Origin of the sequence: Microbacterium sp. MYb66 (genome assembly GCF_002979435.1) — a bacterium.
Taxonomy (GTDB): Bacteria; Actinomycetota; Actinomycetes; order Actinomycetales; family Microbacteriaceae; genus Microbacterium.
Genome location: NZ_PCOV01000003.1, coordinates 55,736 through 113,406, shown reverse-complemented (window position 1 = coordinate 113,406; position 57,671 = coordinate 55,736). Strand labels below are relative to the sequence as shown.

Below are 57,671 nucleotides of genomic sequence, written 5' to 3'. Positions count from 1 at the left end.
CACCGCCGCGTTCACCGAGTTCGCCGAGGCGATGCAGGCCGAGGGTCCGTTCGTCCCGCTGATCGTCCCCGGACGCAACATCTCGTCGGCCGACAGCGTGAGCGGTGCGGTGTACAACTCCGTCTGGGAGATGGACATCGCCGAGATCACTCCCGCCGGCTGAACGGAGATCCCATGACGACAGTGGCGGTGCAGAGGCAGGCGCAGCGGCGCCGATCGCCTCTGGTCGGATACCTGCTGCGGCGGGCGGGCACCTCCCTGCTCCTGTTGGTGGGCGTGACGATCGTGACGTTCGCGCTCACCAACCTGGTGCCGGGAGACCCGGTCTCGGCCGCCCTCGGTGAGGGCGCCTCGCAGAACCCGGCGACCCGTGAGGCCTTCATCAAGGCGAACGGACTCGACCAGCCACTGTTCGTGCAGTACTTCATCTATATGGGGAACCTGCTCCGCGGGGACCTCGGCACGTCGCTGGTGACCGGACGCCCGGTCACCAGCGACCTCGCCACCGCGGTTCCCGCGACCATCGAGATCGCCATCGGCGCGATCATCGTCAGCCTCGCGGTCAGCATCGTGCTCGGCACCCTCGCCGCGTACCGTCGCGGTCTCGTCACCGACCAGGTGATCCGCGTGGTCACCCTGGTGGGTCTCAGCGTGCCGACCTTCTGGCTCGCTCTGGTCAGCTTCTACGTCTTCTTCCTCGAGCTGCGCATCGCGCCGGGCTCCGGCCGCATCTCGCCGTCGATCACCCCGCCGCCGCGCGTGACCGGGCTCTACACGGTCGACTACCTCCTGAACGGCGACGGGGTCGGCTTCCTCGATGCCCTCGCCCACCTCGCCCTGCCCGTCATGGTGCTCTCGCTCGTGACGATCGGGCTGCTCACCCGCTTCATCCGCACCTCGGTGCTCGAGGTCCTCGGCAGCGACTACGTGCGCGCCGCCAGGGCCAAGGGACTTCCGGCCCTGCGCGTGATCCTCGATTACGTGCTCCGCGGCGCCTCGCTGCCGATCCTCACCGTGGTGGGGGTCGCGTTCGGGGCACTGCTCTCGGGCACCGTGCTCGTCGAGTCGGTGTTCGCCTGGCCGGGACTCGGCACGTACGCCTACAACTCCGCCGCGAACCTCGACCTGCCCGGCATCATGGGCGTCGGTCTCGTCGTCGGAATCATCTATCTCCTCATCAACTTCATCGTCGACCTGCTCTACGGCGTGCTCGACCCGAGAGTGAGGATCGCATGAGCCGCATCGCCGCCGCCTCCCCGGCCGGGCGCTTCCGCTTCCGCTGGCCCCGTGCCTGGCGCACACCGCTCGGCATCATCGGCACCGTCATCGCGGGCGCCTGGGTCATCGTGGCCTTCACCGCGCAGTGGTGGGTGCCGTACCCGCCCAACGCGCAGGTGCTTCCGCGCCTGCAGCCGCCGGGAGTCGACACCCTGCTGGGCACCGACGGCAACGGTCGCGACATCTTCTCCCGTCTGATGACCGGGGCGACCGTGAGCCTCCCTCTCGCGCTCATGCTCGTGATCGCCGCGATGATCATCGGCACGCTGATCGGCGCGCTCGCCGGATACTTCGGTGGCTGGGTCGACGAGACGCTGATGCGCATCACCGACCTGTTCATGGCGTTCCCGACCGTGATCCTCGCGATGGTGGTCGCCGCCTCGCTCGGCCCGTCGCTGTTCAACGCGGTGATCGCCGCGATCGTGGTGTCGTGGCCGCAGTACTCCCGTGTCACACGCAGCATCGTGCTGGGCCTCCGCGGTCAGAACTACGTGATCGCCGGACGGCTGCTCGGCCACTCGCCGGCGCGGACGCTGTTCGTCGACATCCTCCCGAACATCGCCGGCCCGGTCCTGGTGCTCGCCACGCTCGACATCGGTGCGGCGATCCTGCTCCTCTCCGGACTGTCCTTCCTCGGTCTCGGCGCACAGCCGCCGACCGCCGAGTGGGGCTCGATGATCTCCGGCGCGATGCAGAACTTCGACGCCTGGTGGCTCGGGGTCTTCCCGGGTCTGGCGATCCTCACGGTGGTGCTGGCGTTCAACTTCCTCGGCGACGCGATGCGCGACGTGCTCGATCCGACGGCCGAGATCACGCACGAGAAGGCCGCCGAGCACAAGGCGTCGGCGACGGGGGTGGCCGCATGAGTGTTCAGAGCGCTGTCGCGCCGCAGGCCGCCGCGCTGAGCATCCGCGACCTGACCATCGACATCGGGCGTCCGCTCGTGAAGGGCGTCTCGCTCGAGCTCGAGGCCGGTCGCATCCACGGCCTCGCCGGGGAATCCGGATCGGGCAAGACGCTCACCTCGCTCGCCGTGCTGGGGCTGCTGCCCCGCCAGGCGAAGACCGGCGGATCGATCCTGCTCGGCGGCGAGGAGCTCGTGGGCCTCAAGCGACGCTCCCTCAACCGGGTGCGCGGCAAGCGCATCGCCATGGTGTTCCAGGATCCCTCGGCGTCCCTGCATCCGCAGCTGCCCGTCGGCCGCCAGCTCACCGATCACATGCGCGTGCACCTCGGGCTCAAGGGCGCGGCTGCCCGCGAACGTGCCGTCGAACTGCTCGAGACCGTGCAGGTGCCGAACCCCGCCGAGGCGCTGAAGCGCTACCCGCACCAGTTCTCCGGCGGACAGCGGCAGCGCATCGCGATCGCGTGCGCCCTCGCGTGCGACCCCGAGGTGCTGCTGGCCGATGAGCCCACCACGGCCCTCGACGTCACCGTGCAGGCCGGCATCCTGAAGCTGCTGCGCGACCTGGCGACCGAACGGAACCTCGCCGTGCTCCTCGTCACGCACGATCTGGGCGTGATGAGCGCGATCGCCGACACGGTCGCGGTCATGAAGGACGGCCGGATCGTGGAGCTCGCCGACCGCGAGACGCTGTTCCTGAATCCGCAGCACGAGTACACGCGCATGCTCCTCGCGGCCCTCCCGGGTTCGCGGATCGAAGAGGCGCCGGAAGGGCAGGCCGCAGATGAGTGAGGTCGCCGTCCTCGACGCGCAGGACGTGGTCGTGCGCTACCCCGGCAACCCGCCGGTCATCGCCGTGAACGGTGTGTCGATCAGCGTCGCCGCGGGGGAGACCGTCGCCCTGGTCGGCGAATCGGGCAGCGGCAAATCCAGCCTCGCCCGCGCCGTCGTGGGCATCGAGAAGACCGTCGGCGGGACAGTGCGCTTCCGCGATGCGCCCGTGGCTCCGCTCGGCATCCGTCGTCGGCCGACCGCGATGACCGGCATCCAGATGGTGTTCCAGGATCCGTCGACGTCGCTGAACCCGCGTCGCCGGGTCGGCGACCAGATCGCGGACGGCATCGCGACCGCGCGGGCCCGTGGCGCCGCCGGCTCGACCGTCGACGAGTGGCTGGAGCGCGTCGGTCTGCCGACGACCGTGAGCACCCGCTTCCCGCACCAGTTCTCCGGTGGACAGAAGCAGCGCATCGCGATCGCCAGGGCACTGGCCGCACGGCCCTCGCTCCTCGTCGCCGATGAGCCGATCTCCGCACTCGACGCCTCGACCCAGACGAGTGTCGCCGGCCTCATGCGCGACCTCGTGGCGGAATCGGGCGCGGGGATGCTGTTCATCTCCCACGACCTCGCCGTGGTGCGCCGCATCGCCGACCGCACGTTCGTGATGTTCGGCGGACGCGTGCTCGAGTCGGGTCCGACGGATCAGCTCTGGGCGGCGCCCCGGCATCCGTACACGCAGGCTCTGCTGGCGGCGATCCCGGAGCCCGACGGCGCCGGCCGCATCCCCGCCGCTCCGTCGGTCGATGACCGCACGGTCTGGGCGGAGATCCCGCCGGTCATGTACTGAGGTCTCGGCCCGGTTCCGACTCCGAGACGGAGACGATCCGCTCGCTCGACGGCGTGTCTCAGATCGACGTGCCGCACCGTGATCGGATCGTCTCCGTTTTCGCTTGCGGTGCGCCCGTTCCGGCTGGGTAAGCTTAGGCAACCCTTAGCCCACGGAACGGTTCCCCATGCCTCTCACCCGCTCGAAGGCGCTCACCGCGCTCCTCGCCGTCGTCGTCTCCGCGGCCGCGCTCACGTCCTGCGCTCCCGCGGCCGAAGACTCCGGCCCCGCCGTCGACTCCGACGCGTTCCCCGTCACGGTCGAGCATGCCTACGGCGGCACCACCATCACCGAACAGCCCACCCGCATCGTCTCGGTCGGCTACACGGAGCAGGACACGCTCTGGGCTCTCGGACTCGAGCCGGTCGGCGTGACCGACTGGTACGGCGACCACGAGTTCGCGTCCTGGCCCTGGGCCGACGAGGCGCGCGGCGGCTCCGAGCCCGAGGTGCTCACCACGAGCGACGGGCTCGACTTCGAGGCCATCGCCCTGCTCGACCCCGACCTGATCATCGGCACGAACGCCGGGATGACGGAGGAGGACTACGACCGCCTCTCCGACATCGCGCCGACGGTCGCGCACTCGGGCGACTACTCGATGTACTTCGAGCCGTGGGACGTGCAGACCCTGCAGATCGGCGAAGCCGTCGGGCTGCCCGACGAGGCGCAGAAGCTCGTCGACGACGTCGACGCCCAGTTCGCCGACGCCGCCGCCGCGCACCCGGAGTTCGCCGGGAAGTCCATCGTCTTCCTGCAGAACGCGATCTACGACGGCGCGGCGATCGCGTACCAGGACGGTCTGAGCACCGATTTCCTCACCGACCTCGGGTTCACGATCCCCTCCGAGATCGATGCCTACGCCCCGGAGGACGAGTCCGGCGGACAGGCCTACATCCCGGTCGAGAATCTCGATGTGCTGAACGCCGCCGATGTGCTGATCTGGGGCACCGAGTCGGACGACGACATCACCGCGCTCGAGGCCGAGCCGTTCGTGACCGCGATCAGCGCCATGAAGAACGAGTCGGTCGTCTACACCGACGGCATCACGGCCGGGGCCATCTACTTCACCTCTCCGCTCAGCCTGCCGTATGTGCTCGACGCCCTGGTGCCCGCCCTCGCGGATGCCGTCGCCGGGAACGGGCCGGCGCGCACCGCGGAGTGATCCCGCGCGCACGCACGACTCGCGGTCCGCACCGGCTCTCCGCCGGACGGACCGCGATCGTCGTCGTGCTCTCGGTGCTCGGACTGGTCGCCGCGACCGCTGTCGGGCTGACGGTCGGCACCAAGCCCGTCGGATTCGACACCGTGCTCGACGCGGTCACCCGCTTCGACGGCAGCGACCTGCAGCTCGTGGTGCGCGAGTCGCGCATTCCGCGTACGGTCCTGGGCCTGACCGTGGGGCTGGCGCTCGGTGCCGCCGGCGCCGTGATGCAGGGCCTCACCCGCAACGCGCTCGCCGACCCCGGCATCCTCGGGGTCAACGCGGGAGCATCCGTGGCCGTGGCGATCGCGGTCGCGGCGCTCGGCGTCACCGACTTCCCGCTCCTGATGGCCTTCGCGCTCGGCGGGGCACTGGTCGCGACGATCGGCGTGGTCCTCCTCGGTGCGGCGGGCGGCGGCAGCCCGGTGACCCTGGTGCTGTCGGGCGTCGCCCTCGCCGCGGTGCTCAGCGGCCTGACGACCGCCCTCGTCCTCCTCAACCCGACCGCGTTCCTGCGGATGCGCAGCTGGGAGTCCGGAGCACTCGCCGGGCGCGACCTCTCCATCCTCACCGTCGCCGGCCCCGCGATCGCGATCGGACTCGTGATCGCGCTGCTGCTGACCCGCGGGCTCGACGTGCTCGCACTCGGCGACGACACCGCGACCGCACTCGGCACCAGGATCGGCCCCCTGCGGACGGGCTCCGTCGCCGCCATCACTCTCCTCGCCGGCACGGCGACGGCGGTGGCGGGCCCGGTCGCCTTCCTCGGACTGGCGGCCCCGCACATCGCTCGCGGGATCGTCGGGCCGTCCCAGAAGGCGGTCGTCCCCCTCGCTGCCGTGATCGGCGCGACCGTCGTGGTGCTCGGCGACGTCGTCGGCCGCGTCATCATCGCGCCCCAGGAGGTGCCGGTGGGCATCGTCATGGCCTTCGTGGCCGCGCCGTTCCTCATCTGGATCGGTCGTCGCCGGAATCCGGTGCAGCTGTGAGCGCCCCGACCCGCGCCGCCGTCCGCCGTGCCCGTCGCCCTCTCGACCGCCGCGCCCGGGGAGCCATGGCCGTCCTCGTCGGGGTGCTGCTGATGTCGTTCCTGGCGAGCCTGTCGATCGGCGACACCGTGCTCTCGCCGATCCGTGTCGTCCAGGCGCTGTTCGAGACGCAGGGCGGCATCCACATGGTCGTGGTCGACTGGCGGCTGCCTCGGGCGCTCGCCGCCGTGTTCTTCGGTGCCGCGCTGGCGCTCTCCGGCACGGTCTTCCAGACCATCACCCGCAACCCGCTGGGCAGTCCCGATGTGATCGGGCTCACCACCGGCGCCTACACGGGGGCCCTGATCGTGATGACGAGCGGAGGCGGGTCGGGTGCCAGCGTCGGGATCGGGGCGATCCTCGGCGGCTTCGGGACGGCGGCGCTCATGGCCCTGCTCGTCGCGGGTCGTGGAGCGCTCGGCTACCGCATCGTGATCGTGGGCATCGGGGTGAGCGCGGTGCTCGCGGCGCTCAACGCCTGGATGCTGCTGCGCGCACGGCGGGAGGTCGCGATCTCCGCGGCGATCTGGGACGCCGGGTCTCTGAACGGCGTCGGCTGGGAGCAGGCCGCGGTGCCGATCGTGGTCGTCACGGTGCTGATGGTCGTGCTGTTCGGCGCGCGGCGCGGACTCTGGCTGATCGAGCTCGGAGACGACGTCGGCACCAGCCTCGGAGGTCGCATGGGGCTCATGAAAGCAGGACTCATCGCGCTCGCAGTGGGACTCGTGGGGGTGGTCACCGCGGTGATCGGGCCGATCGCGTTCGTCGCGCTCGCTGCTCCGCACCTTGCGCGGCTGATCGTCAGGAACGGGCCGGCGCACCTCGTCGCGACGGCGATGACGGGTGCGACGCTGCTCTCGCTCGCCGACATCATCGGACAGAACGCGGTGCCGAAGCATGCGCTCCCGGCGGGAGTGGTCACGCTGGTGCTCGGCGGCGTGTACCTGATCTTCCTCGTCGTGCAGACTGCGCGGCGCCGCTACTGAGCCCTGCCCCACACGCGGGAACGGAGACGATCCGGTGAGTTCGTGGCGTGTCTGCTCCCGCCGCGCCGCGGGGGATCCGAACGCTCTCCGTTCTCGCAGGCACCCCGGACGCACGAAGGGCCGGGACGACGGTCCCGGCCCTTCGCATCAGCTCCGGATCAGAGCGGGGCGACGATTTCCTGCTTCACGTCCCACTCGGTGACCTCCTGGACGCTCTCGATCTTCTGGCCTTCGACCTCGGTCGAAGCCGTGGCCGCGAGCACCACGTAGTCGGACGTCAGCTCGAAGAGCATCGCGACCGACGTGCCCTGCGACTCCGACGTGCCGCTCAGCAGGAACACGTCCTGACCGAGGCGCGTGCTCTTGCCCGTGACGGTGTACTCACCGGCGAGCGTCGTGGCGACGCCCATCGGGTCGGACGGGTCGGCGGCCTTCGCCGCGGTGCTGAGTGCGAGGACCTCCTGGTCGGTGGACGAGGTGTCCGCCACCTGCCACTCGCCCGTCGACGACTTCACCCAGGCGTCGTCGCCGATGACGATGATCGAGCCGAAGGGCGTGTTGGTCTGGACGGCGCCGTCGGCCGGGTTGTACAGGCTGTCCGACTCCATGCCCATGGTGGTCATCTTCGCCGCGAAGCCGGCCGTGTCGGTCATGGCCGCGGTGACGCACTCCGCCAGCGTGCCGCCGTCGACGGTCGCGCCTTCCTTCAGCTCAGGGCAGTCGGTCTTGGGCGCTTCCGCCTCCTGTGATGCACCGCTGCTCGGCTTCGAATCCGCTGGCTTGTCGGATGCTCCGGCAGAGCATCCGGTGAGCAGCACGGCGGCGGCGAGAATGACGCCGACCCCCCATTTGTTGACGCGCATAGCGTCCCCCCTCTGGTCGCGTGCCCGATGACCGTCACCGGGCACTCTTCCCAGCATGCCAAAATATCGGGCCCATCTCGGCCATCCGCTCCCGGTGCGGCGGGCGACGTTCGCGACATCGGCTCGACTCCGCTAGACTGTCGAGGTTGTCTGCCTTCTGGCATCCATTCGGGATTCCCGGGGCGGGCACGTGCACACACCCTCCTGCTCCCGGGAAAGTCCCGAGAGCCGTTCTAGTCCGAAGGAGGTGGGTAAGTGACGCACCAGTACGAGCTCATGGTCATTCTGACCCCCGAGATCGACGAGCGCCAGGTAGCCCCTACGCTCGACAAGTTCCTGAAGGTCATCACCAACGATGGTGGCTCGATTGACAAGGTCGACATCTGGGGTAAGCGCCGTCTGGCTTACGAGATCCAGAAGAAGAACGAGGGCATCTACGCCGTCGTCAACTTCACCGCAACCAGCGAGGCCACGCAGGAGCTCGACCGTCAGCTGAAGCTGAACGAGCAGATCATGCGCACCAAGGTCCTCCGCTCGGAAGAGGCTCAGGCGATGGCCGCATTCGAGGCCAAGCGCTCCGAAGAGAAGGCTGCCCGCAAGGCCGCCAAGGCTGCGAAGGCCTAAGCGCCATGGCCGGGGAAACCGTCATCACCGTTGTGGGAAACCTCACGGCCGACCCCGAACTGCGTTACACGCAGAACGGGCTGCCGGTGGCGAACTTCACCATCGCATCGACGCCTCGGAACTTCGACCGTGCCGCGAATGAGTGGAAGGACGGCGACGCGCTGTTCCTCCGCGCATCCGTCTGGCGCGAGTTCGCCGAGCACGTGGCAGGTTCGCTGACGAAGGGCATGCGCGTCATGGCGCAGGGCCGTCTGCGTCAGCGCTCCTACCAGGACCGCGAGGGCAACCAGCGCACCGCGATCGAGCTGGAGGTCGACGAGATCGGCCCCTCGCTCCGGTACGCGACCGCGCAGGTGACCCGTGCGGCCTCGACCGGCGGTGCCGGCGGTGGCGGCGGAGGACAGTCTCGTCCCGCGCAGCAGCAGCAGGTGTCGGAGGAGCCGTGGTCCACGCCCGGCTCGTCGACCAGCGCCGATGCCTGGAGCACTCCGGGCAGCTTCGGCGACGACACCCCCTTCTAGACAACTTCTGGATCCGGTCCCGTCCGCGGGGCCGGCATCCGCTCATCATTAAGGAAACACAATGGCTGGAAAGTCGAGCGGCGACCGCCGCAAGCCGCGGAAGGGTGGCAAGCCCACCGCTCCCGCGAAGTCCATCCGGGTCGGCCTCATCGATTACAAGGATGTCGCCACCCTTCGCAAGTTCGTCTCGGAGCGCGGCAAGATCCGTGCCCGTCGTATCACCGGTGTCTCGGTGCAGGAGCAGCGTCTGATCGCCACGGCGATCAAGAACGCGCGTGAAATGGCGCTCCTGCCCTACGCTGGCGCCGGCCGGTAAGGGGTATCGAGATGGCAAAGCTGATTCTCACGAACGAGGTCGCCGGGCTCGGTAGCGCCGGTGACGTGGTCGAGGTCAAGAACGGGTACGCCCGTAACTTCCTCATCCCGCAGGGCTTCGCTACGGCGTGGACCCGCGGTGGCGAAAAGCAGGTCGCATCGATCCAGGCCGCGCGTCAGGCACGCGCGATCCACGATCGTGACGACGCTGTCGCACTGAAGAACGCCCTCGAGGACAACAAGGTGCGCCTCACGGTCAAGGCCGGCAAGGAGGGTCGTCTCTTCGGCTCGGTCAAGACCGACCACATCGCGGATGCTGTCGCAGCCGCGGGCCTGGGCTCGATCGACAAGCGCAAGGTGCACATCCCCTCGCCCATCAAGGCGACCGGTGAGCACGAGGCGACCGTGCGTCTGCACGACGACGTCACCGCAGTCATCACGCTGCAGGTCGTCGCCGCCAAGTAATTCCACGATGGGCCCACTGGGCCCGTCGAAGCGAACGCCCTCTGTCCTCCGGGACAGGGGGCGTTCGGCGTCTCGCGGCGGGTGCGCTCGCGTGATCTCGGCGGGACGGGCGGGAGCGGGCGATCGTCGGCGACACCGGCTCCCTGCAGCGGGCGCGCGTTCGGCGGGGCTTCCCGTACCGAGTGCGACCCACGCGCAATCGGAACGGGCCCGTCGAATCCGACGGGCCCGTTCCGGTCGCGCCGGTGGCGGGACCTGGAGTCAGGTCAGGAGACCCCCGGGGTTTCCTGCACGGCGTCGTCCCGGGTCCCGAAGATGTCTTCCGCTTCCCCGTCCGCGGCTGCGCGTCGCGCCTCCCGCCGGGCTCGCCGCTCGGCGCGCTTGGCGATCCTGCGATCCCGACGCCGCTCGACGAGCGTGTAGAGGATCGGCACCAGGACGAGGGTGAGCAGGGTGGAGGAGACGAGGCCGCCGATCACCACGATCGCCAGCGGCTTCGAGATGAACACCCCGCCGCCCGTGAGCCCGAGTGACATCGGGATCAACGCGAAGACGGTCGCCGCGGCCGTCATCAGGATCGGGCGCAGACGCAGGCGGGTGCCGTGCTCCACAGCCTCGTCGAGGCTCGCACCCGCTTCGCGAAGCCGGTTCACGAGGTCCATGAGCACGATCGCGTTGGTCACGACGATGCCGATGAGCATCAGCAGACCGATCAGGGCGGGCAGGCCCATCGGCGTCCCCGTGAGGAGGAGACCGAGGATCGCTCCGGTCGCCGCGAACGGGATCGAGATGAGCAGCACGAGCGGTCCGCGGAAGCTGCGGAACGTCGCGACCATCACCAGGAGCACGAGCATGATGGCGCCGAGCATGGCCAGGCCGAGCTGGCCGAAGGCCTCATCCTGCTGAGCCGACGCGCCGCCCTGCTCGAAGGTCACCCCGTCCGGCAGATCGGTCTCCGCGATGGCACGGTCGATCGCGATGCCGGCGGCCGAGAGCGCACCATCCTCCGGAGTCACGGTCAGAGTGACCTGACGCTCGCCGTCGGCGTGCGTGATGGTCGGCGCCGTCAGCTCCTCCTCGACGGTCGCGATCGCCGAGAGCGGGATCGCCGTCCCGGTGACCTCTGCTGCCGCCTTCTGCTCGGCCTCGGCGGCTTCGGCCTCGGTCTGCTGGGCAGCCGCATCGCTTCTCGCCTGGCGCAGTGCCTTGATCTGCTCGTCCGCGGCCGCGACGCCGGACTGGGCCCCCGCGATCGCGCCCTGCAGCGACGCGAGCTGCTCGGCCCGCTCCTGCTGAGCCTTCCGCACCGCCTCGTCGGTCGGGTCGAGCGGGTCTTCCGGAACGATGGGTGCGGCCGAGAGGGCGGCGAGCTGACCGTTCAGGGTGCCGATCTGTGCGGCGAGCTCGGAGCGCTGCTTCGTGGCGGTGCTGATCTGGGAGTCGAGCTCGTTCTCGGCCTCGGCCCGCGCCTCTTCCGCCTTCGCCTTCGCCTTTGCCTCGAGTGCGTCGGCGGCGGCCTTCTGCGCCGCGGCGGTCTGCTGAGGGGTGACCGGCAGCATGATCTCGCCGAGCTTGTCGGCGGTGCGCGCGGCGCCGGGGGTGCGCACGACGATGTCGCGCTCCTGCCCCTCGAACATGAGGGTGCCGACGGTGCTGCCCGCGAGAGCCTCCTGCACCGCCTTCGCGATCGTCGCGCGGTCGAAGCCGAGACGGGCGGCCAGTGGCTCGTCCACCTTCACCCGCAGTACCGGCTGCTCGCCCGTGAGCTCACTCTTCACGGATCGCACGCCGTCGGCGTCGGCGAGCTGCTTCTCGAGCAGGTCGCTCGCCGTCCGCAGTGCCTCCGGGTCGTTGCCGCGGATCTGCAGGGCGATGCCGTCACCGGCTCCCGCGACGAAGGCGTCCTGCGAAGCGAGTTCGATGTCGCCGCTGTCGGGCAGTGCGTCGAGCGCATCCTGCGCCTTCGACTCGACCGTCGCGACGTCGGCATCCTTCTTCAGCTGCAGGTCGTAGGTGATCGAGGTCGGCGTGCCGGGCGTCGGGATCGGGATCGATGTTCTGATGTCGGCGACGCCCGCGATCCTGCCGAGCGACTTCTCGACCGGCTCCGCTGCGGCGACGAGGTCTGCGGTGGCCTCCTTCGGGGGCGTCTGGACGACCTGCAGGCTCTCCTGTCCCGACGATCCGAGGAAGTCGGTCTGGATGAACGGGGTCATGCCCAGCGTCGCGACGAGCAGCAGTCCCGAGACGACGAGGGTGATGCCGGGGTGCCGCCGCGTGGCGTTCAGGGTCGGCATGAACGTGCGCTGCAGGCGGTCGGGGGCGGTGTGGATCTCGTCGAGCTCGGACGGCTCCGCGCGCTCCGGGAAGGCTGCCTCGTCCGGTGGCGAAGACGCGGCGAGCACGGCGGTCGTCGCCCCGGCATCCGGTGTCGCGTCGTGCTCCGCGTCCTCGACGGCCGCCCGGTCCTCGTCCGATCCTGCCTTGCGGTGCGCCGGTGCGTTCTTCAGGAACCAGGAGGCGAGGACCGGGACGATCGTGAGCGAGACGACGAGCGAGGCGATGAGGGCGACCGACACCGTCACCGCGAACGGGCGGAACAGCTGCCCGGCGATGCCGGAGACGAACGCGATCGGCAGGAAGACCGCGACCGTCGTGAGGGTCGATGCGGTGATCGCTCCCGCGACCTGCCGCACCGACGCGACCACCCCGTCGACCGTGAGGGGACCGTCGCCACGCCGCCGGCTGATGTTCTCGATCACGACGATGGAGTCGTCGACGACGCGACCGATGGCGATGGTGAGGGCGCCGAGGGTCAGGATGTTGAGGGAGTTGCCGCTCCACCACAGCCCGATGAGCGTGATCAGCAGCGACAGCGGGATCGACACGGCCGCGATGACCGTCGAACGCCACGACCGCAGGAACGCGAGGATCACGAGCACCGCGAAGAGCAGGCCGAGCCCGCCCTCGACCGACAGGTCGTGGATCGACTGCTCGATGTAGGGCGCCTGGTCGAAGAGGGTGACGAACTCGGCGTCGAGGATCGGTGCGAGCCGATCGAGTTCCGCATTCACGCCGTGCGAGATGTCGACGACGTTGGCTCCCTGTGACGGGATGACCTGCAGCGTGAGCGACGGCTTCCCGTTGACGCGGGAGATGGTCTGCGCCGGCACGGTCTCGATCGAGACGTCGGCGAAGTCGGCGACCGTGACGGCGCCGTCGGCCGTCGGCACGGGGAGGGCCTGGATGTCTTCCAGGCTCACGAGTCGCGAGCCCACGGTGATCGACAGCGGCCCTTCGGCGGAATCCGCCTGTCCCGCCGGGAGTGCCGCGCCGTGCGCCTCGAGGATCGGTCCGAGCGTCGACGGCTCGACCTTCAGCAGGGCGACGTCCGCGGGGCGCAGGTCGATCGTGATGCGCTGCGTCTCCTGCCCTGCGAGCTCGACGCTGCGCACGCCGGCGACGCCCTGCAGTGCGGGGACGACGGTCTGCTCGAGCGCTTCGCCGAAGGCCTCCTGGTCGCCGCCGCTGCCCGCGCTGAGCACCATGGCGGGCAGATCCGCTGCGCCGCCCGACGCCACCGCGAGCTCGGTGCCGGACGGGAAACTCGGCTTGACCGACTCGGTGGCGCTGCGGATGGCGCGCAGCGTCTCCTCGTCGTCCTCGCCGAACGTCCACTCGACGAGGATCTGAGCCTCACCGCTCGACGTCGACGAGCTGACGCTCGTCACACCGGGCACCGCGCGGACCGCCTGCTCGAGGGGCTCGGTCACGCCGCTCGCCATCTCCTCCGGAGCGAGTCCCTGCGACTGTGCGGTGACGTAGGCCGTCGGCACCTGCATCGACGGCATCAGCTCCTGCTTGAGCGACCCCATCGCCACGAGGCCGAGGACGACGATCGCGAGCGTCGCGAGGGAGATGATGAGGCGGTTCTTGAGGCTGCTGCGCGTGAGGAACGACATGGAGCGGTGAGGGTGCTTTCGGCTGGGGCGCGGCAGCGTCGAGGAGCAGGCGCGCGACGCGGAAGCCACCGGCGCTCAGTCGTCCCTCGTCATCCCGTGCCGCATCCGGTGGATGGGGCTCAGCTCGATGGAGGCGACTGAGCGACGGCGACACGATCGACACTTCGAGCTTGTCGGGTCGAGTGAGCCGCGGCATCCTCCCGCGGACTGATCCTCGTCCACCCCCGGGTGGAGAACTTTCCGCCAGCCGGCCAGCCGGCCGCCGCGTGCGTGGCTCGGGAGCGGAAGCGACGCGGCCTGTGAGGAGACGAATGCCTTCGCCCGTTCGCACCAAGTCAGATGTCCACCACGTTCGCGGGGGTTGACCCTCCGGTGATGCACGTCGGACGCGCTGAATAGACTGACGCTCCGGGGCGCATCGGCGTTGCGGGGGAGGAGACGCCATGGGGAAGCGCAAGACACCGGAGCAGCTGGCGGACGAGGAGCGCCGCTACCTGCTGGCTCGCGGTGCGCACACCCCGGAGGAGTTCGAGCAGCTCGTGGCCGACCCCAATCAGGCGATCCGTGCCGCCGCGGCGCACAATCCGGATGCCGATGAAGCGGCGCTCGCCCGCTTCGCTCTCGACCGGTTCTGGGGTGTGCGGATCGAGGTCGCCCACCACCCGAATGCCACCAGGGAAATCCTGCTGAGCCTGCTCGAACCCCACCCGCCCAAGCGCGGCGTCGTGCACCACGCCGCACGCGAGCGCCTGATCGCCGAGGGCGTCGTCTTCGATGAGGGCGGTCTACACGTCGCCGAGTGACGACGCGCCGCCCTCCTGACATTCAGGCATGGAGGGCTCCCCGCCGCTCGCATGGCCGCGATCCGCACCGAGTTCGGAACGGTCCACACATTCCCACTCGGGAACGCCCTCCATCTGCGCCAGCGCCTGTGCGGCTTCGCTGTCGCCGGCGATGATGCGCCATGAGGTCGGTGACCCTCGTGGTGCGCGCCTCGCGGGTGACGCCGGGCGCCAAGGGACGCTATTCGGGGTACAGCGACGCCACGACCTCGGGAAAGGTCGTAGGGACCGGCGAGGAGCTCCATGCGGGCGCGACGGATGCCCTGCGGAGGGTTTCCACAGGGCATCCGCCCTTCTGCGCCGGCGTCGAGCGACGGTGAGCTGGGGGCTGCATTCCCGTCGGCGCGGGGAACGACGCAGCGGCGCACCGGTGGTGCGGGATCTCCTCCCCCGAGGACGACCGCACCACCGGCGCCTTTCGCTACGCCGTCAGGCGACGTCGCAGGAGTCCGGCACCTCCGAGGAGGAGCAGGACTGCGGCGAGGGTGATCAGCCCGGCGGACGGAGCGCCGCCGGTCATGGCGAGCCCTTCTGCCTGGCCGCTGTAGGCCGCGCCGGAGGCGGTGGCCGCACCGGTCGTGGTTCCGGGAGTCGTCCCGGGGTCGGTCCCCGGGTCAGTCCCGGGGTCGGTTCCGGGATCGGTTCCCGGGTCCGTGCCGGGGTCGGTTCCCGGGTCGGTGCCCGGACCGGTGCCGGGGTTCGTCACCGTCGCCTCGCCGACCACCGAGATGGCGTTGCCGCCGAGAGTGATCGGGAGACTGATCGGCAGTGCCAGCTGGGTTCCGCCGAGGGTGCTGTCGGTTCCGGTGGTGGTGTTGCCTCCGGTCGCGGGTGCGGTCGGGGCGGTGGTGGTTCCTCCGGTGCCGGTGACGGCGGCGTCGTCGAGGACGGAGATCGCGTTGCCGGTCACGGCCACGGGGGCGGTGACGGGTGCGGTGATCTGGGTTCCGCCGAGGGTGCTGTCGGTTCCGGTGGTGGTGTTGCCTCCGCCCGCGGGTGCGGTCGGGGCGGTGGTGGTTCCTCCGGTGCCGGTGACGGCGGCGTCGTCGAGGACGGAGATCGCGTTGCCGGTCACGGCCACGGGGGCGGTGACGGGTGCGGTGATCTGGGTTCCGCCGAGGGTGCTGTCGGTTCCGGTGGTGGTGTTGCCTCCGCCCGCGGGTGCGGTCGGGGCGGTGGTGGTTCCTCCGGTGCCGGTCGCCGAGGTGTCACCGAGCAGTGAGATCGCGTTCCCCGACACCGTCACCGGTGCCGTGACGGGCGCAGTCGCCTGCGTTCCGCCGAGGATCGCGTCGTCACCCGAGGTGCTCGCCGTGGTGGCGGGTGTGGAGCCGGTCGGGCCGGCAGTGCCGGTTCCCGTCGAGCTCGTGTCACCGAGCAGCGAGATCGCGTTTCCCGACACCGTGATCGGCGCCGTGATCGGAGCCGTGACCTGGGTGCCGCTGCCGATCCCGTCCTCGCCGGATGTGCCCGCGCTGACCGGGGTCGAGGGAGCCGGTGCTGCGGCGCCCTGTCCGCTCGGTGCCGCGCTTTCGGTGTCCCCGAGCAGCGACACGGCGTTGCCCGTGACGGTGATCGGTGCGTTGACCGCGAGCAGAGCCTGGGTGCCCGAGAGCACGCCGTCCAGGCCGTTCGTGGTCACGAGAGGCGCCCCGGCCGGTCCGGCCTGGGGAGCCGGACTCTGGGGAGTCGCGGCCGGGGCGCTGGTCGTGGAGGTGTCGAGTACGCTCACCGCGTTGTTCGTCACGGTGACGGGCAGGTTCACAGTCACCGCGGCCTGCGTGCCGGATGCCGTGCCCGAGGACCCGCTGGTCTCCGCTACGGGAGCGGGTGCCGGTGCGGGAGCGGGTGCCGGTGCGGGAGCGGGTGCCGGTGCGGGCGCCGGTGCCGGAGCGGATGCGACGGCATCGCCCAGCACCGAGATCGCGTTGTTCACGACCGAGAGCGGTGCAGTGACCGCCGTCTCCGCCTGTGTGCCGGAGAGCAGTCCGTCGTCTCCGGTCGTCTCGGCCGCATTCGCGGCCGTCGCGCCGAGGAGCGTGATGCCCCCGGCGATGAGCGTGCCCCAGAGGGCCCGCTTGAGGTACGTGCGCATGATGGTTCTCCTGACTGGATGGATCGTCTGATGGGTGCGCGCGATGAGAGTGCGCGCGCAGCACGGCATCTGTCGTCCCCGGGGGAACGACGTGACGGTCCGTCAGTCAGGAGAGACGTCGGTGTCGGCGACAGGTGACGACGGCAGAGCGTCGTCGGTCGCGCCGGATGTCCGCTCGCCAGCACGGAGCGGAGAAGCACCCACGTCGCTGAGGCGAGCGTGGGCAGCGCCGATCCCACCGGCGGAGCCGGCGGAGGAAGACGCGGGAACAGGGGCACCCGGCGGGCTCCCGGCGGGAGCGCCGGAGGGCACAGGGGTGACGTCGTCGCTCGACGGCGCGGCGCCGGTGGAGGCGGAGAGCGCACTCGACGTCGCGGAACGGGGTGCGGAGGACGCGGAGGATGCCGGGGACGCTGGGACGGTGACAGCGGTCGTCGCCGTCGCCGTCGGCGCCGGCGGCTCCGCGACACCGCTGGAGCCTTCCCCGGGAGCGGGAGTCGTCGGATCGAGCGCCTCGAGCACGGGCGGCACGGTCTCGTTCGTGACGTTCCCGAGAAGAGCGGTGGTGTCGTCGACGACGCCGACGATGTCGCCGACTGCCGAGATCACGCCGAGGTCCGTGACGAGACCGCCGACCACCGGGATGCCGGAGACGGTGTCGAGGATCGGATCAGTGAGCTGCGAGACGGGGGCGTCGGTCAGGAGGTCCGTGACCGGCTCGACGACCGATGCGGCCGTCTCCGTGACCGCGTGGACGACCGGCGCGGTCACCGGTCCGACGACAGGAGCCTGCGCGATCGGCTCCGTCACCGTGGCGACCACGGCGGGAGCGGCCTGCTGCACGGGGGCGACCACCTGCGTGACGACGGGTGCGACGACCTGCGTGACGATCGGGGTCACGGGAGCGGTGACGGCGGAGACGGTGTTGCTGACGAGAGAGGTGAGACCGTCGAGCGGCCCCTCTGCCTGGTCGTCGGCGTGCGCGGATCCTCCGCCGACGAGGACGGTGAGCGTCGCCCATGCGAGCACGCCGAGGCCACCCCAGAAGACGGCGGCAGGAACGCCGCGTCGGGTGGCCTGAACGTCCACGTCGACCTCCCCCTCCGAAGGCAACGTACCTCGACGCAAGTGCATCGATTGCGGGTGACGATACTCGCGAGCGGCCTTCCTGTCTAGGGGGTTATGCGCGCGTTTCCGGGGATGTCGGCTTGTGACGCGCCCGGCGAAATCTCGGCTTGACTTTCCCCAGGTTCTGCACATCCCGTCTGACGAGGGGACAACCTTCAAGGCGCGATTTAAACTGATTCCCATCCACAGGCTGGGGAAACAGCAAATCCCTGTTCAAAGGGTATAAAAAACTTCTGATTCAGGACCCTCCACGGAGTTATCCACACCCGTTCTGCACAGACACTCCGACTTTGTCCGCACGCTTTCCACATGGTTATCCACAGGCCGTGTTGCATGGGGAAACAGTCGCTCGTAGCGTGGGCGAGCGACCGAATGTCGGAGGCACCTGTTTCGCTGTACAGGGTGGCGTCGTGGCCGAGGCCACAGGGCCCCGCCGGCGAAGCGCCTCATCAGAACATCGCATCGGAAACGTCGCATCGAAGGGAAGACTGTGTCGATCGCCGACATCTCAGAGGATCGCATGGGCGCGAAGCGCGCGCCGGAGCGCACGCCTCCCCACGATCTTCTCGCCGAGCAGAGCGCGCTGGGCGGAATGCTCCTCTCGAAGGATGCCGTCGCCGACGTGATCGAGACGCTCAAGGGCGCCGACTTCTACATCCCGAAGCACGAGCTGATCTTCGAGGCCATCCTCTCGCTGTACTCGCACGGCGAGCCCACCGACGTCGTCGCCGTGACCGACGAGCTCATCAAGACCGGCGAGCTGGGCCGTGCCGGTGGCGCCGATTATCTGCACACCCTCACCTCGATCGTCCCGACCGCGGCGAACGCCGGCTACTACGCGGGCATCGTCTCGGAGCGCGCCATCCTCCGACGCCTCGTCGACGCCGGCACGCGGATCGTGCAGCTCGGCTACGCGGGCGAGGGCGACGCGACCGACATCGTCAACAACGCCCAGGCAGAGATCTACTCGATCACCGGATCCGAGACCGCCGAAGACTACGTGCCGCTGCAGATCGCGGTCGATGCCGCTCTCGAGGAGATCGAGGCCGCGAGCGGCCGCGACGGATCGATGACCGGTGTGCCCACGGGCTTCAAGGAACTCGACGAGCTCACCAACGGCCTGCACGGCGGGCAGATGATCGTGGTCGCTGCGCGTCCCGCCATGGGTAAGTCCACGCTCGCGCTCGACTTCGCGCGCTCGGCCTCCATCGGCCACAACATCCCCTCCGTCTTCTTCTCGCTCGAGATGGGCAAGAGCGAGATCGCGATGCGACTGCTCAGCGCCGAGGGTCAGATCCCGCTGCAGAACATGCGCAAGGGAAACCTCGACCCGCGCGACTGGACGACCGTCGCCGCGACCCGAGGGCGCATCAACGACGCGCCGCTCTACATCGACGACAGCCCCAACATGACACTCGTCGAGATCCGCGCGAAGTGCCGTCGACTCAAGCAGCGCGAGGGCCTGCGCATGGTCATCATCGACTACCTGCAGCTGATGACGTCGGGCAAGCGCGTCGAGTCGCGTCAGCAGGAGGTCTCGGAGTTCTCGCGAAGCCTCAAGCTCATCGCCAAGGAGCTGCAGGTTCCCGTCATCGCCCTCTCGCAACTGAACCGTGGCCCCGAGCAGCGCACCGACAAGAAGCCCGCGATCAGTGATCTGCGTGAGTCCGGCTCGATCGAGCAGGACGCCGACATGGTCATCCTGCTGCACCGCGACTCGGTCTACGACAAAGACGTGCGTCCGGGCGAGGCCGACCTGATCGTCGCCAAGCACCGTAACGGTCCGACCGCCACGATCACCGTCGCCTTCCAGGGCCACTACTCGCGCTTCATGGACATGGCCCCCGGCGGCGACTTCCACTGACTGTAGGTTCCGCGGGGACTTGGCAAGATCCGCTGTGAGTTGGCAGTTGACTGGCATTGTTGCCAGGTTTGTTGGATGACGTAGCGGTACTGGCGCCAAAGGGGGCGATGATGGGGGCTTCGCGGTATCTGTTCGATGACAATCCGGCGACGCAGGATCTCACTGGTCTGCGGGCGGTTGCGCTGGCGATCTCGAATGTGGTGGTGGATCGGCGGTTTGATACGGTCACGGTCGGGCTCAATTCGCCGTGGGGTGGAGGGAAGAGCACGGCGCTCAATCTGATTGAGACTGAGCTTCGACGGCGCGACGACGTGGTCGTCGTTGTGATCGATCCATGGGAGTTTGTGGATTCGGGCGACGCTCGGGGCACGTTGATCAGTCGGGTGCTGGAGGGGATCTCGACTGAGCTGAGTCGACGACGCGAGGAGGCGCCCGCAGAGGGCACGAAGGCGAAACTCGCTAGCGCGGCAGTCGACCTCATCTCCAAGTTGGACGCTCTGCGCCGGCGGGTTTCGTGGAGCAAGGTGGCGCAGGTTGCGATCAAGTCGGCGGTGACCCTTACCCCGGATCTCGGCGGCCTCGTTGATGCACTCATGCCCGAGCCGGCGGATGAACCGGCTGCGAAGGGGATGCGCGGGTTTCGGGAGGATTTTGGTGCGCTTCTGACGCAGATGAGCGACTGTCGGGTGGTGGTGCTGATTGACGACCTCGATCGCTCGCTCCCGGACGACGTGCTCGGCGCACTGGAGGCCATCAAGCTGTTCCTCAGCGTAGAGGGTATGGCTTTCGTCATTGCGGCGGACGATGACTTCATCCGTGAGAGCCTTCGCGGAGCGCTGGATCGCCACGGAGGGGGCCGGGGCCGTTTTGCTGATCGGTACACCGAGAAGATCGTGCAGCTCCCGTTCACTTTGCCCCGACTGTCATCGGCGGACGCGGTGGCGTACCTTACGGCGCTTTTCGTTCAGGCAGAGGCGGGACGTGGGCTTGCGGTCACTGTCGCTGAGCGCGCATCTGCGCGGCGGGTCAAGGGCGAGGTGCCGTACGTGGCTGCGAATATGCATGAGTCCATGCCGACGGATGAGCACATTCGGCTCGCGAATCAGATCGTTCGCGGGATGAGCAGTTCACGGCGTGAAACTCCCCGACAGCTGAAACGCTTTCTGAATAGCTTCGCTGTTCGTGCGGAGATGTTGGGGGCGCAGTTCGAGGGTTTCCCTGTCGACATCCTCATGAAGCTGTGGTTGCTCGAGCAGAACTATCCGCACCAGTTCCGTGATCTTGTCGGGGTGAGCGAAGAGAAGCGCGGGCAGCTTCTGGCTGACTGGGAGGCGGGGGCGGGGGCGGTGCCTGCGGAGATTGCCGCGTGGGCAAACGAACCACCCCGGGCTTCTGACGTCGTTGTGTGGGTTGACCGGTATGTGTCGTTTGCGACGGCAACGGTGGCGACGCTCCAGTCGGCGGCGGTGCTGGACGACCGGCAGAGTTTGCATCTCGCGCAACTCACTGACACGAGCAGCCTGGTTCGGATAGAGGCTGTCGAGAGTATGGTGAGCATGCCATCGACGGGGGACGAAGATGTTGCCCGTCACCTTGCTACGGCGATCGTGGGGGATCGGTCGGAGTCGGCGTTGGAGAGTCTGCAATCGCTCGCGGTGAAGCGCCCCGACCTGAAGACCGCGATGAGTGAGGCGCTTCTCGATGACTTCGTCCTCCACGCACTCTCGGCCCAGCACATCCCATGGCTTGCGGGGTCGTTCCCGGAGGTGCTGGCCACTGTTCGGGACCGGCCAGGGATCAGTAGTGAGCTTCTGACTGCCATTGATGAGGAGTCTTCGGGAGTGATGTTCTGATGGGCACCTCAAGCGCCTTCGGTGGCTCGGGGGCCTGGTCGGACACGGTCGACTCGCTGTACGACGCAGCGGCCGGTCTCAGCAGCGGCGGGACGGAACTGCCAGCTGCGGTCATGTCGGCTGTGGGGAAGGCATTGGGGCGGGGAGACAGGCGAGGTAGGTCCTATAACGTTCGAGACCTGCTTCAGTCGCGCAGCGGGTCGGGGGCATCCGCATCGGGTGATGGACGCGATTCGGGCGGTGCGCCGTTCAGCCGTCAGGCGGCGCGGGGTTCGCTGGTGCTGGAAGCTCTCGCGTCCATCGAAGTCGGCGACGTTCCTCATCTCGTTGAGTACGGGTTGGACTTCTCCTCGTTGGAGGGTCTCAGCGGCATCCGGCTCTTCACCGAGCTGATCGGCCTGATTCTCGGACCGGCCGCGCACCCGGATGATGCCGCATTGCGACAGGCACTGCTGGCCACCATGCGCTCGGATGTGCAGGGTGCGGGCGGCCCGCTCGCGGACACCATTGGCCGATTTGTCACGGAGCTGGCGTGGAGGACCACTGTTGTGCAGCTGACAACGAGCGAGCGTCGAGCATCGGTCGCAGGCAACGCGCTCGTTCAGCTGGAGCAGCGTGTGAAGACATATATCGGCGGCAAAGTCCGACAGATCACCGGCCAACTGATGGCCGCCACGCCGCAGGCGGTCGCGGACTTTGCGTCAAACTTGGCAGCGAAAGCGTGCCGTGTGTTCGGGAAGGGTGATCCGCGATGACCGTGCATCAGATCGAGGTTCTTCCGGCGGGAGCGCGATCGAGTCGTTCCGGAGTGCGGATGGAATGGCCACGCACCGGTTCACCCGTGGCGACGATCGCCTCGACACTCATGTGGGATCTCGAAGAGTTCGCAGCGGCCCCGCCGGCTGCACGGGACCTGTTCCGCATCACGGCCGCCGCGTATTTGGCAGACACGGCGACGCCGAAGCCCGCCGTCTCCCTGCACCGCAATCTCGACCTGGTCGTCCACGTCGAGGACCCGGAACCGTGGACGCACGGCGGTCTCACCGCCGTTGCCGACATCCTCCATTGGCTGACCGGGGATTCCTGGACCCTCGGCCTGAAAGCCGCTCACGCAATCCTGCCTCTTGCCGTTGCTGAGCCCGCTGCACGCATCCAGCTTCTCTCGGGAGGTTTGGATTCTCTGTGCGGTGCCGTGATCGGTCTGCGGGACACGGACGTCGATGTCCGGTTCGTGGGCCACCGGGATGCGTCCCGAGCCGTCCGGCACGCGCAGAACACGATTGCTGAAGCGATCGGGGATTCCCCTTACGACAGGCACGAGCTGTTCCTCCGGGACGCGGGGCAGCGGAAGAATCACGGACCTCGTTCACGCTCCCTGATGTTCATGACGCTCGGCGTGATGACCGCAGCCGCGCATTCTGCTGGTGAGATGTGGGTGCCGGAGAACGGGTTCACGAGCATTAATCCACCGCTCGACCCTGGTCGCGGCGGTACCCTGACCACCCGGTCGACGCACCCGTACACATTCCATCTGGTGGGAGAGTTGCTGCGGTCGCTCGGCATCGACGTGGTGATGCGCAACCCGTTCGACGACCTCACCAAGGGAGAGCTCGTGGCGGCGGCGATCCCGGAGCTCCTGGGCACCAGGTTCCTGTCCGCGACGTCGACATCGTTCTCGTGCGCGAAAGGGGGAACGCAGTTCTACCATGGCGACTCCAATCACAACTGTGGGCTGTGCGTGGCCTGCGTGGTACGCCGCGGCGCCTTCTTCGGGGCAGGGGTCCCCGATCCCACAACCTATGACTGTGAGGCGCTGAGCGGACACAACCTGACCGCATTGGTGCATCATCGACGTCGTGATGTGATAACGCTGCGTGACGCCTGTGCCTTCGGGATATCCGACGAAGCAATCCTGAGTTCGGCGATGTGGCCCCCGGGAACGAATTTCGACGAGGTGCTGAGTCTGGTCCAGCGCGGACTGGCAGAGTTGAGTCGTGTTCCCCTTCCCGCCCCTTGACTGCCACGCGCACATCGCTCCAGACGTGACGGCCGCCCAAGTCCGCACGCTCAACGGCGCGCAGATTTTCGCCATGACGCGAACCTTGGACGAGTTTGACGCTGCGCGCACGAACCCTCAGACGGGTCTCCTTTGGGGTATCGGAGTGCATCCTGGGGTCCCCCGAGCTCTCACGCAATGGTCGGAGAAGAGATTCTCCGCCGCCGTGAAGGATGCCGTCCTGATCGGCGAGGTCGGGCTCGATCGTCGAGGTGACAGTGCCACGCAGCAGACCATCTTCGAGACCATTCTCCGCACGGCGCCGGCGACGTTGATCTCCGTTCATTCCACGGGAAGAGCGCGGAAGGTGGTAGAGGTGATGGAGAAGAACCCTCGCCCGGGCGTGATTCTGCACTGGTTCACCGGGACGCCGGAGGATGCCCAGCGGGCGGCAGCCGCCGGCTGCTATTTCTCAATCAATGCGGCGATGACCGATCAGCAGATGACGGCGCTCCCACTCGATCGAGTACTCCCGGAGACAGATTTTCCTGCATCACGGTCCCGCACCGGTGCTCGCGTGCCCGGAGACATCGCTGCGTTGGAGAAACGGGTGGCGACCCTCACCCGTCAGTCCCTGGGTGAGGTGCGCCGGCGGTGGTACCGCAACCTCGCCACGCTGGCGGAGCGCGCTGACATCCACCATCGATTGCCACCGGACCTTCAACACTTGGTCGCGATCGCCCGAACCGACTGATCAGCGCGGTGGGTGACCCACACCCTGTGGTAACGATGGTCAGCGGGCGCGAATGTCGGGCGGGCTGTCCGGGATCAGCTCGTGCACGGAGACAGTGAGAACTTGCGCGATCGCGATCAGGGTGCGGAGCGTCGGATTTGCGGGACTGCCCGGCCGTGACTCGCCCTTTTCATACTTCTGATACGTGTACCGGGTCAGGCCAGAGCGGTACGCGACGTCCTCCTGGCTCAGGCCGCTGCGCTCTCGGAAAGTGCGAAGCGCGGTCGCAAGACGTTGAGCGTAACTGCTCCACTCCTGCTCGGTCGCTTCGTTCCGTCGGGCCACCCTTTCAGCGTGCTCACTCCACAACATCCGTATGGCCTAATCCGTATGGCATAATCGGGGAGGCCATACGAAACAATCTGTGCCCCGGACGTTCTCCGCTTCTTCTGCACGTGTGCTGCCCACCTCGATGACAACCGGTCGCTCGTCGAGATCGGCTCATGCGTGCGACCGTGATGAAGAAGGTGGCGGTGGATCCGGATCCCAACCCGATCTGGTGGCGAGGAGTGACACGGCCGGTGCCGGCGTCGTGGGCCTATGTCTTCGAGGACTTCACCGGAGAGGACACGGCGGAGCACTGGGCGCTTGCAGCGGCGATCTACGTCGCGCAGGTGCACTCGCGACGATCGTGCGTCTGGCGCAACACCTCGACGATACGGCTACGCCGATCGACTACGCCCGGAGGCGCTCACTTGAGTATTCGGCTCTGCTCCCCCCTGCCGAGTGGGAATCGATTGCGATCACGCAGAACGTGCATACCGGCTCTCCCCGACGCGCGGTCCTTGCACGGGCGTACCTTCATCGGCTGCTCAGTGGTGACCGGACGGGGCGGCTGGTCCCCGCGGGCGAGGTCATTACACCCGTCACCGACAGCGACGTGAATCGGTTCTCGCGCACGGCGCCACTTCCGGTCCTCGCAGCACTGCATGCTGCGGGCGTCGGTTTCCTTCAGCGGGCTGGGGTGGACGAGCCCCCCACGTGGTGCCCGTCGCCCGGCATGGTGGCTGCAGAATTGCACGCGGTGTCCGTGGCGGTTGAGAAGCGTGACCCGTGGAGCCCTCGCCGGCCGGCTCGGGGCGCCCCAGACGGGGATCGAGCCGTGTCGATCCGCTGGGCGAGTGCGGAGGGACTGTCGCGCAGGGCAACGGCAGGGAAGCTCGGCCTATCTCGCCAGAGCATCGCCCGCACGCTTGCAGCGGAGGGCGTCCCCGCGAAGCCAGGGCGGCGTGCGCAGTTTCGTATCGACCCTGACTGGTTGGCCGAGCAGCGGGACCGTGGGCAGCGTAGCGTGGCCGACCTTGCGCGTGAGGTCGGGTGTAGTGCCACCACGATCCGTCGACACTTGCGCGCGGCTGTGGCCGGGAGGAGATCGGCGCGCCACGACTCTGAGACTGTGCGGAGCTGAGTCGATCACGGAGTGGGCGTTTCCTGGGCGCGTCGGCTGGGGCTCGCGCGGCTGGCCGGGCTGTCGTTTGCGATTGCGAGATTTCAACCGTGGTTCAACCGTGGTTCAACCGTGAGTGGAATCTACGGTGGGAGGATGACGGCACTGAACAGCTCTTCCTTCTCCAGTGCGAGTTCGGTCTGGCTCGGGCGTGTTGCGGTAGTGCGGATGCACGAAGTGATCTCGGCCTCTCGAGATGCGGGAAATCCGTCGTTCCTGGCGATGAGCGGGGAGAGGTTTTCGTGGGCGGGACGATGTTTCGACTGTTCAGTCGCGCTCGGGTTGCAGGGTTGATCGGTGTGAGTGACCGGCGACTGTGGGCACGATAATGGTCGCGATGCGTGGTGTGCGGCGAGGGGAGTGACGTGTCGGGTTCGGGGGGAGCGGATGCTGCGGCGGGGTTCCGGTATCAGCACCTGGTGACGATCGAGGCTCTTCTGGATGCTTTTGACGTTGATGCCGGTGGGTCTTGGCGGATCGGGGTCGATGTGCGCGGGCAGGATTCTGCCGATTATGTCGTGATCAGCTCTCCGGGCGCTGCGCCGCAGGTGGCCGTTCAGGTGAAGTCGTCACTCCCCACTTCGTCAACGCAGCTGTCACGGCCCGACGTGATCTCGATGCTGTCGACGTTACATGCGGAGCATCCGGGGTCCGGGCGATTTGAGATTCGTACCAATCGTCGGCTCACCGGCCCTGCGCAGGACGTCGCCTCGGCCCTTACGGCCGGTCTGCCCGTTGACGGCCTTGCCTCTCATGTGGCTCGAGTCTCGACCGTTCGCACGGACCTGTCGGAAACGTCGGCTTCGATCGCGGAACGGCTGCGCACCCGCATCGCACGGTATCGGTCAACCATTCACGCCGAGATCGCGGGTAATGTCACCCAGCTCGTGGTGTCACGTCTGCGAGATCTTGTCGACGAGAAAGCGACCGCCGCGTCGGACCAATACATCGACGGCGCCATGGTCGCCAGGATCCTTCGGCTGCCCGGACAGCAGCTGGCGCAGGCGTCGGGGGGACGTCAGTATGGTCGCCTTCTTGGCCTCCCGCTCGGCGAGGTGATCGGTCGGGAGCGCGTGACGGTATTCCTTGACGCAGAACTGCCCGGTTCCTCCAGCGGTGTGCCCCGCATCGCTGTGGTGACGGGGGCGGCGGGGACCGGCAAGTCGAGCGCGGTGAGTGAGTGGGTGAAGCGCAGCAGCGAACGATTCTTCTGTGCGGTCTGGCTAGCGGGGGGTTCCGAGGAACTTCTGCAGGCACAGGTGCCTACGCTGTTGGAGCAGCTCGGGCAGCCGTATGATCCGGCGGTGCCCGCTTCCCAGGCACTGAGGGAAGTGTTGGAGTCGATCCCGTATCCGTGGCTTCTTGTTCTGGACGGTGCACCATCTGTGGCTTCGATCGAAGGTTGGCTGCCGTCGTCCGGGTTCGGGGACGTGGTCATCACGTCGCAGGATAGTAACTGGCCGGCATCGCATGCGCGCGTGTGTCCGATCGGTGCGTTCACGCTGACGGAGACCGCCGAGCTCGTGCGACGTCGACTGGGTGCGGGCAATGCCCAGGAGCAGGTATTGACGGAGGACATCGCACGGTTGGCGTCGACGATGGGGTACTGGCCGCTGGCGATTGACATGGCCTGCCATTGGATCGCCCGTCGAGGGGGTCGGCTGTCCACGCTGCAGGACTATCTCGACCGTGTCGGAGACGTTGACCTTGATGAGGAACAGTCCGTCCCGGTCGGATACACCCACACCGCCGTCCAGGCGATCCTGCTCGCCTGGAATGATCTGAGCGATACGGCACGCGTAGTTCTCCTGATGGGACTCCTGTGTGGTGGCGATGATGTGCCTCTCGACGCGGTGGCGGGCGCGGTCGCTGAGCTCCCCGAGGACCTCCGCCGCGTCAGTTTCGATCAGGAGGTTGTTTTCGCGGAGTTGTCGAGTTCGTCCTTGGTCACCCGGTTCCTGAAGGATTCGCGCGACCCGGAGGCCCCTGGTCGCGATCGGATAGCTGTTCACGAATCGTTGCGTCTCGTGGCCGATGGGCGCTGGGAGTACCCGGGCATATACGTTCTGGTGCTGAGTAATGCGCTGGACGGTCGCGCGCGACCGTTGCGTGACGCGGCCCGCATTCAGGCAGCGGCGTCCTACTTGCCCGCGGGCACCAGCGTGTTGATGGTAGCTGCGATGATGCTCGATGTTGGAGATCAGCTTCCGTTTGCTCCGGCCATGCACAATGCCGGGGATCTGTTGCTGCTGACGGGGTCAGCTGAGCAGGCCGCGTTCTGGCTCACCCAGGCGGCGGGGGTGTATGCCGAGCGCATCGAGAACGACCCGGACCCGGGTATGAGGATGGTGGAGTACTTCTTCGTGAGCGCGGGCCGACTTACGACAGCGCTGGCCCGGACACCGCACACGGATCGCATCGACCGGGTCGTCGAGTTCGCGCTCGGCGTGGCGAACGCGCACCCTGACGCAGTTTCGACGCCGATGGTCCAGGCGGCTCTGGACATAATGGCGGGAGCACTCCATGTTCGCGGCAGCTCTGAGACAGGGCTGCTCGCCGAAGTCCGGAAACTTCAGGTGCTGTCAGGGCTCGCCACACACGCACTCCCCGACACGGCGTTCGCGAGTTGGTCGATCCAGTTGGCGGAGGCCGCGGATCGAGCGCTGATACTGATGCAAAACGAACGGTGGGACGAGGCGATGGACTCGTTCCTGATCGCTGCGAATGCTGCCCGCGACACGGGCGCAATGGAACACGAGATCGTCGAGACCGGAATCTATGTGGGCGTGGCCCTTCTCAACAGCATGCAGCAGCGGGTGCTCGCGCAACTCCCGGCCCGCTGGCACGCCTCGTGGCAACGATTCCTCGACTGGCACAGCAGCTTGGAGGATCTCGCCCCCCATCAGCAGGCACGACTGGCAATCCTTGACGGTGCGGTCGCTGAGCCCCCGCCCCTGGAAGAGATGCGTGAGGCACTGCAGGTGATCGAGCAGCACGCGGGTCAGTCTCTGAGCGCGGACGAGGTGTCAATGTGGCGCGAACAGGTGACTATGCTCGATCGGTCGCGCGCCCTCAATCTGCCGTGGGAGCTGTTCTCGGAGGAGTTCCTCGCGGAAGGGAACGTCGAACTGACGCGCATGCACGACGGTGGCCAGGACGTCATGGTGTGGCTGTTCGCATCTCCTACTGGCCTGCCAGGAGTGGCGTTCTTCAACATCAGCGCGACAGTGAACCGCGGACATGGATGGGAGGACCCCCAACCGAGGGTTATGCGCGTGGCCGGGTTCCCGGAGCATGACCCGACCCGCGACGCGTTGGAGATCCCCGCCGGTTGGACCGTCATGCTCACCGGCGATGAGCTGTGTCTGATGGATGCGGATGAGACTCCGTGGTTGACGACCGACCTCAGAGAGTTCGACTCGGCCGTGACCTGGCGTCAGCAGTTCCGACGGGCTCGGTTCGTGCACGTCATCTATGGCGATCTCGGAGGTGCTCGCGTTGAGGAGCTGCTTGCTCTTCCCGATCAGGCGGCCGTCACTATTCATCGCCGTCGACGGTGGTGGCGCGGGCCCAGATGAGAGTGACTTCCCCGCGCAGTGGGCGCGAGGTGGCGTCGCAAGGTTTGCCTGCCCCTCCAAAGAGGTACAGGCGCTTCGGTCCTATATGCGGAGGATGAGGGGTCGGGCGGCCCAACGTCGACCGGAAACCCTCCCCGGAGATACTTGGCCGGTCGGCAGTCGACCGGGAGATGATGCCATGATGAGTGGCAGAAGTTCGGCACCGCAAGGGGGAACGTGGCGATAACGCAAGACAGCGTCTACACCTATGTACAGGGGCTGTTCCAACGAGGCGTGGTGATCATCGTCGGCTCTGGCGCCTCTTGTGCATACGGACTTCCCAGTATGGGCGCGTTGGCTGAGCACCTGAATGTTGCTGTGCCCGAACGCCTCTCTGAAGACGACGTCTCTGCCCGGCGGGAGTGGGAACGAATCGCAACGGGCCTAGCTGCCGGTGAAGGGCTTGAGTCGGCGCTCGGCGAGCAGCCCTTGCCGGAGTCGCTTGCCGACGTGCTCACGATGGCCATCACAGATCAAGTTCGGCACTCTGAAGGAGCGGCGATCGCGGCGATCCTTCAAGCTGACCAGGTCTCTGCATTCGGACGGCTGTTTGAACACATCCTGCGCTCGGCGACGCATGCTGACGTGATCACTACCAACTATGATCGCCTGATTGAGGTACATGCCGCTCGCGCTGGCGTGCGGGTGGACTCCATGTACTACGGGCACACCATAGGCCGGATGGATGCGGCACTCAGTCGTGAAGAGCTCTACGAGGCTCGCGCCGCTCCCGCTGGGCGGGGGGCTCGCAGCGTCACCGTGCGCCAGCGTCCGCATATTCGATTGGCCAAGCCGCACGGCAGCCTCGACTGGTTTGCTCACGACGGACAGTACTATCGGAGCGATCTGGCCATCCCAGGTTCACGGCAGATCATTGCGCCGGGTGGTAACAAATACAGACTCGGCTATGAGGTCCCCTTCGATCAGCAGCGCAATCGCGCAAACCTGGCTATCGATGGAGCGGCCTCCCTGCTCACTGTGGGATACGGGTTCAACGACTCGCATCTCCAGACTCATCTGAGTTCGAGGTTTGCTCAGTTGCCCGCCGTCGTTGTCAGCCGGTCCCTTACCTCAAATGCTCTCAGCTACCTCAGTTCGAACCCGAGCGCGCTCGGCATAGAGGCAACCGAGGATGGAGCAGGATGCCGGGTCCTTCAAGGTGGCGATGATCTAGAACTTGACGTCCCACTCTGGGATCTGGAACACCTGGTAAAGGAAGTGCTAAGCATATGACCGACCCCGCTCTCGACTTCCCTCGCGAAGCAGCCCTCGGACGTGTTTTCAGGGTGGACACGGCGAGCGTTTGGGCAGAGGCGCTTGACCACGAGCGATTGACTCGTATCGGTGTCGGTAGCCTCATCGCCTTCCAGGGATCCAACCCGTCCGAGTTCCTCGTCGGCATGCTCGATCGAGTTACCCGAGATCTTCAGGAAGAAGCCCTGCTAGACGAGATCGGTCCCGATGGCGACGTCCCCGTGGAGATACGTCAGCGGGACCTCCTGCGCGTCGTCCTACTCGGCACGTATCGCGCGGTTGATGGCATCAGAAAGAACACCTTCAAGCGTGGTGCTGACAGCTATCCTCTCGTCGAGTCGCTGTGCTGGGTGATTGATGGCGTCAACCTTCAACGACTCATGGGGTTGCTGGCAAGTCAGCTCGAACCGGAGAAGCGGCTCCGCCTGGGCGCGTTTGTCGCCGATCCCACAGCAGAGGCCGTGGCCGATGGTGATCGCCTCTTCCAGCGGCACGCAGCTTTGTTGGGAAGTACCGGCTCGGGCAAGAGCTGGGCGGTCGCGCTTATCCTCGAGAGAGCCGAGGCGCTCGCCCACCCCAACCTCGTCGTGTTCGACATGCACGGCGAGTACACGCCCCTGACCGAAGGCGACACTCCCATTGCGCGGGCTTTTCACATTGCGGGTCCGGGTCAACCCTCCGGCGATGATCACGCCCTGTACTTGCCGTGGTGGCTACTTAACCAAGAGGAAATGCAGGCCCTTTTGCTCGATCGCTCTGAGGAGAACGCGCCCAACCAGGCTGCTCGGTTGACCCACCATGTACGGACGCTCAAGCACGATCGGCTTGTGGCGGATGGGAAGAGCGAGCTCGCCGAGAGATTCACCGTCGACAGTCCGGTGCCGTACGACCTCGCTGGACTCGTTGAACGCCTATCTGGAGACGACACTGAGATGGTGCCGGGCGCTGGCGGACGCGAGAAGCAAGGGCCATTCTTTGGAAGACTGACTCGACTCGTGAGCCGGATGGACGCAAGGATCAGTGACCGCCGGTACGGCTTCATGTTCAACCCACCGGCTGACCATCTCGGCTATGACTGGCTCCACGATTTCGCCAAGCGCCTTCTCGGTACGGCTCCCGGGATAAAGGTGATCGACTTCAGTGAGGTGCCGAGCGATGTCTTACCGATCGTCGTTGGGGTGATGGCGCGTGTACTTTACGAAATTCACTTCTGGACCACCGAAGACAAGCGGACGCCGGTAACCCTCGTCTGTGACGAGGCCCATTTATACTTGCCGGCCGGAAACGCAGGGGCCGCCGACCTCCGAGCCCTCGACTCCTTCGAGCGAATCGCCAAGGAAGGTCGGAAGTACGGTATTTCGTTGCTCGTCGTTAGCCAGCGTCCGTCGGATGTGAGTCGCACCGTGCTCTCCCAATGCAACAACTTCATCGCTCTCCGTCTCACCAACGATCAGGACCAAGCTGTCGTGAAGCGACTCATGCCCGACAGCATGGATGGGCTCACCGCAGCGTTGCCGCTCCTGGACGTTGGGGAGGCGCTTTTGCTCGGTGACGCTATCATCCTCCCGACGCGCATCCGACTCGATGCGCCAAAGGTCAAGCCCACCAGCGCCACTAGGAACTTCTGGACTGAATGGAACAGCGCACCAGTTGAGGAAGACGCACTCGTCGCGGCGGTCGAGGCGATGCGAACGCAGTCACGTCGATAAGAACAATAGAGCGATAGGAAGAGATTAGGTACGCAATGGCTAAGGACTCAGCTCCAAGCGGCATCGACTCCGTGCCACCCCCATCCCCTGGGCTAAGTCCGTCTCAGATCGTGGAGCACTACCTCGACGGCTACGAGCAAAACTTTAAGCGGGCGCGTCGCACCGTGAAACGCCGCGCTTCCAGCGTGACAATTGCCGCCTCGCTACTGACTGGGGTAGTTGCCGTCCTTGGCTCGATCAGCGCTGTGCTCGCCACCGACTGGTGGAGTGGAGGAGTTGCGGTCGCGACTACGCTGACATCCGCCACCGTTGCAGTCCTGCTTGCTTGGAACGATCACTTCCACCACCGAGAGTTATGGATCCAGCGCTCTGCTGTGCTCGCACAGATCAACGACCTTCGAAGGGGGTTTGCCGCGCGAAAAACACGTCCTTGGTACAGACGAGCGACCGAGCGTGCTGAAGCAAACGCTGCGCTCGAGACACTCGGTGATATCCTCCGCGAGGACCTCGAGACCTGGACCAGGATCCAAGGCCGGTAAGCGCCCGGCTGCGGTTATCGACCAAGCATCGTAGGATTACGCCACGTCTCGTGGAATTCTGACCCCGTAACCGTTGACAATTACCGCGCAGCCCTTCCCGTCCGTCGCCATCTCGACCGGGAACCTACACTGACACCGGCCCGCGGCCGCATCGCCCAGGCATCAAACCGCGCCTCAACGACGGTATCGCCCGGTCGCGCCGGCGTTGTGCGGGGCGAGCGAGCGGAACCAGTCGAGCGTGAAGCCCACCGCATTCGCCTGATTGAGCTGCATGGCCCAGTGCCAGGTCTCGATGTCATCGGGGCCGCCGGACACCCGGCCGTGTCCGGCGGCCTCCTCTCATCGGTAGGTAGCGAACTTGATGTCGCGGGAAGGGACGTCCGCTCCCCACGTCGTACCGCCATCAGTGCTGAACCAGGCGGCGCCCCGCGCGTAGGGATCGCCATCGAAGTATTCGAACCCGTAGGAATTGCTCGTACCGGCGTTCGGCGTCAGGGGCGAGGTCGCGGCGACACCATAGGACTTCGTCGGATCGAGAGCGCTCGTCGATACGGACACCGGCCCGGAGGCCGTCGGCACGTCGCCGGGCGCGAGCGTCCTCTGCCCGACCGTCGCCACGGGCTGACCGCCGGCGCCCAGCTCATACACCCGGAGTTCCAGGTCTCCGATCGGGCTGCCGGCGCGGTAGGCCCAGAAGTCGACGCGTGTCGCGGCCGTCTGCGGGCGGAACGTCTGCATCCTGCCGAGCGTGCTCCGCAGATCGCTATAGGGATAGAAGGTGCCGAAGGTGTTGGCCTGATCGAGGATCGGCGCTCCCGCGTCGTACGCGATCGACGGCATCCATGAGACCTCGGCACCCGTCGAGCCCTGGGTGATGAAGCGGATCGTGTCGCCGGCGGTCACGGCGAGACCGTCGGCGTTCGTGGCGACTCCTACCCTCGTGGCGGGAACGCTTTGCGCGGCCACGACCGCGACGCCGTCCTTCTCGACTCGGACCGTCGGTGTTCCTGCGCCCGTGCTCAATGCGCGTCCGCGGATGTTCACGTATCCCGAGGCCGGTGCGGTCCATGCCAGGGCGACCGATTCGCCGGTGGCGGGCACGCGCGCGAATCGGCCGGACGCGGTGGATGTCCCGTTCCACTGCTGTGCTGCAGCATCGAAGGTCATGGCGGTCCACGACGTGCCGGTCCGCGACTCGTGCTTCCATCCGTGCTGTCCGGCTGTTCCCGTGAAGTCCCGAGCGGCCTGGTAAGTGCGGATGGAGGTGCCGACATCGTGGTTGTCGAGGAAGCTGAACCCGCGGAAGTCCTCGCCGACGCCGGAGACCGCGAGGCCGTGCGGCTCGTCGTAGAGATTGTTGGTCACCGTGCCGGTAGGGACGAAGCAGTTCGACACGCGGTGTACGGCGCCCTCGCCGTTGTCCTCGAAGAGGTTGCCGTCGATCAGGGTGTCGTCGCTGTGGTCGAACGGATCGTTGCTGTTGCCGGGGCATGTCGCCGGGTTGCGGATGGCGAGGATGTCGATGCCGGGCCCGTGGTTCTCCGCGATGTAGTTGTAGAGGATCTTCACGTCGCGGTTCGCGTACTCGAGGTCGATGCCCATCTGATCGTTCGGCGTGCCGACGTCCGGTGTCTGCACGATGAGGTTGTTGACGATGACGAGACCCTCGTTGCGGGAGAGCAGGAGACCCGTCGTGCCGTTCTGCGAGGGGCAGGCGCCGGCGTTCTGAACGATGGAGTCGCGCACCACAGCGTTACGTGTATTGATCAGGGTGATGCCGTTCGGGCAGTCGGCGCGGATGTCACCACCACCGTCGAGGTCATGAAGATAGAGGTCCTCCAGCACTGCATCCTGTACGAGGTTCGCGCCATCGGTGCCGTCGCTGGAACGGATGCCGTTGCACCACGCGATCTCGACCCCCATGTTCGAGTGCGCGACTTCGACGCCGGAGATGCGGAGGTCACGCAGGCCGACGTCGGCGCTGGTGAAGGGGAACGGTGCGACCGTGGCCTTGCCGGTGGCATCGTTGACCGCCGGCCCCGTGATCGCGATCCCGGCGGAGGTGTAGAGGCCGGGGATGGGGGATGACGAGCATGTGCCGTCGTACGTCGAGGAGTTGCCCTGGGCGATGCCGGTGATGTGGTGGGCGTACACGTTCTCGATCGTCAGGCCCTCATGGTCGAGCTCGTCGTAGTAGGCCTGCACGCCGACGGCGGCGTGCGCGACTTCGATGTCGCGCACCGTCACGTGCGACACGTTCTCGAGGTAGACCGCACGGTCGCCGTCCGCGCCGTTGCGGGAGATGAGCGGTCGCGCTCCGCTTCCGTACGCCGCGATCGTGATCGGTGCGGCGCTCGTCCCTGAGCTCGAGATCTCGAGCTGCTGGTTCCAGTTCGCCCCGCGGGCCAGCAGGAGCTCATCGCCCGCAGCGAAGTCCGTCGCGGCGACCGGCACGAAGTCGCACCACGGCGCATCCGTGGTCGTTCCCGGTCCGGCGTTGCTGCACCCGGCGATCGGATTCACGTATCGCGTCGTGCCGGCAGCGGATGCCGCGGTCGGCACTCCGAGCAGGGCGGCGGCGAGGGCTGCCGCGGCCGTCAGGGCAAAGAGTTTTCGCATGGAAGTACCACCTCGTCGTTGAGTTTCGGCTTCGAGTTGACCGCGAGGCGATCACCTCGTAATCTGCTCAGTACGGCCGATTCTAAACGTTTAGGTTCACCGGCCGCCACCCCCCGAATGATCACGCAAAGGAGCCGATCACATGCTCACGATCCGTACCCGAGTCGCTGCCGTCGCCACGGTCGGCGTCGTCGCCGTCGCGCTCGCCGGCTGCGTCGGAACATCTGACGCACCATCCGCCGACGGCGACGTCACCCTGACCTGGTGGGGGTGGAACAACTTCCAGTACGAGCAGGTGATCGACGAGTTCGAAGCAGCCAACCCCGGGATCACCGTCGAGTACAAGAACTACGCGTTCGACGATTACGTCACGGCTCTGCGCCCTGCTCTCACCGGCAGCGACGGGCCCGATGTCTTCCAGATGCAGCCCGGCGCGCTCGTCACCAACTTCGGTCCGCTCGCGGTCGACCCCTCGGAGCACATGGAGTCCGTCCACGGGGCGGACTGGCAGGATCGCTTCTACCCTGCCGGTCTGGAAGCGCTGCAGGCCGACGGGGAGCAGGTCGCGCTTCCGAACTACATGAGCGCCGCCGGCCTCGTCTACTACAACGCCGACATCCTCGAAGAGCTCGACCTCGACGTGCCCAGCGATCTCGACCAGTGGGAAGCGGACTGCACGACGATCATCGAGGCCGGATACGCCTGCCTCGCGCACGGTGCGAAGGACGGCTGGGTCAACGAGGACGTGTTCCTCTCCCTGGCCAACAGTGTGTCTCCCGGGCTCGTCTACGAGGCGATCGAGGGCGAGACCTCCTGGACGCACCCGGACCTCGTCGCCGCGATGACCGCGTGGGGATCGCTCTTCACGAACGGGATCGTCGCCGAAGGAGCGACCGCCATGGCCGAGTACCCCGACGCATTCTCGGCGTTCCTGGAGGGGAACGCCGCCTTCATCGCGCTGGGTACCTGGAACACCTCCCAGACGATGACCGCTGCCGGCATCGCCGAGGCGCAGAAGGGCGTCAGCACCCCCATCGACAACGTCTTCCTGTCGGCGCCCTTCCCCGCCGCGGAGTCGGGCGGGACGCCGACGAGTCCCTTCGGAGGCCCGGACAACGGCTGGGCGGTCGCGGCCAACACGCCCTCAGAGGAGGCGGCGCTCACCTTCCTCGACTTCCTCACCACCGGGTACGGGCAGGAGAATCAGGCCAGCGGTGGCAACATCCCGGCTGTGCGCGACGTCGCGGTATCGACAGAGGACGTCGTTGATCCGCGGCAGGTCGAGGACATCGAGCGCCAGCAGGCGAGCATCGAGGACCTGGTCGGACTGCGCCAGATCCCCTACCCCGACCTGGATGCCGCCCTCGTCGACGCGCTCTCCCAGGTCGCGGCGGGCGCCGCCACTCCGAAGGCCGCGCTCGAGAGTGTCGAGTCGGTGTCAGCCGGCCTTGACCGCGAGTGATCCGTCCGGGGCGGGCTCGGTCATCGAGCGCGCCCCGGACTCCGCGCGACTTCGCAGCCACGAGAGGAACTCCATGACGACGGCAACTCCGGCGAGGCACGCCACCGGGCGCGCGCCGGTGCGGGCATACCGGTCACTGCAGAAGTGGATCTGGGCGGTGCCGGCACTGATCCTCGTCGGAGGCGTCATCCACGCCGCGATCCTGGCGAACGTGTCTTACTCGACTCTCGACTGGAACGGCGTCTCCACCGACGCCGAGAGCGTCGGCTTCGGGAACTACATCGACCTGGCCACCGATGCGACGTTCCTCACCGCGCTGCGCAACACCCTGACATTCGCCGTCGGCACGGTCTTCATCCAGATGGTGCTGGGCTTCGGGCTCGCGCTCCTGGTACGCACGCGAGTGGTCGGTCGCGGTCTGCTGCGCACTCCCGTCTTCGTGCCGGTGGTGCTGTCACCCGCCGTCGTCGCCGTCTCCTTCCGACTGCTCCTCACCCCCGACGGCGCTTTCAATCAGACGTTGGAATCGCTCGGGTTCGGGTGGCTGACACAGGCGTGGCTCGCGAATCCGTCGATCGCCCTCCTCACCCTCATCGCCATCAACGTGTGGCAGTACACCGGATACAGCTTCGTGATCTACGACGCGGCGCTCGGCCAGGTCGATCCCTCGATGATCGAGGCGGCGCGGCTCGACGGCGCCGGCACCTGGCGGCTTACGAAGAGCATCCTGCTTCCGACGGTGTCCGGATCCCATCTCGTGCTCATCGTGCTCGGATTCGTCAGCTCCCTGAAGATGTTCGAGCTGGTCTTCCTCACGACCGGCGGCGGGCCGGGCAACTCGACCCAGGTGCTCACCGGATACATCTACGAGCAGGCGATCGCGAGGTTCCATGCGGGGTACGCCTCGGCCATCTCGATCGTGGTCGTCCTCGTCGCCGCCGTCTTCGCGGCGCTCCAAGTCCGACTGGCAAGGAACGCCTGACATGTTCTCTCATCAATCGCTTCCCGCGCGGATCGTCAGCCAGATCCTCCTCCTCATCGCGGTCGGGGTGCTGGCGCTGCCTCTGGGAATGATCCTGTTCGTGAGCATGCAGGGGGAGGGGCCGGTCAACTATCTCCGCGTCCTCGAAGGCACCCCGTTCGTCCGGTTCTTCGTCAACAGTGTGATCGTCTCCGTCTCCACCGTCGTCCTGGTGACCCTCACCGCGACGATGGCCGCGTTCGCCACGTCGGTGCTCCGTCCCCGGGGGGCGGGGATCGCGCAGCTGCTGCTCATCGCCGGACTCGCGCTTCCGGCCATCGCGCTCGTCGTGCCCCTCTTCTACGCCGTGCAGTCGCTCGGGCTCCTCAACACCTACTGGGCGGTGATCATCCCGCTCGCCGCGATCTCCCTGCCGTTCGGCGTGCTCGTCGCATCGAACTACATCCGGTCACTGCCCGTCGAGGTCTACGAGGCGGCCAAAGTCGACGGCGCCTCCGACTGGCAGTACTTCTGGCGTGTGCTGCTGCCGATGTGCCGGCCCATCCTCGCTGTGGTGGTGATCTTCACCTTCCTGAGCGCCTGGAACGAGTACCTCCTCCCGCTGATCTTCATTCAGAACACCGACATGCAGGTCCTCACCCAGGTGCCGACGTACTTCCAGAGCCAGCGTCTGGTCGACACCCCCAAGATCTTCGCGGCGAACGTGCTCATCAGCCTCCCCGTCGTCGTCCTCTACATCGCACTGCAGCGCACCTTCCAACGCGGTCTCTCCGCAGGTGCCATCAAATGAACGAAGGATCCCCGATGCGGCCCACAGTCCTGGCCTACTTCTTTCCCGACTGGCAGACCGACGCGCGCAACGACGCGTGGTTCGGTGCGGGCTGGACCGAGTGGGAGCTCCTGCGCCGCGCCACTCCGCGGTTCGACGGCCATCGCCAGCCGCGGGTCCCCGCTGCAGGCGAGGAGAACGACGCCGATCCGGCGGTGATGGCGCGTCAGATCGAGCTCGCGCACCAGCACGGGATCGACGGATTCCTCGTGGACTTCTACTGGTACGACGATGGGCCCTACCTGAACCGCGCTCTCGACGAGGGGATGCTGACGGCCGAGATGCCGGACGACTTCCGTATCGCGCTGATGTGGGCGAACCACGAGCTCGTGGACATCTTCCCCTCGCGACACCCGCACCGGAAGCCACCGGTGTTGAAGTCCGGGGCGATCGACAGGCCGGCATTCGAGCGGATGGCGCGGCACGTGATCGACACGTACTTCACGCATCCGAACCACCTGCTCATCGACGGCAAGCCGTTCTTCTCCGTCTACGAGGTCGGAACCCTTCTCGAGGGCCTCGGCGGTGTCGAAGGCGCGCGCGATGCGCTCGACTGGTTCCGGCGGGAGACGATCGCCGCCGGCTTCCCCGGACTGCACCTCGACATGGTCGTCTGGGGCTTCGGTGTACTGCCCACCGCGGTGACGGTGGCGGATCCGGCCACCCTCATGCGTGCGCTGGGCGCCGACAGTGCGACTTCGTACGTGTGGATCCATCACACCGCCATCGAACGACACCCGTGGCCGCTCGGAGAGTGGGGCGATGTGCAGCGCGATGCGTTCGACGCCTACGAAGGATACGTCGAGGCGCTGCCCGTGCCCTTCCACCCCAACGTCAGCGTCGGGTGGGACCCGTCGCCGCGTACGGTGCAATTCGCCGAATGGGAGGACGGCACCTATCCGTGGATGACGGTGTTCGACGCCTCGCCGGATGACTTCCGACAGGGGCTGCTCGCCGCGCGTCAGTTCCTCGCCGACCACCCCGTCACCAACCCGCTGCTCACGATCAACGCCTGGAACGAGTGGACGGAGGGGGCGGCGCTCCTTCCCGACACCCACTTCGGAACACGGTTCCTGGAGACGATCACGGAGGTCTTCCCTCGATGAGCTCTCTCGCACGCGTCGCCTCCGTCTCTGTCGAGCACCACGCCGAGACCCTCGGAATCGGCACCTCGAAGCCCCGCCTCGCCTGGACGCTCGATGCACCATCCGGTTGGAAGCCCGGGTGCGCGGAGGCGCGGCTCGAAGATGCGACCGGTGCGGTCACGGTCGCGCCACTCGATGCGCCGGATGGAGTCCTGGCCCCCTGGCCCTTTTCGCCGCTGGCATCGCGCGAGCGCGTGGCGGTGCGCATCCGCGCGGTGAACGACGCCGGTACTGATCGGACGCCGTGGAGCGCGCCGCTCTTCGTGGAGGCAGGTCTGCTCGACCCGGCCGATTGGCAGGCACGCCCGGTCTCGGCACCGTGGCCCGAGACGCCGGGAACCGAGCGGCGACCGAGTCGGATGCGTCGGCGCTTCGACCTGGACGGCGGGTTCCGCTCCGCCCGGCTGTACATCAGCGCGCACGGCGTCGTCGACGGTTTCCTCAATGAGGAACGGGTCGGAGACGACACCCTCGTGCCGGGCTGGACGAGTTATCGTCACCGCCTCGCGTACCGCACCTATGACGTGACCGACCTGCTGGTCGGAGGCGAGAACGTCTTCGGCGCGCACCTCGCCGATGGGTGGTATCGAGGCCGTCTCGGCTATGTGGAGAACCTTCGCGACTACTACGGGGACGATCTCGCCCTCATCGCCCAGCTCGAAGTCCGCTACGACGACCGAACGATCGTGATCGCGACGGGGGAGCCGGGATGGGAGGCCGCCACCGGACCGATCCTGAGCAGCAGTCTCTACGACGGCGAGACCTACGACGCCCGCATCGGCGACGACTGGCGCGGCGGAGAGTGGGTGCCGGCCGTCGTGGGCGACCGGGATCCGGCGACCCTGTTCGCGCCGCGCAGCGCTCCTGTGCGTCGCCATGCGGAGTTCGCGCCCCGGACGACGACGATGCAGGCAGACGGCAGCATCCTGTACGACTTCGGGCAGAACATCTCGGGGCGCCTTCGTCTGTCGATGACGCACACGCGTCGAGGAGAGGAACTCGCGCTACGCCACGCCGAGGTGCTCGAGCACGGCGACCTCGCTCTGCGTCCGCTGCGTTCGGCGGCGGCGACCGACCGCTACGTGCAGGGCGGAGGCGATGAGAGGTGGGAGCCGCGGTTCACGATGCACGGCTTCCGCTATGCCACCGTGACCGGGTGGGGCGGGTCGCCGGCGGAACTCGATGTGTGTGCGATCGCCTACACGACGCAGATGCGACCGACCGGCTCGTTCGAGACGGACAACCCGCTCCTGAATCGCTTCCACGAGAACGTTCGATGGGGCCTGCTCGGCAACATGGTCTCGTTGCCCACGGACTGCCCGCAACGGGACGAGCGACTGGGCTGGACGGCGGACTTCCAAGTCTTCGCCCCCGCCGCCTCGTTCCTCTACGACATCTCCGGGTTCGCTCTGGACTGGCTCGACGATCTCGCAGCCGAGCAATCGCCCGATGGTACCGTCCCCATCTACGTGCCCTGGCTGCCGCTCGACTACGAGACGAGCCCGCCGGTCGCGGCGTGGGGCGATGCGGCCGTCCTCGTGCCGGACACCCTGCACGAGCGTTACGGCGATGCGGAGGTCCTGCGGCGCCACTTCGAGACCGGGGAGCGCTGGATCGAGCGCGTCCGCGAGCTCGCCGGTGACGATCTCATCTGGGACGAGGGGTTCCAGTTCGGGGACTGGCTGGATCCGCTGGCCCCGCCGGACGATCCGTTCCGCGCCGTGACGTCCACCGGCTTCGTCGCCACGGGATGCTTCGCTCACACTGCAGAGCGTCTGGCGAGGATCGGGCGGGTCATCGGGGCCTCGTCCGCAGACCGGATGCAGCGCCTGGCGGACGACGTGCGCCAGGCATTCGCCGATCGATACCTGGAAGACGACGGGCTTCCCCGCGATGACACCCAAACGGCCTGCGCCATGGTGCTGCAGTGGAATCTCGGCGCCCCGGAGCACCGGCCGCGCGTGGCCGAGCGGCTCGCGCAGCTCGTGCGCGGGAACCACTTCCGGATCGGGACCGGCTTCGTCGGGACGCCCCTCGTGCTGGACGCGCTCGCCGACAACGGACACCTCGAGGATGCCTACGCCCTGCTTCTGCAGACGGAGTGCCCCTCATGGCTGTATGCCGTGACGATGGGTGCCACCACGGTGTGGGAACGGTGGGACTCGATGCTCCCCGACGGTTCGATCAACCCCGGGTCGATGACGAGCTTCAACCACTACGCCCTCGGCGCGATCGCGGACTGGCTGCATCGCAGGGTCGGCGGCCTCGAGCCGGAAGCCGCCGGCTACCGTCGGATCCGTTTCGCTCCGCGCCCGGGCGGCGGCATCGCGAGCGCTCGGACGCACCATGAGACGCCGTTCGGGCCCGCCTCGATCGAATGGCGGATCGGCGACGGGTGCCTCGACGTGCAGCTCGTGGTCCCGACCGGGGCCACCGGCTGGATCGACATCGAGGGCATCGTTCCGCATGAGGTGCCCGCGGGGCACCATCGCTTCACGACCGACGCGCCCCTCAGCTACGCGGCACCGATGACTCTCGGACGATCAGTTCGGGCATGAACACGACCGTGCGAGGCGGGGGAGCCGGTGATGCCTCCGCCTCGAGCAGCAGCTCCACGGCCGTCGCCCCGAGTTCCGCCTGCGGCGGGTGGAGCGTGGTGAGCTCGAGGGGTGAGTATTCGTCGGCGAGGGCGTCGTTGTACCCGACGACCGAGATGGCGTCGGGCACCGCCAGTCCGCGCTCGACGACCAGTGCCTGGAGGAGACCGACGGCGACGAGGTCGTTCACCGCGAAGATCCCGTCCGGGCGCTCGGACTCCGGTCGGTCGGCGAGCCGGCGGCCGATCTCCCGCCCCTGACGGGCGTTGCGCTCGGTGGTCTCGATCAGCTCGACGGTCGCATTCGCGACGCCGGCCGCAGCACCGCGGAAGCCTTCGAGGCGCTCCGCGACCTGGTGGATCTCGCTCGGGCCGCCGACGAACGCGAGCCGGCGGCGTCCGCACTGCAGGAGGTGCTCTGCGGCCATCTTCCCTCCCGCGCGCCCGTCGATGGCCACGGCCGGGAGCGTGCCTTCGTCTGCGCTGTAGTCCAGCAGCACGATGGGGACGCGAGCCTTCCCCTCGACCAGGTACGGGGAAGGGTCTGCGACGGGAGCGAGGAGGAGGCCGCGCACCCGCTGTTCCTCGAACAGGTGGAGGTACTCCGTCTCCAGGTCCACCTGGCTGTCGCTGTCGGCGAGGACCACGTACAGGTCGTGCTCGGTCGCAGCGGCCCTGATTCCGCGGGCGACTGCGGCGAAGAACGGGTCGGTCACGTCGAAGCCGATGAGAGCGAGCATTCGGCTCTTGCCGGCCTTGAGCTGGCGGGCGGCGTCGTTGCGCACGTATCCCAGTGTCTCGATCGCGACTCTCACGCGTTCTGCCGTCTCGGGGCGTACCTTGTCCGGCTTGTTCAGATAGAAGGACACGGTCGCCGTGGAAACTCCCGCATGCTCCGCCACCTCGCGAATGCCCACCACCACATCACCTCACGATGAGTCTAAACGTTTCGCCGCGAACGGCAACGTGCCCTCCTCACCCGACGTCGCAGGGTGAGGAGGGCACTCGGGTGCGACCGTTCGAACGTCAGCCCAAGGGCACCGACGTGAAGGAGGCCGCGTAGTCCGGGACCTCCGCCGGCAGGAAGGGCGCCGAGCCGACCTCGACGAGCGGGTCGTCTTTCGTGTGGTTGTCCCACGGCTCCGGGAGGACGCGAAGCAGGAACTTCTCGATCGCGACGATGGAACCGGCCTCGGGATTGACCGTGAGGCGGAACCGGGCGTCGTCGTTCTCGTAGACGAGAACCTTGTTCGCCGTGGCATCCTCTTCGACCGTGATCCCGTCGGCCAGCGCGAGCGCCTCGAGGAACGTCGCGCGATACTCCGGGGAAGCGATCAGGATGGGCACCGAATGCCCGAGCTCGTCCAGCATGTGCTCGGCGGCGGGAACCGCGAGGCGCTCCTCGATGCCGTCGTAGACGCCGCTCGTCTCGGGGTCGCCGGTGGGGACGAGCTTCGCCGCCTCCGCCTTCTCCGCGATCAGCTGCGCCTCCATGCCGGTCTTCCAGGCGGCGAGGAACGTGGCCGGATCGGTGGGGAAGTCGGCGGTGGGGACGGGAAGCCAGCCGTCGGGGTCTCCCGGGTCGACGTCGGTCGACGTCACGGGCGGGGCGCCGATCGGGTACGACGAGCCGTAGTAGTCCGTCCATGCCTTCTCGACCGCTGTCTCGTCGCCGTAGAGATCCGCGGCGTGGAAGTCCGTGCGAGAGGTCAGGGAGTAGGTTCCGTCCGGTGCGCTGCGGTACGTCGCTCCCGATTCGGTGACGACGGCGGCAGTCGCATCCGTTCGGAGGTTGCCGAAGGGCGGGAACTTCTCGTTCGGACCGCCGATCATGCCCAGGTGCCGGGTCGTGATGGTCACCTCCATCGGCTCGGCGACCGCAGCGCGGATGGAGGCAGCGGTCTCGTTCAGGTACGTCGACGCGGAGGCGGCCTGCGGCTCACCGACGATCCCCGGCGGGATGAGCGCGGTGGCGGTGATCGCGACGGCGGCGACGGCCGTGCCGGCCAGAGATGCCGCGACGATCCGGCCGACGGGGCGGCGGCGTCTCGAGCGGCCGATCGCCTGGTGGAGGGCACGACGGGGAACCTGCGACGACGTGGGGTAGGTGGGCTTCATCTCGCGCACCGTGTCAAGGACGTCCATGGATGATCTCTTTCTCAGCAAGTCGGATGCGTGCGGTCGCGGGGCGGGGCTGGGGTCGGGTGCCCGGCGGGGGAGACGGCGGTGGTGCCGCGAGTTTCGCTCGGATGCGGCTCAGCCTCGATCGGACCGTGCCGACCGGGATCCGCAGCGCGGCCGCGATCTGCTCGTAGGTGAGGTCTCCCCAGGCGTGGAGGAAGAGGACCTCGCGATCGCGGGCGGACAGGGCGGCGATCCGCGGGTAGAGGCGTTCGATCTCACCCGCCGCATCGAGCTGTGCGGACGATCGGTCGAGGTCGTCCGTGGCGATCCGGTCGCTCTGGGCGAAGGACGCCTGAAGGACACGCCAGTGCTGTGCCTGGGCTCTGCGGTGCTGACCGAGCACGTTCGTGGCGATGCCCATCAGCCACGGCAGTGCAGACGGCCGGGTGAGGTCGAAGCGCCGGCGCTTGCGGAACGCGATCAGGAAGGTCTCGCTCACGATGTCGTCGCTCGCCTCCGGCCCGACGCGGCGGGCGACATACGCGGAGACCGCGCCGATATGTCGTTCGAAGATCTCGGAGAATCTCTCCGCGGCCTCGATCGATTCGCGGATGATGTCGTTGTCGTTGCTCACACTAGGTATCCGTCGCTCGGCGCGATCCGGTTCCATCGGCATGAGATCCGCGACGACACAGCCCGAACCGCGCGGCGACTCCTGCGATCATTCCCGGATGTTACCGCCGTCGCGGCGGATGCGACCCGGGGGAGACGGATTCACCGACTATGCTCGTTCTTGCTATAGCAAATGGCCGTTCGCGAGGCGCATGACCACCGCCGCCCGCACCGATCCGACCGTCTTCACCGTCGAAAGGGACAGATCATGACCGAATCCGCACGCAGTGTCGTGGTGACCGGCAGCGGGAAGGGCATCGGGCGCGCCATCGCCGAGCGACTGACCGCCGACGGCTGGATCGTCGTGGGCCTGGAGCGTTCCCCCGGCTCAGGCACCCTCGAAGAGGGCGTCGTGGCCGAGGTCGTGCTCGGCGATGCCTCCGACCGCGCCGTCCACCAGCGGGCCGCGGAGGCGGCGATCGCCCGAGCGCCCCTGGCCGGATGGGTCAACAACGCCGGCATCACGAAGCACACGCCGTTGCACGAGCTCGATGAGAGCGTCGTGCGCGAGATCCTCGACATCAACGGCTTCGGCTACATCTGGGGATGCTCGACCGCTGTCTCGGCCTTCATCGACCAGGGCATCCCGGGCGCGATCGTCAACGTCGGCTCGATCCACGGTCGCGCCAGCCACCCTCACCACGCGGCTTACGAGTTCACCAAGGGCGGCATCGACGCGCTGACCCGCAGCGTGGCGGTGAGCTACGGCCGACTCGGCATCCGAGCCAACACGGTGGCACCGGGCGGAGTGCGCACCCCGCACCTCGAGGCGAAGATCGCCGCCGCCCCCGATCCGGCTGCCGAGGAGCGCGGGCTCGCCGAGGGGCCGCCCATGGGCCGCATCGCTCGTGCGGAGGAGATCGCTGCGGTGACCGCCTTCCTCCTCTCGTCCGAGGCGCCGTACCTCAGCGGCGAATCCATCGCGGTCGACGGGGCGTGGACGGCATCCTTCGGCGACGTCACGGTCGACCCGGCGCTGGAGGCGCGGTTCCGCGGGGAGTGACCGCGTTGCTCGATCGGGGCGAGGTCGACTCGGGCTCGAGTCAGCGGAGTATCGAGGCATCCTCCCGTTGGAAACGGCTCCGATACTCGCTGGGGGTGAGGCCGTACAGCGAGCGGAACCGCCGGCTCGCGTAGTTCGCGTCGTCCCACCCGACGGCTTGGCCGACCTCCGAGACGTTCTTGTCCGTGAGGGCGAGCTGTGTCGCCGCGGCCTCACCTCGGGCACGGGTGAGCCACGCCATGGGCGAGATGCCCACATGCGTCTTGAACACTCGATGCACCACCGCGGGGGAGAAGTTCGCGGCCCTGCTCAGGTCGGCGATCGTCCAGCGGGCGCTGAGGTCGTCCTGCATGAGATTCATCATCGTGATGACGGCGCGCGCGATCGTGCTATCCGTCGCCGGCTGCGGCGAGAGGGCGAGAGCGCTGAACGAGTCGAGCACGCACGTCGCCAATCCGATCAGCGTCGGGGCGTGCGGCGTGCGCGAGTGCTGCATGATCTGCTCGAGCCAGCCCAGAACCCGCGCGCACGACTCCTCGTCGAACTCGCCGAGATTGGGTTCGCCGCCGAGCAGAGCGCGCGCGAGATCGGGATACTCGACGATCCAGGAGAGCTCGCGAAGCAGGAGCTCCGGAGCCAGATAGAGGTTGAAGGTCCAGAGGTCATCGGTGTCTCGATAGGCATGCCACGATCCAGGACGGATGATGATCACCGAGCCGCGGCGGATCGGGAGCCGACCCTCGCGCGTCACATGCACGCCTGTTCCCCGCGACACCACCGCGATCTCCAGGTAGTCGTGCGTGTGCTCGGGGATCCCGCCAAGCGCGGGCACGTCGTTCGAGGCGATCGGAAGGGCACCGGCCCGGAAGACCTCGTAGCGCTGGATGGAGGGGTAGCGGACAACCACCCGCTCACCCTGGCACAGCGGACGGCGTCGCGGAAGACACCTGCGAGGATCGTGCTAGTGATGAACAGCATCGTCCTGGCACGACCCCTCGGCGCCGGACAGGATTGTCGATATCACCGCTGAGCGACGACGCGAGAGAGTCAGGGAGCCGTACACGCATGTTCAATGCCGAACAGAAGACCGCACCACCGGCGGGGAGTGCCTTCGCACCCGCTCGTCGGCGGCGGTGGCGGGGTGCGCACGTCCCCCTCTGGTTCATCGTTCCGGCGCTCGTTCTCTACGCGTTCGTCACGCTCGTGCCCTCGGCGCGCGGCACCCTCTTCGCGTTCTCCGACTGGGACGGGATCAGCGCCGACTTCGACTTCATCGGTTTCGGAAACTTCGTCGAGGTGTTCACGGATCCCCTCGCGACAGCAGCCCTGGTGAACACGTTCGTGTTCGCGGCGGTCACGATGATCCTGCAGAACGGACTCGGCCTGCTGCTCGCGCTGGCACTCAACACCGTCGTCAAGAGCGGCGGGCTGCTGCGCACGATCTTCTTCGCCCCCGTCGTGCTGACCCCGCTGGTCTGCGGCTACATCTGGAGCTACCTCCTCGCGCCGACGGGCGGCGTCAACGCTGTGCTCGGAGCCCTCGGGCTCGACTCGCTGCAGCAGAACTGGCTCGGCGACCCGCAGTTCGCCCTCGGCGCCGTCTGCGTCGCGTACCTCTGGCAGTTCACGGGCTTCTCGATGGTGATCTACCTCGCCGGGCTCAAGGCGCTGCCTTCCGAGGTGATCGAGGCCGCGGTGATCGACGGTGCCGGACCCGTGCGCCGATTCTTCTCCGTGGTGCTCCCGCTCATCAACGGCGCGGTCGTCATCAACCTGCTCCTGACCCTCATCAACGGCCTGGCCCAGTTCGACCAGGTCTACGCGATGACGGGCGGCGGACCCGCACGGGCCACGGAGACCATCTCGACGGTCGTGTACAAAGTCGGATTCCAAGGAGGCGACGTGCCCTACGCCACCGCCCTCGCCACGGTGATGGCGATCGTCGTCGCGGTGCTCGCCACCGTGCAGTACCGCCTCACCTCGAAGCAGGTCGACCGATGATCAACAGATACACGGGTCGCACCCTCACCCTCGAGATCGCCCTCTGGGCGCTGGCGGCGATCTTCCTGCTCCCCCTCTTCGCCCTCGTCAACCTCTCGCTCAAGGCGCCGCACAACCCGACAGGGGCGTTCGTCATCTCGGGTCAGTACAGCGTCGAGAACTTCGGTCGCGCGTGGGAGGACGGGCATCTGGGTGCCGCGCTCATGAACAGCGCGGTCGTGGCCGTCGCCAGCATCCTGCTGGTGCTCGTGGCCGCCTCGCTCGCCGCCTATCCGCTGGCGCGACTCGGTTCGCGCTGGTCCCGGGGCATGTTCTACCTCTTCATGATCGGACTGGTCGTGCCCGCGCAGCTGGGAGTGCTTCCGCTGTTCCTGAGCATGCGCGACCTCGGTCTCAACGGAAGCCTGCTCTCGGTGATCCTCGCCGGGGCCGGCAGCTCGATCCCATTCGCCGTCTTCATCATCACGATGTTCCTGCGCGAGAGTCCACGAGACTTCGAAGAGGCCGCGTCTCTCGACGGATGCGGGCCGATCCGGACCTTCTGGCACATCGTGGTTCCGCTGCTGCGCCCCGCGATCGGCACCGTCGCCATCCTCAATGTGATCTCGATCTGGAACAGCTTCTTCATCCCGCTGCTGTTCCTCTCCGGGACCGGCAACGAGACACTGCCCGTCCGCATCAGCGGATTCGTGCGCACCTACTACGCCGACTGGCCGGCGGTATTCGCCGCCCTCCTGATCTCAGCCGCCCCGATCCTGATCGCGTACTTCCTTCTGCAGAAGTACATCATCCAGGGCTTCGCCGGCGGTCTGAAGGGCTGATCCTTCAGCCACCCCCCCTGCCCCATCGAGAGGAAAACCCGCATGTTACAACGCAGTGCACCCGCGGCTGTCGGCATCGTCGCCGTCCTGGCCCTCACCGCCTGCTCGACGTCCGACGAACCCGCGAACACGGGGTCGACCGGCGAGGAGAAGACACTCACCATCGCCACCGACAACGTCGCTCCGCTGCAGGCGGTCGTCGACGAGTTCGAGAAGGCACATCCCGACGTCACCGTCGAGATCCAGGACGGCGGGAGCGACTACCCCACCTTCATCCGCACGGCCCTCGCCGCCGGTACCGCGGCCGACGTCATCCGCACCTTCCCCGGAGCCGGCAACGTCGTGAGTGTCGTTCCACTCGATGACGCCAAGCAGCTCGTGGACCTCAGCGGTTCCGAGTGGGCCGGCGAGCTGTCTCCGACGCAGAACAACCTCTTCAGCAACGACGACAAGCTGCTGTCGGTGCCCATCGGCGCGCTCGGCCTCGGCCCCGTGTACAACGACCAGACGATGGAGGAGCTCGGTCTCGAGATCCCCGAGACCTACTCCGAGGTGCTCGAACTGTGCGCGGCCGCGAAGGACAACGGCAAGGTGGCGTACACGATGTTCCTCAAGGGCGGCAGCTCCATCCCGAGCTACGCCATGCTGGCGCCCCTCGTGTATGGGCCGAACCCCGACTTCACCGTCGAGCAGATGGCGGGTGACCAGTCCTTCGCCGACTCCGAGTGGGTCGACGCCTTCGCCATGCAGCAGGAGATGCTCGCCGCCGGCTGCTTCAACGAGGGACCGACCGGCACGGAATGGAACGTCTCCTTCGAGCAGGTCGCCACCGGTCAGGCGCTCGCCACGTTCGCCTTCTCCGACACGACGTCGCTGGAAGAGGTGGCGCCCGAGGGCACGACCTTCTCGATCGCGCCCTTCCCCGTCGACGACTCCGGTGACAACTACCTCGCCGCGGCCGACTCGTCGGGCTTCGGTATCAACGCCAAGTCCGACAACCAGGATGCCGCGAAGGTGTTCCTCGACTTCCTCGCCACCGCGGACGCTCAGAACGCCTACGCGACCGCGTCGAAGGGCGCGCCCTCGCTCCCGAACGACTCGTTCACGCCGGACAGCCCGAACCAGGCGACCGTGCTCGAATACGTCGTGTCCGGCAAGACGGCATCGTGGCCCGACCAGGGGTGGCCGGGAACGGCGACGCAGCTCGAGCTGAACGAGGTGAGTCAGACGGTGATCCTCGGTTCGGATTCGCCCGAGGCGGCGGCCGAACGGCTCGACGCGGCCTTCGCCAAAGACCTCGCCGACAACTAGCCCGTGAGGTGGCGGGCCGTGCCTGGCCCGCCACCTCACGTCCCCTTCCTCACGGAGAACGAGCTGATGCCGAACACCTTTTCCCGCCTGCGCGCCAACGGGCTCGAGTCTCCACTCGGGGTCGACTCGTCGTCGGTGCGGTTGAGCTGGATCGCCGACGGATCACTGCGACCCGACGACCAGATCATCGTCGAGCTCGAGAGTCCCGACTCGGCGCCCGCCGCGAACCGCCATGTGCTGACCGCCGATGCGCGATCGATCGTCGTGCCCCGGCCGGCGGCGCGGCTCGTGCGCTGGCGGGTCGGCGTGGAGCGAGCGGGCGGGGTGGACTGGGGCGACGAGCGCGGCTTCACGACGGCACCGGATCTCGAATCCTCGGGTGCCCAGTGGATCGCTCATCCCGACGTGGCGGATGCTCGCGCCGACGGTGATGACCGCACGGTGTGGTTCGCTCTCGCCGTCGACGCGCACCCCTCCGACACCCGTGCACTCCTTCACCTCGCGGCTCCCGGCGTGGTCGAGGTGCGCGTCGACGGACGCCTTCTGGGCGATGGCCTGCTCGGCCCCGGCTACAGCGACCTGAGCACCGAGACCTCGGCGGCGACGCATGACCTCGGTCCGCTCGCTCCGGGCCCGCACACCGTGACGATCGAGATGGCGTCCGGGCCCTACTGGATCTCCGACGACCCGGGGCGCTACCGAAAGTTCGCGGCGCAGCATCAAGCTCCTCGACTGCTCGCGATGGTCGAGCAGTTCGGCGCGAGCACCCGCGTCACGACGACCGCGCCCGGGCGGACGCGCACCGGTCGGGGCGCGACGATCGCCGCACACTGGTACGGCGGTGAGGATTTCGATGCCGCCGTCCCGGAGCCGTGGCAGCAGGGCCCGGGTGATGTCGCCGCCGCGGTCGCCGCCGACGGCGCCTCCACACGGATCTGGTGGCCGGAGCATCCGCCACTGGCGGTGGTGGAGACGCGACAGGAGATGTCCTCGTGGGACGGTGTGCGCGGACGCGTCGTCGACTTCGGGGTGAATGTCGCGGGCGTGCCCGAGATCCGGTGGCAGCCCGGCGCGCAGGACCGCGTCGTGGAGATGCACCCCGCCGAGCTGATCGGCGCGGACGGAGTCGACCAGGACAGCACGGGTACGCCGATCTTCGACAGCGTGCGGATCCCGGCCGGACACGGCGGGTCGTGGTCGCCGCGATTCGGCTATCACGGGTTCCGATACGTCGAACTCCGCGGGCGGAGCGAAGGCATGGAGGTCGAGGCCCGGGTCATCCGCGCCGCCAACGCACGCGCCGGTGCTTTCACGAGCGGGGACCCTTTCCTGCAGAGGCTGCACGAGGTCATCGACCGCGCAGTGCAGGGCAACATGCACAGCGTCTTCACCGACTGCCCGCATCGCGAGAAGCTCGGCTGGCTGGAGCAGCTGCATTTCTGCTTCGACGCGATCGCCCGCGGCTACGACGTCGAAGCGCACCTGCGCGACATGCTGCACCACGCGAACACCGCTCAGCTGCCGTCCGGGGCCATCCCCAACACCGTTCCCGAGTTCGTCGACTTCAGCGGGCACCCGTACCTCGGCGACGACGACGCCTTCCGGTTCGACGTCAACTGGGGCGGGGTCATCGTGCACCTCCCGCTCGCTCACTTTCGCGAGTACGGCGACCGACGTGTGCTCGAAGACAACCTCGAGGCCATGCAGTCGTATGTCGCCTATCTCGGGAGCCGCCAGGTGGCCGGGCTGATCGACTTCGGACTGGGGGACTGGATCGCGATCGACGCGTCGGCGCCCCGTGAGCTCGTCGCCTCGCACGGCTACCTCCGCGTGCTCGAATCCGCCGAGGTCATCGCGGGGATCGTCGGGAAGCCTGCGTGGGCCTCGGAGCTGCGGGCGCAGGCCGGAGTCGTCCTCCGTGCACTCCGCCGGTACGAGACCCCCGGTCCCGACGCCAGCCAGACCGAGCTCGTGATCCTCGCCGACGTCGCCGAGAGGCGCGGCGAATCCGCGGCGGCGGATGCGTTCTTCGCATCTCTGCTCGCGCGCCTCGAGGCGGACGGCGGCGCATTCACGGTCGGCGAGGTCACCTTCGCCCTGCTCGTCGAGATGCTGCACCGTCGCGGTCATGCCGAGCTCGTCCATCGCACGATCAGCCGCACCGACGTCCCGGGCTACGGCATGCAGCTCGCGCGCGGGGTGACCGCCCTCGCAGAGACCTGGTCGGCCGAGAGGCTCGCCGTGGGAGAGGGGTCCAACAACCATTTCATGCTCGGGATGATCGACCGGTGGCTGCAGAGCGACGTCGCGGGTCTGCGTCAGAGCCCCGGTTCCATCGCGTGGCGGTCGGCGGTGATCGCCCCGACCTTCCTGTCCTCGGTGCCCAGCGCCGCCTCGGTGTACCACTCCCCGCGCGGCACCTACCGGGTGGCATGGCGTCGGGAAGAGCGCCGTGTGCGCGTGGAGATCGAGGTCCCCGCGGACGGTCAGGCGAGGGTCGTGATCCCGGGCGTCGCGCCGCACGACGTCGGTCCCGGCGTTCACGTCTACACCGCCGCCGACGTCGAGGTCGCCGCCGAGGTGGGTGCTCATGGTTGACGTCCGTCGCGGCGCACTGCGCTTCCTCTCCGCACCCGACGAGGATCGGGCGCTGGGCGCTTCGGTGCGGAGGCTGCTGCGCGAGGACTACGAGGTGACCGATGTCATGCGGAGCACCCTCGCGAGCGACTGGCCGGGAGACCTCGCCGGACGCCTGCTGCTCTCCCTGGCCCGGTATGCGCGCGCCGGGATGCCGACGCTCGAGCGTGCGACGCAGTTGAACGAGGCGATGCTCGAGGCGCTGGCACCGCGCGGGTATCTCGGCCCGGAGTTCGGAGAGATCATCGACGAGCAGCAGATCGCCTGTCACGGGTGGGTCGCCGCGGGGTTGCTGCAGTTCTTCCACGTCACCGGCGACGACCGCTCCCGGCTCGCCGCGTTCCGAGTGATCGACGCGCTCATCGCTCCCGCTCTCCGCCTGCGCGCCTACCCGTGGGAGCGCACGATCCCCACCTACGGCGGCGAGCCTTCGGGAACGGCCACGGAGGTGATCGAGGGCTGGGCGGTCTCCAGCGACGTGTGGTGCGTGCTCCTGTCGTTGAACGCTCTCGTGCCGGCCGCGCTTCTCAGCGGCCGCGTCGATCTCGCCGATCTCATCGTCGAGCTGACGAAGACCGTGAGCACCCTGGATGTCGTCACTCACCGGGCCCAGCTGCACGCCGTGCTCGCTGCCGCGCGCAACCTCGCCGACTGGGCGGTCGCGACCGGCGACGCACAGGCGGCAGACGTCGCGGCCGCGCTCTACGAGACGTATGCGCGCGAGGGGCGCACGCTGAACCACGCCACCTTCAACTGGTTCGGCCGCCCCGACAGCTGGACGGAGCCGTGCGCGATCGTCGACTCCATCGGCGTCGCGGGATCCCTCCACGAGCTGACCGGCGATGAACGGTATCGAGTGGACGCGGCCCGCATCGCGCACAACGGGCTGGCCTTCGCCGAGCGCCTCGACGGCAGCTTCGGGCTCGACACCATCGCCACCCCGAGCGATCCGATCCTCGCGGCGATCGAGCCCGACGCGCACTGGTGCTGCACCATCCGCGGCGCGATCGGGCTCCTCGAGAGTCGGGAGACCGCGGCCGTGCTGCGCGAGGGTGTGCTGGAGGTGACCGATCTGTACCCCGGGACGCACGTGGTCCCCCGTGGGACGGGTGAGTGGCGCATCCGCCAGGAGACGAACTGTCCCCCGCAGGCGACGGTCCGCTTCACGGTCATGGAAGCACCGCAGGCGACCGAGGATCTCGAGATCCGGATCGCGATGGAAGATGTGGTCCGAACCGTGTCCCTCCCCGCCCGCGCCGGAGCGACCGCGGTCATCGAACTCGCCTTCTCGCCCCGCCGGGAACACCACGCGGGCGCGGACGTCGAGCGGGTGGGACCCGTGCTGCGGGTGCGGGATTCACATGATCCGGATGCTCCGGCGCGGCTTCTCACCGAGTACGCGGGCACCTTCCCCGGTGTGGATGGTCCACGCCTGATCCTCACCTTCGATGCCGACAGGCGGCATTGAGAACGGCCGAAACAGGACCGGCGCCGATGCCGGACGCTCAAAGGAGAGCACATGAGATATCGCAATCTGATCGGGGCGCTCGCCGCGGTCGCGCTCGTGGCCACGGGCGCAGTGTCGCCCGCGGTCGCCGCCGATGCCGCCGGCGGTGCGGCCTCCGGCGCCGGCACCACCGGCGCCAGCACCGCCACTGCCGCGACGCCGAATGTCGGCATCTGGTACGCCACCTGGTATTCGAAGGTCCCGGCACTGCCGATCACCTCCGCGACCGGCCACGGCGCCTCCAGTGCGAGCCAGTTCCTCGCCGATGTCAACGCCGACGGGAAGGACGACGCCGTCACGTTCGACGCAACGGGTGCGTGGCGGGTCGGACTCTCGACGGGAACCGGGTTCGCGGCGCCGAGCACCTGGGTGTCCGGTCACGGCGTCGGGTCGAGCGAGCGGTTCATGGCCGACGTCAACGGCGACGGCCGCTCGGATGCCATCGCCTACTTCGCCGCCGACGGCAACGGCGACGGGCAGCCGGGTGACTGGTACGTCGCCCTCTCGTCCGGTACGTCGTTCCAGCAGTACACGCTCTGGCGGGCGAACGCCGGGGCGGGCGCGAATGCTCGATTCGTCGCCGACGTGACCGGCGACGGCCGCGCGGATCTCGCCACCTTCACCAATGGTTCCGGAGCCGTGAACAGCGGCACGTGGCACGTCGGCGCCTCCTCGGGCACCGGCTTCGCGGCTCCGACGACCTGGCGCACCGGATTCGGCGGCAACACGACCCGCCAGTTCCTCGCCGACACGACCGGCGACGGCAAGGCGGATGCAGTGTACTTCGCGGCGTGGGACGGATCCTGGTACACGACCCCGTCGACCGGCACCTCGTTCGGCACCGCCGCGGCATGGACCACCACGCACGGCATCGGGTCGAACGACCAGTTCGTCACGGACGGGAACGGCGACGGCTACGCGGAGCCCTACGTCTACTTCCACGCCGACGTCACGGGCGACGGCGTGGGCGGCGATCTCATCGGACGGGAATACGACCGCGCGCTGAAGGCCATCTCGCCGGAGAACATCGCGCTGCACACGGGGTTCGGCGTGGGTGCGACGCGCCTGCTGCAGGGCAACATCTCCGGTGATCGCTACGGCTGGAAGGCGACCGTCGCCTTCACCGCCGGAGTCGGCGGCGGAACCTGGAACGCTCTGCGATATCGCTCGGCGGACAGCGTCTCCACGAACACCTGGGCCGGGTTCCCCGGAAAACCGGCGATCCGGTACGTCCCCCTCACCCTCGGCAGCTACCAGACGTACGACAGTGGCAACTCGGCGGTGATCGACGAGCATCTGAACACCATCTCCGGTGCCGAGATCGACTGGCTCCTGCTCGATGAGACGAACGGCCTGAACAACGTCAGCGGTGCCATCCTCAACCGCGCGGCAGATGTCGCGGCGCGCATCGCGGTGCACAACGCGCAACCCTCGAAACGCGACATCCGATACGCCTTCGCCATCGGCCGGGTGCAGTGGACCGGGACTCCGGTGACGATCGAGCAGGAGGCGGCGCAGACCTGGGCCGAGTTCGCCGGCGATCCGACGATCGGCGGACCCGAGCACTACCACGAGGTCGACGGGAAACCTCTTCTCGTGGTCTACGCGCCGGTCTCCGCGCAGAACGCGTGGCGCTCCTACACGGGAGACAAGAGCGCGTCGAACCACTTCACCGTGCGCTTCGCCTCGACCGCGCTGCCGGGCGAATACGGCTGGCAGCTCGGCCCCGACGGCTCGCCGTCGAACGACGAGGTCATGCTCACGATGCCCGGGTGGAACAACAACGTGCCCGGCTACACCCCGGTCTCGCGCCAGAACGGGCTCTACTACATCGAGAAGACGTGGCGGCGGGTGCTCGACCGACCGACGCCGCCGGAGAGCGTCGTGATCAACTCGTTCAACGAGTTCGCCGAGGAGACGTCGGTGCAGATCGCCGACACGAACGGTCTCGTCGCGCCCGCCGAGAAATGGATCAACACCGACGGCGTGGTGGACAACTCGATGTATTGGAACATGACGAAGGACTTCGTGCGCCAGCTGAAGCATCCGGATGCCGTGCATCATGCGAAGTCCGACTTCGCCAGCACCCAGGGCGCGGGAGGGTGGTCGTACGAGCAGTGGACCTATCCGAGCGGTTCACGGGTGATCACTCCGATGACGTGGGACTCCGCGAACACGCGTTGGAAGGGAACGACGACCTGGACCATGGTCCGGTCCGACGCGCAGCATCCGGATGTCGGAGCCGATGCCGCGCGCGTCTATGTCGCCCCGGCTGCGGGCAGCACGGTGGTCACAGGCGTCGTCTCCAAGCCGCAGGCGGGTGGTGACGGAGTGGTCGTGCGCATCCTCAAGAACGGCACCCAGATCTGGCCGACCGGCACGACGGGCACGACCCTCACGACTGCCGCAGCGCGCACGTTCCGGGTGCCGGTGACGGTCGCGGTCGGCGACCGCCTGGAGTTCGTCACCCAGGCGCGCTCCACCGCAGCGTACGACACGACCGCATGGGATGCGACGGTGACCTACCAGTAGTCCGTGGAGGCGGGCACCCTCCGTCACTGCGGAGGGTGCCCGCTTCCCGGTCCGAGTTCTCTCCCGCTCGCGGGGTGGATAGCGTGGAGGCCGGAGATCGCGTCGCGGTCACGGAGAGGGCGACCCATGACCACCGGCTCCCCGAGCGACGCGCGCATCCGAGAGGGGTATGCGCCGCGCACCGCGGAATACACGGAGCTCCTCGGCGACATCGCGCAGATGGATGCGGTCGACCGGGAGCGCATCGCGCGGTGGGCGGACGGGATCGACGGACGCCTCCTCGATGCCGGCTGCGGACCCGGGCATTGGACGGCCTTCCTCGCCGATCGCGGGTGTCTCGTGGAGGGCATCGACCTCGTGCCGGAGTTCGTCGACACCGCATCGTCGCGATTCCCGCACGTCTCGTATCGGGCGGCGTCCCTGGCCGACAGCGACATCGAGCCGGGCTCGCTCGGCGGTGTGCTCGCCTGGTACTCCGTGATC

At 67.7% G+C, this 57,671-nt stretch carries 47 protein-coding genes (2 of these 47 running past the window's edge); 36 read left to right on the top strand and 11 right to left on the bottom strand.

Going from position 1 to position 57,671, the window contains the following annotated elements; translation table 11 throughout:
- From CQ045_RS07800 to CQ045_RS07765, 8 genes are all read left to right on the top strand, one after another.
- Positions 1–163, top strand: the 3' portion of a protein-coding gene (locus tag CQ045_RS07800; RefSeq protein ID WP_105722419.1) for an ABC transporter substrate-binding protein. Its footprint begins 1,424 nt before the window's first position; only the last 163 of its 1,587 coding nucleotides appear in the window; its start codon lies off the left edge, out of view; its stop codon occupies positions 161–163.
- An 11-nt stretch (positions 164–174) separates the two neighbouring features.
- Positions 175–1,236, top strand: a complete 1,062-nt coding sequence (locus CQ045_RS07795) for an ABC transporter permease (RefSeq protein ID WP_105722417.1) — start codon at positions 175–177, stop codon at positions 1,234–1,236.
- Positions 1,233–2,144, top strand: a complete 912-nt coding sequence (locus CQ045_RS07790) for an ABC transporter permease (RefSeq protein ID WP_105722415.1) — start codon at positions 1,233–1,235, stop codon at positions 2,142–2,144. The genes CQ045_RS07795 and CQ045_RS07790 overlap by 4 nt, the downstream gene beginning before the upstream one ends.
- On the top strand, positions 2,141–2,974 hold the full coding sequence (locus CQ045_RS07785; RefSeq protein ID WP_105722413.1) for an ABC transporter ATP-binding protein: 834 nt from the start codon (positions 2,141–2,143) through the stop codon (positions 2,972–2,974). The genes CQ045_RS07790 and CQ045_RS07785 overlap by 4 nt, the downstream gene beginning before the upstream one ends.
- Positions 2,967–3,806 carry an ABC transporter ATP-binding protein gene (locus CQ045_RS07780; RefSeq protein ID WP_105722411.1) on the top strand — a complete coding sequence of 280 codons (840 nt, stop codon included), beginning with the start codon at positions 2,967–2,969 and terminating at the stop codon, positions 3,804–3,806. The genes CQ045_RS07785 and CQ045_RS07780 overlap by 8 nt, the downstream gene beginning before the upstream one ends.
- 166 nt (positions 3,807–3,972) lie before the next feature.
- Positions 3,973–5,007 (top strand): ABC transporter substrate-binding protein, encoded by a 1,035-nt coding sequence (locus tag CQ045_RS07775; RefSeq protein WP_105722409.1) that lies wholly within the window; start codon positions 3,973–3,975, stop codon positions 5,005–5,007.
- Positions 5,004–6,035, top strand: a complete 1,032-nt coding sequence (locus CQ045_RS07770) for an iron ABC transporter permease (protein ID WP_258130994.1) — start codon at positions 5,004–5,006, stop codon at positions 6,033–6,035. The genes CQ045_RS07775 and CQ045_RS07770 overlap by 4 nt, the downstream gene beginning before the upstream one ends.
- Complete coding sequence (locus CQ045_RS07765) at positions 6,032–7,060, top strand: iron chelate uptake ABC transporter family permease subunit (protein WP_146115207.1); 1,029 nt, start codon at positions 6,032–6,034, stop codon at positions 7,058–7,060. Before CQ045_RS07770 ends, CQ045_RS07765 begins: the two co-directional genes overlap by 4 nt.
- A 158-nt stretch (positions 7,061–7,218) precedes the next feature.
- Here the strand turns inward: CQ045_RS07765 and CQ045_RS07760 are convergent, their stop codons facing one another.
- A complete protein-coding gene (locus CQ045_RS07760) occupies positions 7,219–7,923 on the bottom strand; it encodes a hypothetical protein (protein WP_258130993.1) in 705 nt (234 codons plus the stop codon).
- Positions 7,924–8,178: 255 nt separating this feature from the next.
- On the opposite strand from CQ045_RS07760, the gene rpsF reads away from it, so the two are divergent.
- The 4 genes from rpsF to rplI all read left to right on the top strand — a co-directional run bounded on the left by rpsF (position 8,179) and on the right by rplI (position 9,848).
- A complete protein-coding gene (gene rpsF, locus CQ045_RS07755) occupies positions 8,179–8,547 on the top strand; it encodes a 30S ribosomal protein S6 (protein ID WP_028501153.1) in 369 nt (122 codons plus the stop codon).
- 5 nt (positions 8,548–8,552) lie between these two features.
- Positions 8,553–9,068 (top strand): single-stranded DNA-binding protein, encoded by a 516-nt coding sequence (locus tag CQ045_RS07750; protein WP_105722403.1) that lies wholly within the window; start codon positions 8,553–8,555, stop codon positions 9,066–9,068.
- A gap of 61 nt (positions 9,069–9,129) precedes the next feature.
- A complete protein-coding gene (gene rpsR, locus CQ045_RS07745) occupies positions 9,130–9,384 on the top strand; it encodes a 30S ribosomal protein S18 (RefSeq protein WP_045278473.1) in 255 nt (84 codons plus the stop codon).
- Between the two features lie 11 nt (positions 9,385–9,395).
- Positions 9,396–9,848: a 50S ribosomal protein L9 gene (gene rplI / locus CQ045_RS07740; RefSeq protein ID WP_105722401.1), complete on the top strand. Its 453-nt coding sequence runs from the start codon at positions 9,396–9,398 to the stop codon at positions 9,846–9,848.
- 266 nt (positions 9,849–10,114) lie between these two features.
- On the opposite strand, the gene CQ045_RS07735 is transcribed toward rplI, so the two are convergent.
- Entirely contained in the window at positions 10,115–13,810 is a 3,696-nt protein-coding gene (locus CQ045_RS07735) for an efflux RND transporter permease subunit (protein ID WP_105722399.1), read from the bottom strand.
- A 443-nt stretch (positions 13,811–14,253) separates the two neighbouring features.
- Between CQ045_RS07735 and CQ045_RS07730 the strand changes: the two genes are divergently transcribed.
- Entirely contained in the window at positions 14,254–14,613 is a 360-nt protein-coding gene (locus CQ045_RS07730; RefSeq protein WP_105722397.1) for a hypothetical protein, read from the top strand.
- A 161-nt stretch (positions 14,614–14,774) separates the two neighbouring features.
- Positions 14,775–14,972, top strand: coding sequence for a hypothetical protein (locus CQ045_RS07725; RefSeq protein WP_105722395.1), 198 nt, complete (start codon positions 14,775–14,777; stop codon positions 14,970–14,972).
- A gap of 101 nt (positions 14,973–15,073) precedes the next feature.
- Here the strand turns inward: CQ045_RS07725 and CQ045_RS07720 are convergent, their stop codons facing one another.
- Both CQ045_RS07720 and CQ045_RS07715 read right to left on the bottom strand, forming a co-directional pair.
- Entirely contained in the window at positions 15,074–16,747 is a 1,674-nt protein-coding gene (locus tag CQ045_RS07720; RefSeq protein WP_308737011.1) for a hypothetical protein, read from the bottom strand.
- Positions 16,748–16,849: 102 nt separating this feature from the next.
- The gene (locus tag CQ045_RS07715) at positions 16,850–17,836 is read right to left on the bottom strand and encodes a hypothetical protein (RefSeq protein WP_105722393.1); all 987 of its coding nucleotides are present in this window, start codon (positions 17,834–17,836) and stop codon (positions 16,850–16,852) included.
- A 529-nt stretch (positions 17,837–18,365) separates the two neighbouring features.
- On the opposite strand from CQ045_RS07715, the gene dnaB reads away from it, so the two are divergent.
- The 5 genes from dnaB to CQ045_RS07690 all read left to right on the top strand — a co-directional run bounded on the left by dnaB (position 18,366) and on the right by CQ045_RS07690 (position 24,342).
- Positions 18,366–19,739, top strand: coding sequence for a replicative DNA helicase (gene dnaB / locus CQ045_RS07710; RefSeq protein WP_105722391.1), 1,374 nt, complete (start codon positions 18,366–18,368; stop codon positions 19,737–19,739).
- 71 nt (positions 19,740–19,810) lie between these two features.
- Positions 19,811–21,592: a P-loop NTPase fold protein gene (locus tag CQ045_RS07705; protein ID WP_181156493.1), complete on the top strand. Its 1,782-nt coding sequence runs from the start codon at positions 19,811–19,813 to the stop codon at positions 21,590–21,592.
- Positions 21,592–22,347 (top strand): hypothetical protein, encoded by a 756-nt coding sequence (locus CQ045_RS07700; protein WP_105722387.1) that lies wholly within the window; start codon positions 21,592–21,594, stop codon positions 22,345–22,347. The genes CQ045_RS07705 and CQ045_RS07700 overlap by 1 nt, the downstream gene beginning before the upstream one ends.
- The gene (locus CQ045_RS07695) at positions 22,344–23,609 is read left to right on the top strand and encodes a queuosine biosynthesis protein queC (RefSeq protein WP_146115206.1); all 1,266 of its coding nucleotides are present in this window, start codon (positions 22,344–22,346) and stop codon (positions 23,607–23,609) included. The genes CQ045_RS07700 and CQ045_RS07695 overlap by 4 nt, the downstream gene beginning before the upstream one ends.
- Positions 23,587–24,342, top strand: coding sequence for a TatD family hydrolase (locus CQ045_RS07690; protein WP_105722383.1), 756 nt, complete (start codon positions 23,587–23,589; stop codon positions 24,340–24,342). The genes CQ045_RS07695 and CQ045_RS07690 overlap by 23 nt, the downstream gene beginning before the upstream one ends.
- 39 nt (positions 24,343–24,381) lie before the next feature.
- Here CQ045_RS07690 and CQ045_RS07685 read toward each other — a convergent pair whose 3' ends face one another.
- Positions 24,382–24,666 (bottom strand): helix-turn-helix domain-containing protein, encoded by a 285-nt coding sequence (locus CQ045_RS07685; RefSeq protein ID WP_258130992.1) that lies wholly within the window; start codon positions 24,664–24,666, stop codon positions 24,382–24,384.
- A 1,581-nt stretch (positions 24,667–26,247) separates the two neighbouring features.
- Between CQ045_RS07685 and CQ045_RS07680 the strand changes: the two genes are divergently transcribed.
- From CQ045_RS07680 to CQ045_RS19165, 4 genes are all read left to right on the top strand, one after another.
- Positions 26,248–29,406 (top strand): AAA family ATPase, encoded by a 3,159-nt coding sequence (locus CQ045_RS07680; RefSeq protein WP_146115205.1) that lies wholly within the window; start codon positions 26,248–26,250, stop codon positions 29,404–29,406.
- Positions 29,407–29,622: 216 nt separating this feature from the next.
- Positions 29,623–30,678, top strand: a complete 1,056-nt coding sequence (locus CQ045_RS07675; RefSeq protein ID WP_105722377.1) for an SIR2 family protein — start codon at positions 29,623–29,625, stop codon at positions 30,676–30,678.
- Positions 30,675–32,408 (top strand): ATP-binding protein, encoded by a 1,734-nt coding sequence (locus CQ045_RS07670; protein ID WP_105722375.1) that lies wholly within the window; start codon positions 30,675–30,677, stop codon positions 32,406–32,408. The genes CQ045_RS07675 and CQ045_RS07670 overlap by 4 nt, the downstream gene beginning before the upstream one ends.
- A gap of 35 nt (positions 32,409–32,443) precedes the next feature.
- The gene (locus CQ045_RS19165) at positions 32,444–32,947 is read left to right on the top strand and encodes an SLATT domain-containing protein (RefSeq protein ID WP_146115204.1); all 504 of its coding nucleotides are present in this window, start codon (positions 32,444–32,446) and stop codon (positions 32,945–32,947) included.
- A 174-nt stretch (positions 32,948–33,121) separates the two neighbouring features.
- Here the strand turns inward: CQ045_RS19165 and CQ045_RS18805 are convergent, their stop codons facing one another.
- Together CQ045_RS18805 and CQ045_RS07665 are read right to left on the bottom strand one after the other, a co-directional pair.
- Positions 33,122–33,262, bottom strand: coding sequence for a hypothetical protein (locus CQ045_RS18805; RefSeq protein ID WP_181156491.1), 141 nt, complete (start codon positions 33,260–33,262; stop codon positions 33,122–33,124).
- Between the two features lie 24 nt (positions 33,263–33,286).
- Positions 33,287–35,566 carry a right-handed parallel beta-helix repeat-containing protein gene (locus CQ045_RS07665; protein ID WP_105722373.1) on the bottom strand — a complete coding sequence of 760 codons (2,280 nt, stop codon included), beginning with the start codon at positions 35,564–35,566 and terminating at the stop codon, positions 33,287–33,289.
- A gap of 142 nt (positions 35,567–35,708) precedes the next feature.
- Between CQ045_RS07665 and CQ045_RS07660 the strand changes: the two genes are divergently transcribed.
- The 5 genes from CQ045_RS07660 to CQ045_RS07640 all read left to right on the top strand — a co-directional run bounded on the left by CQ045_RS07660 (position 35,709) and on the right by CQ045_RS07640 (position 42,542).
- The gene (locus CQ045_RS07660; RefSeq protein ID WP_105722371.1) at positions 35,709–37,028 is read left to right on the top strand and encodes an ABC transporter substrate-binding protein; all 1,320 of its coding nucleotides are present in this window, start codon (positions 35,709–35,711) and stop codon (positions 37,026–37,028) included.
- A 73-nt stretch (positions 37,029–37,101) separates the two neighbouring features.
- Positions 37,102–38,010, top strand: coding sequence for a carbohydrate ABC transporter permease (locus tag CQ045_RS07655; protein ID WP_181156490.1), 909 nt, complete (start codon positions 37,102–37,104; stop codon positions 38,008–38,010).
- Between the two features lies 1 nt (position 38,011).
- Positions 38,012–38,800: a carbohydrate ABC transporter permease gene (locus CQ045_RS07650; protein WP_181156489.1), complete on the top strand. Its 789-nt coding sequence runs from the start codon at positions 38,012–38,014 to the stop codon at positions 38,798–38,800.
- Between the two features lie 14 nt (positions 38,801–38,814).
- Positions 38,815–39,945 carry a glycoside hydrolase family 99-like domain-containing protein gene (locus CQ045_RS07645; RefSeq protein ID WP_181156488.1) on the top strand — a complete coding sequence of 377 codons (1,131 nt, stop codon included), beginning with the start codon at positions 38,815–38,817 and terminating at the stop codon, positions 39,943–39,945.
- The gene (locus CQ045_RS07640; protein ID WP_105722363.1) at positions 39,942–42,542 is read left to right on the top strand and encodes an alpha-L-rhamnosidase; all 2,601 of its coding nucleotides are present in this window, start codon (positions 39,942–39,944) and stop codon (positions 42,540–42,542) included. Before CQ045_RS07645 ends, CQ045_RS07640 begins: the two co-directional genes overlap by 4 nt.
- On the opposite strand, the gene CQ045_RS07635 is transcribed toward CQ045_RS07640, so the two are convergent.
- The 3 genes from CQ045_RS07635 to CQ045_RS07625 all read right to left on the bottom strand — a co-directional run bounded on the left by CQ045_RS07635 (position 42,496) and on the right by CQ045_RS07625 (position 45,338).
- Positions 42,496–43,497, bottom strand: coding sequence for a LacI family DNA-binding transcriptional regulator (locus CQ045_RS07635; protein WP_181156487.1), 1,002 nt, complete (start codon positions 43,495–43,497; stop codon positions 42,496–42,498). The genes CQ045_RS07640 and CQ045_RS07635 overlap by 47 nt on opposite strands.
- A 109-nt stretch (positions 43,498–43,606) precedes the next feature.
- Positions 43,607–44,725, bottom strand: coding sequence for a hypothetical protein (locus tag CQ045_RS07630; RefSeq protein WP_105722359.1), 1,119 nt, complete (start codon positions 44,723–44,725; stop codon positions 43,607–43,609).
- Positions 44,712–45,338 (bottom strand): RNA polymerase sigma factor, encoded by a 627-nt coding sequence (locus CQ045_RS07625; protein ID WP_181156486.1) that lies wholly within the window; start codon positions 45,336–45,338, stop codon positions 44,712–44,714. Before CQ045_RS07625 ends, CQ045_RS07630 begins: the two co-directional genes overlap by 14 nt.
- 246 nt (positions 45,339–45,584) lie before the next feature.
- Between CQ045_RS07625 and CQ045_RS07620 the strand changes: the two genes are divergently transcribed.
- The gene (locus CQ045_RS07620) at positions 45,585–46,379 is read left to right on the top strand and encodes an SDR family NAD(P)-dependent oxidoreductase (protein WP_105722355.1); all 795 of its coding nucleotides are present in this window, start codon (positions 45,585–45,587) and stop codon (positions 46,377–46,379) included.
- 40 nt (positions 46,380–46,419) lie between these two features.
- On the opposite strand, the gene CQ045_RS07615 is transcribed toward CQ045_RS07620, so the two are convergent.
- Positions 46,420–47,286 carry an AraC family transcriptional regulator gene (locus CQ045_RS07615; RefSeq protein ID WP_105722352.1) on the bottom strand — a complete coding sequence of 289 codons (867 nt, stop codon included), beginning with the start codon at positions 47,284–47,286 and terminating at the stop codon, positions 46,420–46,422.
- 158 nt (positions 47,287–47,444) lie between these two features.
- Between CQ045_RS07615 and CQ045_RS07610 the strand changes: the two genes are divergently transcribed.
- The 7 genes from CQ045_RS07610 to CQ045_RS07580 all read left to right on the top strand — a co-directional run.
- Positions 47,445–48,380, top strand: a complete 936-nt coding sequence (locus CQ045_RS07610) for a carbohydrate ABC transporter permease (protein WP_105722350.1) — start codon at positions 47,445–47,447, stop codon at positions 48,378–48,380.
- Entirely contained in the window at positions 48,377–49,201 is an 825-nt protein-coding gene (locus CQ045_RS07605) for a carbohydrate ABC transporter permease (RefSeq protein WP_219844399.1), read from the top strand. The genes CQ045_RS07610 and CQ045_RS07605 overlap by 4 nt, the downstream gene beginning before the upstream one ends.
- Before the next feature lie 42 nt (positions 49,202–49,243).
- Positions 49,244–50,512, top strand: a complete 1,269-nt coding sequence (locus tag CQ045_RS07600; RefSeq protein WP_105722348.1) for an ABC transporter substrate-binding protein — start codon at positions 49,244–49,246, stop codon at positions 50,510–50,512.
- A gap of 66 nt (positions 50,513–50,578) precedes the next feature.
- Positions 50,579–53,110, top strand: coding sequence for a family 78 glycoside hydrolase catalytic domain (locus CQ045_RS07595; RefSeq protein WP_105722346.1), 2,532 nt, complete (start codon positions 50,579–50,581; stop codon positions 53,108–53,110).
- Positions 53,103–54,617 (top strand): beta-L-arabinofuranosidase domain-containing protein, encoded by a 1,515-nt coding sequence (locus CQ045_RS07590; protein WP_105722344.1) that lies wholly within the window; start codon positions 53,103–53,105, stop codon positions 54,615–54,617. Before CQ045_RS07595 ends, CQ045_RS07590 begins: the two co-directional genes overlap by 8 nt.
- A 51-nt stretch (positions 54,618–54,668) precedes the next feature.
- The gene (locus tag CQ045_RS07585) at positions 54,669–57,188 is read left to right on the top strand and encodes a VCBS repeat-containing protein (RefSeq protein ID WP_105722342.1); all 2,520 of its coding nucleotides are present in this window, start codon (positions 54,669–54,671) and stop codon (positions 57,186–57,188) included.
- A 126-nt stretch (positions 57,189–57,314) separates the two neighbouring features.
- Positions 57,315–57,671, top strand: partial view of a bifunctional 2-polyprenyl-6-hydroxyphenol methylase/3-demethylubiquinol 3-O-methyltransferase UbiG gene (locus CQ045_RS07580; protein ID WP_105722340.1) — the 5' portion only. It continues 258 nt past the right edge of the window; the window shows 357 of its 615 coding nt (coding positions 1–357); it begins with the start codon at positions 57,315–57,317; its stop codon lies off the right edge, out of view.

Excerpts from the sequence above, each read along its gene's own strand:
- CQ045_RS07795 (WP_105722417.1), top strand. The coding sequence starts at position 175 with ATGACGACAGTGGCGGTGCAGAGGCAGGCGCAGCGGCGCCGATCGCCT.
- CQ045_RS07790 (WP_105722415.1), top strand. The coding sequence starts at position 1,233 with ATGAGCCGCATCGCCGCCGCCTCCCCGGCCGGGCGCTTCCGCTTCCGC.
- CQ045_RS07785 (WP_105722413.1), top strand. The coding sequence starts at position 2,141 with ATGAGTGTTCAGAGCGCTGTCGCGCCGCAGGCCGCCGCGCTGAGCATC.
- CQ045_RS07780 (WP_105722411.1), top strand. The coding sequence starts at position 2,967 with ATGAGTGAGGTCGCCGTCCTCGACGCGCAGGACGTGGTCGTGCGCTAC.
- CQ045_RS07775 (WP_105722409.1), top strand. The coding sequence starts at position 3,973 with ATGCCTCTCACCCGCTCGAAGGCGCTCACCGCGCTCCTCGCCGTCGTC.
- CQ045_RS07760 (WP_258130993.1), bottom strand. The coding sequence starts at position 7,923 with ATGCGCGTCAACAAATGGGGGGTCGGCGTCATTCTCGCCGCCGCCGTG.
- CQ045_RS07750 (WP_105722403.1), top strand. The coding sequence starts at position 8,553 with ATGGCCGGGGAAACCGTCATCACCGTTGTGGGAAACCTCACGGCCGAC.
- rpsR (WP_045278473.1), top strand. The coding sequence starts at position 9,130 with ATGGCTGGAAAGTCGAGCGGCGACCGCCGCAAGCCGCGGAAGGGTGGC.
- rplI (WP_105722401.1), top strand. The coding sequence starts at position 9,396 with ATGGCAAAGCTGATTCTCACGAACGAGGTCGCCGGGCTCGGTAGCGCC.
- CQ045_RS07735 (WP_105722399.1), bottom strand. The coding sequence starts at position 13,810 with ATGTCGTTCCTCACGCGCAGCAGCCTCAAGAACCGCCTCATCATCTCC.
- CQ045_RS07730 (WP_105722397.1), top strand. The coding sequence starts at position 14,254 with ATGGGGAAGCGCAAGACACCGGAGCAGCTGGCGGACGAGGAGCGCCGC.
- CQ045_RS07725 (WP_105722395.1), top strand. The coding sequence starts at position 14,775 with ATGAGGTCGGTGACCCTCGTGGTGCGCGCCTCGCGGGTGACGCCGGGC.
- CQ045_RS07720 (WP_308737011.1), bottom strand. The coding sequence starts at position 16,747 with ATGCGCACGTACCTCAAGCGGGCCCTCTGGGGCACGCTCATCGCCGGG.
- CQ045_RS07700 (WP_105722387.1), top strand. The coding sequence starts at position 21,592 with ATGGGCACCTCAAGCGCCTTCGGTGGCTCGGGGGCCTGGTCGGACACG.
- CQ045_RS07695 (WP_146115206.1), top strand. The coding sequence starts at position 22,344 with ATGACCGTGCATCAGATCGAGGTTCTTCCGGCGGGAGCGCGATCGAGT.
- CQ045_RS07670 (WP_105722375.1), top strand. The coding sequence starts at position 30,675 with ATGACCGACCCCGCTCTCGACTTCCCTCGCGAAGCAGCCCTCGGACGT.
- CQ045_RS19165 (WP_146115204.1), top strand. The coding sequence starts at position 32,444 with ATGGCTAAGGACTCAGCTCCAAGCGGCATCGACTCCGTGCCACCCCCA.
- CQ045_RS07665 (WP_105722373.1), bottom strand. The coding sequence starts at position 35,566 with ATGCGAAAACTCTTTGCCCTGACGGCCGCGGCAGCCCTCGCCGCCGCC.
- CQ045_RS07660 (WP_105722371.1), top strand. The coding sequence starts at position 35,709 with ATGCTCACGATCCGTACCCGAGTCGCTGCCGTCGCCACGGTCGGCGTC.
- CQ045_RS07655 (WP_181156490.1), top strand. The coding sequence starts at position 37,102 with ATGACGACGGCAACTCCGGCGAGGCACGCCACCGGGCGCGCGCCGGTG.
- CQ045_RS07650 (WP_181156489.1), top strand. The coding sequence starts at position 38,012 with ATGTTCTCTCATCAATCGCTTCCCGCGCGGATCGTCAGCCAGATCCTC.
- CQ045_RS07645 (WP_181156488.1), top strand. The coding sequence starts at position 38,815 with ATGCGGCCCACAGTCCTGGCCTACTTCTTTCCCGACTGGCAGACCGAC.
- CQ045_RS07640 (WP_105722363.1), top strand. The coding sequence starts at position 39,942 with ATGAGCTCTCTCGCACGCGTCGCCTCCGTCTCTGTCGAGCACCACGCC.
- CQ045_RS07630 (WP_105722359.1), bottom strand. The coding sequence starts at position 44,725 with ATGGACGTCCTTGACACGGTGCGCGAGATGAAGCCCACCTACCCCACG.
- CQ045_RS07620 (WP_105722355.1), top strand. The coding sequence starts at position 45,585 with ATGACCGAATCCGCACGCAGTGTCGTGGTGACCGGCAGCGGGAAGGGC.
- CQ045_RS07610 (WP_105722350.1), top strand. The coding sequence starts at position 47,445 with ATGTTCAATGCCGAACAGAAGACCGCACCACCGGCGGGGAGTGCCTTC.
- CQ045_RS07605 (WP_219844399.1), top strand. The coding sequence starts at position 48,377 with ATGATCAACAGATACACGGGTCGCACCCTCACCCTCGAGATCGCCCTC.
- CQ045_RS07600 (WP_105722348.1), top strand. The coding sequence starts at position 49,244 with ATGTTACAACGCAGTGCACCCGCGGCTGTCGGCATCGTCGCCGTCCTG.
- CQ045_RS07595 (WP_105722346.1), top strand. The coding sequence starts at position 50,579 with ATGCCGAACACCTTTTCCCGCCTGCGCGCCAACGGGCTCGAGTCTCCA.
- CQ045_RS07590 (WP_105722344.1), top strand. The coding sequence starts at position 53,103 with ATGGTTGACGTCCGTCGCGGCGCACTGCGCTTCCTCTCCGCACCCGAC.
- CQ045_RS07585 (WP_105722342.1), top strand. The coding sequence starts at position 54,669 with ATGAGATATCGCAATCTGATCGGGGCGCTCGCCGCGGTCGCGCTCGTG.